Annotated in this window: 41 protein-coding genes and 4 pseudogenes; 35 read left to right on the top strand and 10 right to left on the bottom strand. The window is 49.4% G+C overall.

The window, feature by feature from the left end; genetic code table 11:
* The first annotated feature begins 28 nt into the window (after positions 1–28).
* The 5 genes from O71_RS23300 (at position 29) to O71_RS12475 (ending at position 7,374) form a co-directional block, all read left to right on the top strand.
* Entirely contained in the window at positions 29–1,267 is a 1,239-nt protein-coding gene (locus O71_RS23300; protein WP_081490494.1) for an efflux RND transporter permease subunit, read from the top strand.
* Positions 1,246–3,198: an efflux RND transporter permease subunit gene (locus tag O71_RS23295; RefSeq protein WP_155800862.1), complete on the top strand. Its 1,953-nt coding sequence runs from the start codon at positions 1,246–1,248 to the stop codon at positions 3,196–3,198. The genes O71_RS23300 and O71_RS23295 overlap by 22 nt, the downstream gene beginning before the upstream one ends.
* Positions 3,199–3,509: 311 nt before the next feature.
* Positions 3,510–3,782 (top strand): DUF4834 family protein, encoded by a 273-nt coding sequence (locus O71_RS12485; RefSeq protein ID WP_007657287.1) that lies wholly within the window; start codon positions 3,510–3,512, stop codon positions 3,780–3,782.
* Positions 3,783–4,206: 424 nt separating this feature from the next.
* The gene (locus O71_RS12480) at positions 4,207–6,429 is read left to right on the top strand and encodes a YfhO family protein (RefSeq protein ID WP_192811678.1); all 2,223 of its coding nucleotides are present in this window, start codon (positions 4,207–4,209) and stop codon (positions 6,427–6,429) included.
* A 39-nt stretch (positions 6,430–6,468) separates the two neighbouring features.
* Positions 6,469–7,374 carry a 1-aminocyclopropane-1-carboxylate deaminase/D-cysteine desulfhydrase gene (locus O71_RS12475; protein ID WP_007657284.1) on the top strand — a complete coding sequence of 302 codons (906 nt, stop codon included), beginning with the start codon at positions 6,469–6,471 and terminating at the stop codon, positions 7,372–7,374.
* On the opposite strand, the gene O71_RS12470 is transcribed toward O71_RS12475, so the two are convergent.
* From O71_RS12470 to O71_RS12465, 3 genes are all read right to left on the bottom strand, one after another.
* Positions 7,346–8,002 carry a hypothetical protein gene (locus tag O71_RS12470; RefSeq protein WP_040574240.1) on the bottom strand — a complete coding sequence of 219 codons (657 nt, stop codon included), beginning with the start codon at positions 8,000–8,002 and terminating at the stop codon, positions 7,346–7,348. The genes O71_RS12475 and O71_RS12470 overlap by 29 nt on opposite strands.
* An 88-nt stretch (positions 8,003–8,090) precedes the next feature.
* Positions 8,091–8,543: a hypothetical protein gene (locus O71_RS23905; RefSeq protein ID WP_155800857.1), complete on the bottom strand. Its 453-nt coding sequence runs from the start codon at positions 8,541–8,543 to the stop codon at positions 8,091–8,093.
* Positions 8,533–9,729, bottom strand: a complete 1,197-nt coding sequence (locus tag O71_RS12465; RefSeq protein ID WP_007657282.1) for a glycosyltransferase family 39 protein — start codon at positions 9,727–9,729, stop codon at positions 8,533–8,535. Before O71_RS12465 ends, O71_RS23905 begins: the two co-directional genes overlap by 11 nt.
* 127 nt (positions 9,730–9,856) lie before the next feature.
* Here O71_RS12465 and O71_RS12460 point away from each other — a divergent pair, with 127 nt between their 5' ends.
* Complete coding sequence (locus O71_RS12460) at positions 9,857–10,492, top strand: DUF4230 domain-containing protein (RefSeq protein ID WP_007657281.1); 636 nt, start codon at positions 9,857–9,859, stop codon at positions 10,490–10,492.
* Positions 10,493–10,667: 175 nt separating this feature from the next.
* Here O71_RS12460 and O71_RS12455 read toward each other — a convergent pair whose 3' ends face one another.
* Positions 10,668–11,150, bottom strand: a complete 483-nt coding sequence (locus O71_RS12455; RefSeq protein WP_007657280.1) for a regulatory protein RecX — start codon at positions 11,148–11,150, stop codon at positions 10,668–10,670.
* Between the two features lie 148 nt (positions 11,151–11,298).
* Here O71_RS12455 and O71_RS12450 point away from each other — a divergent pair, with 148 nt between their 5' ends.
* The 4 genes from O71_RS12450 to O71_RS12435 all read left to right on the top strand — a co-directional run bounded on the left by O71_RS12450 (position 11,299) and on the right by O71_RS12435 (position 15,456).
* Positions 11,299–12,180 (top strand): DMT family transporter, encoded by an 882-nt coding sequence (locus tag O71_RS12450; protein WP_071530881.1) that lies wholly within the window; start codon positions 11,299–11,301, stop codon positions 12,178–12,180.
* Positions 12,181–12,393: 213 nt separating this feature from the next.
* Positions 12,394–12,636: a carboxypeptidase-like regulatory domain-containing protein gene (locus tag O71_RS12445; protein ID WP_007657278.1), complete on the top strand. Its 243-nt coding sequence runs from the start codon at positions 12,394–12,396 to the stop codon at positions 12,634–12,636.
* Entirely contained in the window at positions 12,633–14,978 is a 2,346-nt protein-coding gene (locus O71_RS12440) for a DUF5686 family protein (protein ID WP_007657277.1), read from the top strand. Before O71_RS12445 ends, O71_RS12440 begins: the two co-directional genes overlap by 4 nt.
* Before the next feature lie 112 nt (positions 14,979–15,090).
* Complete coding sequence (locus tag O71_RS12435) at positions 15,091–15,456, top strand: hypothetical protein (protein WP_007657276.1); 366 nt, start codon at positions 15,091–15,093, stop codon at positions 15,454–15,456.
* 77 nt (positions 15,457–15,533) lie between these two features.
* Here O71_RS12435 and O71_RS12430 read toward each other — a convergent pair whose 3' ends face one another.
* Positions 15,534–16,484, bottom strand: a complete 951-nt coding sequence (locus tag O71_RS12430; protein WP_007657275.1) for an EamA family transporter — start codon at positions 16,482–16,484, stop codon at positions 15,534–15,536.
* Between the two features lie 165 nt (positions 16,485–16,649).
* On the opposite strand from O71_RS12430, the pseudogene O71_RS12425 reads away from it, so the two are divergent.
* From O71_RS12425 to O71_RS12390, 9 genes and pseudogenes are all read left to right on the top strand, one after another.
* A pseudogene (locus tag O71_RS12425) lies at positions 16,650–19,099 on the top strand (bifunctional UDP-N-acetylmuramoyl-tripeptide:D-alanyl-D-alanine ligase/alanine racemase).
* A 244-nt stretch (positions 19,100–19,343) separates the two neighbouring features.
* The gene (locus tag O71_RS12420; protein WP_007657272.1) at positions 19,344–19,592 is read left to right on the top strand and encodes a FeoA family protein; all 249 of its coding nucleotides are present in this window, start codon (positions 19,344–19,346) and stop codon (positions 19,590–19,592) included.
* A 12-nt stretch (positions 19,593–19,604) separates the two neighbouring features.
* Positions 19,605–21,758, top strand: coding sequence for a ferrous iron transport protein B (gene feoB, locus O71_RS12415; protein ID WP_007657271.1), 2,154 nt, complete (start codon positions 19,605–19,607; stop codon positions 21,756–21,758).
* Between the two features lie 900 nt (positions 21,759–22,658).
* Positions 22,659–22,847, top strand: coding sequence for a carboxypeptidase-like regulatory domain-containing protein (locus O71_RS27295; protein ID WP_007657270.1), 189 nt, complete (start codon positions 22,659–22,661; stop codon positions 22,845–22,847).
* Complete coding sequence (locus O71_RS12410; RefSeq protein ID WP_007657269.1) at positions 22,844–25,900, top strand: SusC/RagA family TonB-linked outer membrane protein; 3,057 nt, start codon at positions 22,844–22,846, stop codon at positions 25,898–25,900. Before O71_RS27295 ends, O71_RS12410 begins: the two co-directional genes overlap by 4 nt.
* Positions 25,901–25,911: 11 nt before the next feature.
* Positions 25,912–27,396, top strand: a complete 1,485-nt coding sequence (locus O71_RS12405; RefSeq protein WP_040574244.1) for a SusD/RagB family nutrient-binding outer membrane lipoprotein — start codon at positions 25,912–25,914, stop codon at positions 27,394–27,396.
* A gap of 176 nt (positions 27,397–27,572) precedes the next feature.
* Positions 27,573–29,930, top strand: a complete 2,358-nt coding sequence (locus O71_RS12400; protein ID WP_007657267.1) for a TonB-dependent receptor domain-containing protein — start codon at positions 27,573–27,575, stop codon at positions 29,928–29,930.
* Positions 29,931–29,998: 68 nt separating this feature from the next.
* Positions 29,999–31,000, top strand: coding sequence for a DUF4249 domain-containing protein (locus O71_RS12395; protein ID WP_237717837.1), 1,002 nt, complete (start codon positions 29,999–30,001; stop codon positions 30,998–31,000).
* A gap of 35 nt (positions 31,001–31,035) precedes the next feature.
* Positions 31,036–32,064, top strand: coding sequence for a DUF4249 domain-containing protein (locus tag O71_RS12390; protein WP_007657265.1), 1,029 nt, complete (start codon positions 31,036–31,038; stop codon positions 32,062–32,064).
* Between the two features lie 4 nt (positions 32,065–32,068).
* Here the strand turns inward: O71_RS12390 and O71_RS12385 are convergent.
* The 5 genes and pseudogenes from O71_RS12385 to O71_RS12365 all read right to left on the bottom strand — a co-directional run bounded on the left by O71_RS12385 (position 32,069) and on the right by O71_RS12365 (position 36,547).
* Positions 32,069–32,784: pseudogene (locus O71_RS12385) on the bottom strand (SAM-dependent methyltransferase).
* Between the two features lie 130 nt (positions 32,785–32,914).
* The gene (locus O71_RS12380; protein WP_040574238.1) at positions 32,915–33,685 is read right to left on the bottom strand and encodes an alpha/beta fold hydrolase; all 771 of its coding nucleotides are present in this window, start codon (positions 33,683–33,685) and stop codon (positions 32,915–32,917) included.
* Between the two features lie 57 nt (positions 33,686–33,742).
* The gene (selD, locus tag O71_RS12375; RefSeq protein WP_007657261.1) at positions 33,743–34,798 is read right to left on the bottom strand and encodes a selenide, water dikinase SelD; all 1,056 of its coding nucleotides are present in this window, start codon (positions 34,796–34,798) and stop codon (positions 33,743–33,745) included.
* Positions 34,799–34,802: 4 nt separating this feature from the next.
* Positions 34,803–35,831, bottom strand: a complete 1,029-nt coding sequence (gene mnmH, locus O71_RS12370) for a tRNA 2-selenouridine(34) synthase MnmH (protein WP_007657260.1) — start codon at positions 35,829–35,831, stop codon at positions 34,803–34,805.
* Between the two features lie 2 nt (positions 35,832–35,833).
* Positions 35,834–36,547, bottom strand: a complete 714-nt coding sequence (locus O71_RS12365; protein WP_007657259.1) for a pyridoxine 5'-phosphate synthase — start codon at positions 36,545–36,547, stop codon at positions 35,834–35,836.
* 166 nt (positions 36,548–36,713) lie between these two features.
* On the opposite strand from O71_RS12365, the gene O71_RS12360 reads away from it, so the two are divergent.
* The 16 genes and pseudogenes from O71_RS12360 (at position 36,714) to O71_RS12290 (ending at position 49,857) form a co-directional block, all read left to right on the top strand.
* Entirely contained in the window at positions 36,714–37,175 is a 462-nt protein-coding gene (locus O71_RS12360) for a GatB/YqeY domain-containing protein (protein WP_007657258.1), read from the top strand.
* A gap of 106 nt (positions 37,176–37,281) precedes the next feature.
* Entirely contained in the window at positions 37,282–37,800 is a 519-nt protein-coding gene (locus O71_RS12355) for a CvpA family protein (protein WP_007657257.1), read from the top strand.
* A gap of 5 nt (positions 37,801–37,805) precedes the next feature.
* Positions 37,806–38,378 carry an aminodeoxychorismate/anthranilate synthase component II gene (locus tag O71_RS12350; protein ID WP_007657256.1) on the top strand — a complete coding sequence of 191 codons (573 nt, stop codon included), beginning with the start codon at positions 37,806–37,808 and terminating at the stop codon, positions 38,376–38,378.
* 43 nt (positions 38,379–38,421) lie between these two features.
* Positions 38,422–39,197 (top strand): annotated as a pseudogene (locus tag O71_RS12345) (alpha/beta fold hydrolase).
* Complete coding sequence (locus O71_RS25675; protein WP_237717836.1) at positions 39,194–39,349, top strand: hypothetical protein; 156 nt, start codon at positions 39,194–39,196, stop codon at positions 39,347–39,349. Before O71_RS12345 ends, O71_RS25675 begins: the two are co-directional and overlap by 4 nt.
* Positions 39,350–39,411: 62 nt before the next feature.
* Positions 39,412–39,858, top strand: coding sequence for a hypothetical protein (locus tag O71_RS12340; RefSeq protein WP_237717835.1), 447 nt, complete (start codon positions 39,412–39,414; stop codon positions 39,856–39,858).
* An 82-nt stretch (positions 39,859–39,940) separates the two neighbouring features.
* Positions 39,941–41,260, top strand: a complete 1,320-nt coding sequence (locus O71_RS12335) for a hypothetical protein (protein WP_007657255.1) — start codon at positions 39,941–39,943, stop codon at positions 41,258–41,260.
* A 14-nt stretch (positions 41,261–41,274) separates the two neighbouring features.
* A pseudogene (locus O71_RS12325) lies at positions 41,275–42,161 on the top strand (NAD kinase).
* Between the two features lie 124 nt (positions 42,162–42,285).
* Positions 42,286–43,287: a DUF6089 family protein gene (locus O71_RS12320; protein ID WP_007657250.1), complete on the top strand. Its 1,002-nt coding sequence runs from the start codon at positions 42,286–42,288 to the stop codon at positions 43,285–43,287.
* A gap of 155 nt (positions 43,288–43,442) precedes the next feature.
* A complete protein-coding gene (locus tag O71_RS12315) occupies positions 43,443–44,141 on the top strand; it encodes a DUF6089 family protein (protein WP_237717834.1) in 699 nt (232 codons plus the stop codon).
* Positions 44,142–44,201: 60 nt separating this feature from the next.
* Positions 44,202–44,945, top strand: a complete 744-nt coding sequence (locus O71_RS12310; RefSeq protein WP_007657239.1) for an isoprenyl transferase — start codon at positions 44,202–44,204, stop codon at positions 44,943–44,945.
* Positions 44,946–44,953: 8 nt separating this feature from the next.
* The gene (bamA, locus tag O71_RS12305; protein ID WP_369750917.1) at positions 44,954–46,630 is read left to right on the top strand and encodes an outer membrane protein assembly factor BamA; all 1,677 of its coding nucleotides are present in this window, start codon (positions 44,954–44,956) and stop codon (positions 46,628–46,630) included.
* A 30-nt stretch (positions 46,631–46,660) separates the two neighbouring features.
* Positions 46,661–47,431, top strand: a complete 771-nt coding sequence (locus O71_RS27290) for a hypothetical protein (protein ID WP_369750916.1) — start codon at positions 46,661–46,663, stop codon at positions 47,429–47,431.
* 9 nt (positions 47,432–47,440) lie between these two features.
* Positions 47,441–48,103 carry an OmpH family outer membrane protein gene (locus O71_RS12300; protein ID WP_007657238.1) on the top strand — a complete coding sequence of 221 codons (663 nt, stop codon included), beginning with the start codon at positions 47,441–47,443 and terminating at the stop codon, positions 48,101–48,103.
* A gap of 28 nt (positions 48,104–48,131) precedes the next feature.
* Complete coding sequence (locus tag O71_RS12295; RefSeq protein WP_007657235.1) at positions 48,132–48,740, top strand: OmpH family outer membrane protein; 609 nt, start codon at positions 48,132–48,134, stop codon at positions 48,738–48,740.
* Between the two features lie 31 nt (positions 48,741–48,771).
* Positions 48,772–49,857 (top strand): RluA family pseudouridine synthase, encoded by a 1,086-nt coding sequence (locus O71_RS12290; RefSeq protein ID WP_007657233.1) that lies wholly within the window; start codon positions 48,772–48,774, stop codon positions 49,855–49,857.
* Positions 49,858–49,918: the final 61 nt, after the last annotated feature.

The following is a 49,918-nucleotide window of genomic DNA, read 5'->3' as shown; positions in this document are numbered from 1 at the left end:
TTTATATTTGGTAGATATTAGTTAAGATATTCTTCAATCGCAGGCAATCTTCAAAGGGGAGTTATTATTCGGGGTTTTACATGAAGTTTCTAACACCTTTCAGAACCGTTATACTTTTTGTAGCTGTAAGTCTGCTAGGCTTGCGCCAAGGCTGTCTATAGACCTTAACCCCACACACAGCCTGCCGAGCTTAACGGTGCGCTATGCTTATCCCGATGCGCCTCCCGCCGTAGTGGAAGAGGCCGTTACATCGGTACTGGAGAATGCTTTTTCGCAGTTGCAGGGGCTAAAGGAGATAGAGTCCATTTCAAACTATAATCAAGGACATATTACGCTTAGCTTCGGCAGGCACGAAGACATGGATCTGAAACGGTTTGAACTGGCGGCGCTGTTGCGGCAGGTATACCCCACATTGCCCGCCACTGTCAACTATCCTGCTATTAGTCCAGGGCAGGTGAGCACTGTAAAAGCCATGCCGCTGCTTATCTACAATGTAAATGCTCCGTTGGCTGCCAGTCATATTCAAAAAGTAGCAACAGAAGTGTTACAGCCAAGGTTGTCGCAGTTGCAGGGTGTGGAGCAGGTTACAGTGACAGGAGCAGAGCCGCTGCAGTTGAGTATAATCTTTGACCAAGAGCGCCTGATCCGATATGGTCTGAAGCGCGAAGAGATATTGGAGCGGGTAGGGCAGGAGTCGCAGGCCGTATACCTGGGGTCTGTGACTGACGCAAAGGGGCAGCGACTCTCAGTGATGGCCAGCAATGCATTAGAGAGTACCACACAGCTAAAGGAACTGCCTGTTGCTTATACAGCCACTGGTGCTGCCGTATTGTTGCGCGATGTGGCTATAGTAGGTATAGAGGAGCAGGAGCCGCAGCGTTATTTCAGGGTGAATGGCCTGAATACGGTTGCTGTAACAGTGTATGCACAGCTTGAGCAAAACAATATGCAGCTGGCAAATGATGTGGAGAAAGAGATGGCGGCGCTGCGACAGCTGCTGCCAGCGGCCTTTACCGTGCAACAACAATACGACGATACCGCTTTCTTGCGGCAGGAACTACAGAAAGTATACTTGCGAACAGGGCTCTCGCTGTTGGTGTTGGTACTGTTCGTTTTTCTGCTACACCGCGATTGGCGCTACCTGTCGGTACTCTTCTCTGGGCTGGTCGTTAATCTCTGCTGGGTGCATTGTGCGCCTGGAGTCTCGGTATTGGCATTCACCTGTATACTCTGGCTGGCGTTACGGTGTCATTTGGACTTGTGGTAGACTCTGCCATCATCATGCTCGACCACTTGCACCGCCGCGGCAACCGTAAAATATTTGCTGCCCTGGTGGGGGCCACGCTCACCAGCCTGTGTGCTTTGCTGGTAGTATATGTGCTGCCAGAGGAGCAACAGCTTAACCTGAGGGAGTTTGCCCAGATCATGATGGCCATGCTGGCGGTGTCGTTACTGGTGGCATGGTTCTATACACCCGCAGCTTACAAGCTTTTAAGCCCAAAGCAAAAGTCAAAACAAAAAGGCCGACGATACTATCAGAAGCTCAAAAAGCAAGTATGGCTGTGGCAGTATTATGGTGCTTTTATTCAATTTCTGGCGCGTTACCGCATTGCTTTTACAACTATAGTGGTTTTGCTTTTCGGTCTGCCTGTTTTTATGCTGCCTGCTTCTGTGGAGGGGTGGGGCTGGTATAACAGCTCCATTGGTAGTGAACTATATCAGCAAAAGGTAAAACCTTACGCGGATGTAGCCCTGGGCGGTGCGCTGCGTCCTTTCGTGCAGGAAGTATACGACAAAGCCAGTTTTCGCACACCCGAAAAAACGGTGCTGCACCTGCATGCCACCATGCCCCACGGTGCCACACTTGCCCAGATGAATGAAGCTGTGCGAACAGTAGAGCAATACCTGGCTTCGGTGGCAGGGTTGGAGCAATATGTAACGCAGGTGCAGAGTGGGCAAAGCGCCACCCTACAGATAACCTTTAACCCTGTTTCAGAACGGGCAGGCCTGCCTTACACCCTGCGAAGCCAGCTGATTGCGCGATTCATGAACTGGGGCGGAGCTAACTGGCAGATTTACGGCGTGGGCAGAGGCTTTTCGAGCGGGGCAGGTGGCAGTAGTACGCCTGCGTTATTGGCCGAACTGTGTGGTTACAACTACAGTGAGTTAGAGCGGCAGGCTGAACTGCTGGCTGCCAAACTGGCTGAGAATGCACGGGTGAGGGATATAAACACAAATGCTGTTGCTTTATGGGGAGAGCAGGCTATAGAAGAATATGTATTTCAATTTGATAATGCGCAGCTAAACCTGACAAAGCTAAACTCGGGTGAGGTAACGGAGGCACTGAGAGCCCGTGCAAAACCAATGGCCCCTGCCATGTACCTGCTTTACCAGAACGAGCTGTTGCCCGTGTCTTTGCGGGAGCGGGATGCAGAGCAGTTATCGGTGTACCAATTACTCCACGGTAGTTTCAGGCAGGAGGATGGTAAGCCTGGCATGCAGATCGGCACGCTTGGTAAGCTGTCATTCGAGAAAAGTGCCAATACTATTCATAAAAAGGATCGGCAGTATATCCGCAACCTCAGCTTTACTTACTTTGGCAACTACAAGTATGGGACACAGTTTTTGGATGATGTGCTGGCACAGGCAAGGCGGGAAATGAAGCCTGGATATACAGCCGAGGCCACATCGCTTTTTAAGAGTGTAAACAAAGAAGCAGGGAAGCAATATGGCGCGCTGGCGGTAATGGTGCTCGGAATCTTTTTTGTCTGCGCCATCTTGTTTGAGAGTCTGCGGCAGCCTTTTTTTATTATGCTTACTGTACCAGTTTCTTTTATAGGGCTGTTCCTTGTCTTCAGTCTTTTCGGTTTTTCTTTTGACCAGGGTGGCTATGCAGCCTTTATACTGCTGGGTGGAGTGGGCGTAAATGCTGCTATTTTTATTATCAACGATTTGAATAATCTTAAAAGCACTCAAAGCAGTAACCGAGCTGTCCTTAAAGCTGTGACGCATAAAGCGTTGCCTGTCTGCCTTACAGTTGCGTCAACGGTGCTTGGGCTGGTGCCTTTTCTTATAGATGGGCAGCAGGAAGTGTTCTGGTTTTCATTTGCCGTAGGGGCGATAGGTGGTTTTCTCTTTTCCCTTATAGCAGTGTTTGTGTGTTTGCCCGTGTGGTTAATGCCTAGGAAAAGCAGATGAGTTTGCGGAGGTTTTTAGCTGCGGGGCGTATTACGTGTTATTAGAAACCAGCAGTGGTAGAAAGTGCCCTCTCAAGAGGGGCAGGAGTATGTTAACTCCCCCTCCTGTTGTTAGGAGGGGGCTGGGGGAGGTGACTTGTGCTAGAGTCAGCTACATCCCCATTTCCCAAACGCTTCCAAATTTCCTATCTTTGCATAGCTCCGCCGAAATGACAGACAATAACCTTTTGGCAAGAGAGTTGTAACAGAAAAGGTACTGTTTTTGTTAAACAATAGCTGGCCACCAAACTGGCTATACCTTAACCGACTATCATGCTTAAATTCATATTCGTTACCATACTCGTTATCTTCTTTATCAGATTAGTAGCTCCCATCCTGTTCCGCTGGTTGCTGGCTTTCTTTGTAAAGAAGAGCCTGCGCAATGGCACTTTTTTCTACTCTAACATGAACCAGCAACGCCCAGAGCCGCAATCCAACGGCAATGGCCGCCGACAGGGTGATGTCAAGATTGACTATGTGCCGGAGCAGCCGGACCGCAAGGATTTCAACGGCGGCCAGTACGTCGATTATGAAGAAATAAAATAAAAGCCCTATCTTTCAGCTCTATTCCAGAGCATATTTAAATTTCGTTTTGCAAGCGAAAATTGTTCAGAGTGGGTTCTGACGAAGTGGTTTTGGAGTTGCATAGCAGCGCTATGCGACGAGAAAAACATAAAGTCAGGTTCATTTATGGCAGTTTGCAGCGCAAAAGATGAATTTTAAACATGCTCTAAGGTTTCCTGAAAGATATGACAGCTTCTATTGACTTTAAGCGCGATGTGCTTCCGCACCTCATCGCGATCCTGATTTTCCTGCTCCTTACCGCTATCTACTTTTCGCCTATCCTGTTTGAAGGGAAGCGATAGCACAGCACGACATTCTGCAGTTTAAGGGTGGTGCCAAAGAGATACAAGACTACCGCGAGGCCACCGGCGAAGAGACCCTCTGGACGAACTCCATGTTCAGCGGTATGCCCTCATACCTGATCAATACCCGCTACCCTGGCGATTTCTCCGGTGTTATTCATACCATCCTGACTTTCAACCTGCCGGCTATGGCAGGTAACATTTTTATCACCCTGCTCTGTGCCTACATTCTGTTGGTCACGCTGCGGCTCAATACCTGGATCTCCATTATCGGCGCTATTGCCATTGCTTTTACCTCCTACAACTTCATTATCCTGGAGGCGGGCCACAACACCAAATCGCTTACTATTGCCTACATCCCGCTTGTACTCGCCGGTATGTTCTATGCCCTCCGGCGGAACGTCTGGATAGGGGCGGCCATCTTTGCGCTGGCTCTCACGCTCAACCTGCATTTCAACCACCTCCAAATGACCTACTACATGCTCCTGATGGTGCTGGTTTGGATAGTGGTGGAACTGATCTACGCTATCAAAGAGGGCAGGATTGCCGACCTGATCAAGCGTGGATTGGTGCTAGGTATAGCAGCCATTCTGGCAGTAGGCGTAAACTTCGGCAGACTCTATACCGTGGCCGAATACAGCCAACACAGTATCCGAGGCAAATCAGAGTTAAGCGTGGCCAACAGCGGTGACAAAACTTCCAGCGGCCTCGACCGCGAATATGCCTTTAGCTGGAGCTACGGCGTGGGCGAAACCATGACACTGCTTATACCTGACTTCCATGGTGGAAGCAGTAGCAACACCCGTCTCGATAAAGATTCGCAGAGCTACCAGGCACTACTGGGGCTGGGTCTGCCACCGGTTCAGGCAGAGCAGGCGCTAGAGCAGGGCTTGCCAACTTACTGGGGACCGCAGCCGATGACGAGCGGTCCGGTATACGTAGGAGCGATCATTATTTTCCTCTTCGTACTGGGGCTATTCATCGTGCACAAGCCTACCCGCATTTGGCTACTAGGCGCTACCATTCTCTCCATTGTGCTGGCATGGGGCAAAAACTTCGAGGCCTTCAACTACTTCATGTTCGACTACTTCCCGGGCTATAACAAGTTCAGGGCAGTATCATCGGCCCTAATCATTGCGCAGATCACGATGCCGCTGCTCGGTATACTGGCGCTTTACAAAGTCATCCGTGATCGCAATTTGATCAAAGACTTGGACAAGAAACTGTTGATATCCGGAGGTATAACTGCCGGTGTCTGTTTGCTGGTATGGCTGTTTGCCGGTTCGGCCAGCTTCGTCGGCGCAGTGGACCCACAGCTGCAGCAGTCTTATTTCCCGCTCGATGCCATCCGTGCCGACCGTGAGAGTATGATGCGCTCTGATGCCCTGCGTTCTTTTATCTTCATTGCGCTGTCAGTTGGTCTGCTCTATTTTTACTTGAAAGGTAAGTTATCAGCCACGATGACCATGGCAGGTATAGGCCTGCTGATACTCGTGGACCTGTGGAGCGTGAATAAGCGCTACCTTAATGACGGCGATTTCGAGAAGCGTGTAGTGGAAAACCATTTCCAGCCGACCAAAGCCGATCAGATGATTCTGCAGGACAAAGACCCGCACTACCGTGTGCTATACCTGCCAAATCCGTTTAACGATGCCCGTACCTCTTACTTTCACAAATCAGTAGGTGGGTACCATGGCGCTAAAATGCGCCGCTACCAGGACATCATCGACCGACACATTGTGCAGAACAACCTGGAGGTGCTGCGCATGCTCAACACCCGCTACGTGATCACGGGCGATCCGCAGCAACCGGTACAGCGCTTACCAGGTGCCTTGGGCAATGCCTGGTTCGTGAGCGAAGTGAAGACAGTGAATACTCCGGATGAAGAGATTGAAGCACTGAACGATCTGGAGGCAAGTACTACTGCTGTGGTAGATGTGTCGAAGTTCAAGACAGCAGCGACTAGCTATAATGCTGAAGGTTCAACTATCGAGCTGACCGAGTACCAACCGAACGCCCTGAAGTATAAAGCCAATGCAGCACAGGCCGGTCTGGCAGTATTCTCGGAGGTATACTACGCTGATGGCTGGCAAGCTTACCTGGACGGAAAGCCAGTAGATCACATCCGCGTAAATTACATTTTGCGTGCCATGGAAGTACCGGCTGGGCAGCATACCATCGAGTTTAAGTTCGAGCCGAGTTCTTATACCTTAGGTAATACCATCTCACTGATCTCGTCGATTCTGTTATTGGTAGTGATCGGTGGGGCGTTCTTTTATGGAATGCGCAAAAAACCTGAAGAAGTAGAAAAAGAAGTAATCGTATAAGCCAAAGGCCCTGTATGCAAATGCGGGGCCTTTGTTTTGATGCCGATGGAAGCACCGCTGCAACAACTGCACAGTAAAATATGGGAGGAGCAAGGTATAGCGCTTTGGGTAAAGCGGGAGGATTTGCTGCACCCCACTATTTCGGGTAATAAGTGGCGCAAGCTCAAGTATAACCTGCAGGAAGCAAAGCGGCTGCAGCACGATACGCTGCTGACTTTTGGCGGCGCCTACTCCAACCATATCGCAGCTGTAGCGGCAGCGGGGCAGGAGTTTGGTTTTAAGACCATCGGCATCATCCGGGGAGAGGAGCATCTGTCGCTCAACCCTACACTCAGTTTCGCCACAGCGGCAGGTATGGAGCTGCACTACATCTCCCGCGAAGCTTACCGGGAAAAGTCCGACCCGCTATACCTGATGCAACTGACTGAGCAGTTCGGAAATCCTTATATCATACCTGAAGGTGGTACCAATACCCTGGCCGTGAAAGGCTGTACTGAAATTGTGTCAGACATCTCCATCGACTACGACTACATCTGCTGCGCCAGCGGCACGGGTGGTACCTTAGCCGGCATCATCGCTGGGCTTGAGGGCGAGAAGCAAGTGCTGGGCTTTCCAGCACTGAAAGGAGGCGAATTCCTGCGGGAGGAGATTGAGCAACTGATCCAAAGCTATAGCGGGCAGCATTACAATAACTGGCAGCTAATCACCGATTACCACTTTGGAGGCTACGCTAAGGTGAAGCCTGAACTGTTGGACTTTATCCGCAGCTTTCAGCAGGAGCATAATTTGCCGCTAGAGCCTGTCTATACCGGCAAGATGTTCTATGGCTTGATAGATCTCATTCAAGAAGGCTACTTCCCCAAAGGCAGTCGTATTGTGGCGGTGCATACTGGCGGGCTACAGGGCAATGCTGGTTTTAAGGAGCGGCTGGGGGTGGAGATGTGAATTGAGGACCTTCAATAAACCTGCCTTTTACAAAGTTGTAGAATCCTGTAAATCCAAATGCTATTAGAATAGGTAATAAGGGTGCGATAAATCTACAGTCCCAATCTTCTGTAGTAATAGCCACCATGATTGCTTGAAGAAAGAATATTGTGATAAGGAAAGCCTTCGCAGATTGTTTATTGATTTTAAACACATACCAAAGGCAAAAAAAATACAAAGGATATATGGTGAAAACAATTGCTAAATTGTGGAAATTTGAGTAGTAAGGTTTGGCATAAATTATAAAAACAAAGAGTTTTAAGAAAAATAGCTTAAAGAAAAATATTGGGTTGTAATAAATAAACGATAGGATGTCCAAAAGAGGAGATCCCTCCCTGGCTGGTAGTACCAATCCTTCGGTTGGAACCGAAAAGTAGTTACTAGCATATATCACTTCCCCTTTCGTATAGGAGCTAATAATTCCAAAAGTTGCAAGTAAATACTTATCAAGAACATAGATAAGTACTGCAGAAAGAATTATTGCACCAGTCCCAAAGAATATTTTATTACCAAATAAAATATTTCTGTAATGGTAAATTATACATACAATAACTCCGAGTAAGATAATAAATCCATTAGGACGCAACAAGGTTGGCACTAGACTTAATACAAGAGCTAACAGATAATGCGTAAACTTCTTGCCCCTAACGATTGCGTAAAGTACAAAAATAATAAAGCTAATAAAGAGTGACTCTGTTAGAATATAAACATTGAGTAATTGGACATCTTTCCAAAATATAAAAAAGATACGTTGCTCCCAATGCTGTTATTTTATTATTAGATAATTTTTGCACTGACATATATAAGCAAATAGCTGCTGCTCCAGATATACAGATCTGTAGTATAGCAACTAGTTCTAAGCTCATATTGGAAATCACAAAAAATGATAAAAAGGCAACATAGACAATGTATCTGTATTCGTGAAGAGAGCTCATATGGCCAGATTCAGCTAATTCGATTGCAGATGGTATATATCTACGGATGCTGTCAGGTACAATTTTTAATCCTAAAGTCTGAAAATAATATGTCTGTATTGCTAACCAAATAAATACCGTAACCACAATAACCATCCATTGTGGGGTATTTTGAGAAACGAATAGCGATACAACTTTAAGTTTCTTAAGCATCATATTTAAACGAAAGTAAGGATGTAAAGCCAATGGAAGCAAAGTAAAAGACAAAAGGTAAAAGTGGAACCACAAATCTGTTATCCCAATCTACAGCTATGACCATTGTCATCACGGTTTGCAAGAATAAAACAGTAACCATAAAAATAAATGTTTGCTCCTTTATTGCCTTTCTTATTCCTCGAAGAGCCAGAATAAAGACTGGTATGAAAAAAATAACGATTGCAATATTGTGAATGTTGGAGTAGTAAGGTCTTACTTGGGCCCATAGGTAAATAAATCGTAGTAGCAAAAGCTTAATATAACTGACAGGTTGTTCCTTTATAAAACCTATTACATGCAGTAATGCAGGATCAGTCGGAACTAGTTGCGGTGAATCGATCTGAATAGTTAGTTTATTATAGCCCTGAATTATTTGTCCTTGGCTGAGGTACTGTAAAGGTGAGAAAATCTCTAATGCATAATTCGCACTGAACAGAAGTGCAGGCACCACAAGAACAAGAACTAAATAAGAATGGGTGGTTGTGAACATATCTTTTTTGAGATAAATGACTCCTGCAATAACTCCTAATAAAAGAAAAATGCCATTTGGTCGCAGAAAGATAGCAAAGCAAAGAATAAGAGCGAGAACAAAAAGACTATATCTGTTTTGTGTTGTTTTGGATATGAGATATAAAGTGAATATTGAAGTACTTATATAAAGTGATTCAGTATGTATGTAAAAGCCCCAAGAATGAATTTGAGGCCAAAATAAATAGAATGCTACACCAATAAACGCTGCTACCCTATGTTGGGTGGTATTATATAAAGTTTTATAAAAAAAAACAGTAGCTACTCCTGATAATAGAATTTGTAAAGCAATGACAACCTCAATAGGTTGACTTAAAACATGTAAAACGAGAAATAGAAAAAGAGTATAACTTGAATAAAAAATGCTGTGGGGCTGAAGCCAATAAGAACTGCCGGAAACTATAGACTCTACATAGTTTAAGTAACGGTAACTATCAAAAACGATTTTAACTCCATACCTGGAGTATAGGATAAGGTGCATTACCATCCATAAAGCACCAAGGTAAAGCAGCGGTTTCGAAGCTAAAAGCCATAACAATTTTGAGCCTTTTTTCACTATAACGTGTGACTCACCGATATCAACCAAAGTAGTAATTGAAAACAAAGGGTTAGAAAACATAAAAGTTGCAAATAACAAAATAAAAAAGCAGAATAAGTTAAATATGGGCTGGGTATAGCTCTGTAGCGAATTTGAACTTTAGCACCATAATTGCTGTGTAGACAATAGCGATCACAAAGACATAAAAATGCTCACGCCCCTTATCCGACTATTGTTTCGTCTGCTTCCTTTTGTTTTGCTGCTAATAGTAGGCTGGTTTGTCTGGCGCCAGGTAAAGGCCACCTTTGGACCCGACGAGCAACAACCCGAAGTCATCGTCAACCACAACACCATCCTAACCACAGTAGAAGAGCTCGGGAAAATGGAGCTGGTGCGGTATAATTTCAAAGACGTGGTGGAGTATGAGAAAAACGTGTCGCGCTGGGTACCTAATTCTAAAGTAGTGCTGATCGTGACGGGTGAAGCCGTAGGCTGCATTGATTTTACCAGACTCACCGAACAGGATATCTTCTTCCAAGGCGACTCACTCGTGCAGATCAGCTTACCGGAACCCGAGATCTGCTACTATAAAATAGACCACAACAAGTCCAAAGTCTTTTCGAAAGAGAACACATACTTTCAGGATGCAGACCTGGTGCAGGAGAGTTACCGCTATGCAGAAAGCAATGTAAAGGAAGCTGCCCTGGAGTCAGGTATACTGCGCCAGACGCAGGTAAATGCCGAGAAAGTGCTCAAGCCTATGCTGGAGGAGATTACCGGTCGTAAAGTGGTGCTGGTGCCGCAGCGGCGTATTCAGAATCCGGAGATGCCGAAGAGGCGTTAGTTTGACTGGTAAAGTTGTTCAATCCTTTCAACGAACCAGATCTCTCCTATCGTCGTGATGACAAAAAAGGTATAAAGACGGGCGGCCAGAGTCCGCCAAATAGCTCACACTCGCCAGAGGCGAGCGAGGGGTGTAATGTCGTTACAGCCCAAATAACTCTTCAACTCCCAAACTCCTAAACTCCCAAACTTTTAATCGCATCCTGCACCAAATCATTTTCATAGCCTTTGCTAACCAGATAATAAGTTAGCTTTTGGCGTCGGGCGAAGGGGTTCTTTTCTTTTTCGGTGGCGTTCTTTTTCTCAAGCAGCTGCTTCAGATTCTCCTCGTACACATCATAGTCGATCTCTTTCAAGCCCTGCTTGATGCAGTAGTCTGAGATGCCCTTGGCTTTGAGGCCCTGCGTGATCTTGCGGCGCCCCCACTTCTTGAGGCCATACTTGCCGCGCACATAGGCTTGTGCATAGCGTTCTTCATCCAGCATCTTTTCCTGACCCAGCCGCACAATAATCTCCTCTACATCGTCCGGTTCAAGTCCATAGGTATACAACTTCGTGCGTACTTCCTGCTGGGTGCGCTCCTGGTAAGCACAATAAGCTGCCGCCTTGATCAGGGCCTCTTTCGGCGTATAGGTTTTCTGTTTTTTCTGTCGTTCCAAATCGTTCGTTTTGCTCCTGTTTAAAACAAGTTTGGGCTTGCAAGAGTTGCGCTATTGCCAACTAAAAACAAGTTAGCAATACCACAATTAAATTACGCAAATCAACCTAATTCCCCCCACCTTTGTGGTTTCAAAAATAGAATTAAGTATGTTTTCAAAAGGAGTCAGGTACATGCTACTGTCTACGCTGTTTTTCTCGCTCATGAATGTGTGCGTGAAAATGGTGCCGCATATACCTGCCATTGAAGTGATTTTGTTCCGTTCGGTGGTGTCGCTGGTGATGAGCTTCGTCGTGCTGCGCGCTAAGCGGATAAGCGTATGGGGCAGCAACTATGGCTTGCTGATAGCCCGCGGTGCGGCCGGAGCCATGGCACTCATGCTGTTCTTTACAACGCTGCAAAATATACCCTTAGCCACGGCGGCTACGCTACAATATCTGTCACCCATCTTTACCACGATCATGGGTATTTTTATTTTGAAGGAGAAGGTCAGATCCTGGCAGTGGGTGTTCTTTGCGGTGTCGTTTGCAGGAATTCTTGTCATTGAGGGGTTTGATGCCAGTGCCGACTCGTTTTATGTGTGGCTGGGCGTAATGAGTGCCGTGTTCTCAGGCCTGGCCTATAACTTTATCCGGCGCCTGAACACACGGGAGCACCCGCTGGTGATCGTGTTTTACTTCCCGCTGGTGGCGCTCCCGATTTCGGGTATTTACTCTATCTTCAACTGGGTGCAGCCTGATGGCTGGGACTGGGGCATTCTATTGCTGGTAGGCGTGCTTACGCAACTGGGGCAATACTACATGACAATGTCGTATCAGGCAGAGGAAATCTCTAAGGTGGCGAATCTTAACTTCATCGGAATCATTTATGCACTATCGCTAGGTTTTATCTTGTTCGACGAGCACTTCGAGCTGGCAACTTACACAGGTATGGGGCTGGTGCTGGTAGGGGTGGTGCTGAATGTACGTTACAAAAACCGGCTGTCGCAGCGTGAGATTGAGGCGCACGAAACGAAGCTGCCCAAGGTATAGCTGCGGCTGAGTCTTTGCCAGATGCTGCCGCGCCTGTTACATGATGCTGAAGGATAGCGTGCACTGGGGTTTTCTAAGGTATAGTAATGCAAAAGCGTATACCTGTAAAAAGTTTGAGGAGCTTAATTTCTGAAAAAGCTAAACACGAGAGGCGGGTTTTGTCGTTAGTTCTTAAATTGTAAAGCATAACACTCCAAATAAGAGCTTCCGTACATGCGCCCTGCTTTTTTACTCTTCCTGCTATACCTGTTGCCGGCCATCACCATGGCGGGCACCCTGCGTGGACGCATCACAGACGAGAACAACCAGGGCCTGCCTTTTGCCAGCATCTATATCAAAGAGGCTGCTAGCGGCACCGCCTCCAACGATCAGGGCAATTACCAACTGCAACTACCAGCCGGGACTATACCCTGGAGTTTAAGTATGTCGGCTATCGGGCTCGCATCGAGACGGTGACCATAGGTGATGGAACGCAGGAACTGAACGTGCAGCTAATGCCGGAGGTGCTCAACCTGAAAGAAGTAGTCGTGAAAGCTGCCGACGAAGATCCGGCCTACGGCATCATGCGCAACGCCATCCGGCTGCGCAAGTACCACCGCGACGAAGTGAATGCCTGGAGCGCCCGGGTATACATGAAAGGCGTGGCCCGCATGGACAAAGTGCCTGGCAAAGTACTCGGTGTGCGGGTAGTGGATGTGGACACGGGCATCGTATACCTGTCTGAGTCGGTGTCGGAGTTGCATTTCAAAAAGCCGAATAAGGTAAACGAGCGCATCATCTCCTCTAAAGTGAGCGGCAAGAAACAGGGCTTCAGCTTCAATCAGGCCTCGGAGATGAACATCAGCTTTTATGATAATCTGCTCAAAGTACAAGGCCTGAGCGAACGGGGCTTCGTATCGCCGCTGGCCAACAATGCCCTCTTCTTTTACCGTTTCGAGTACCAGGGGGCCTTTGAAGAAAACGGACGCACCATCAACAAGATCAAAGTCATTCCAAGGCGCAAAAACGATCCGGTTTTTCAAGGAAATATCTACATTGTGGATGGTACCTGGCGCATTCACAGCACTGACCTGACCCTCACCAAAAACGCAGGCATCGATTTCGTCGATTTCATCCGGGTGCGGCAGGTATACGCGCCGGTGCAGGACCATGTGTGGATGCCGGTGTCGCAGCGCTTTACATTCGAGGCATCAGGACTTGGATTCAAGGGCGGTGGCTATGCCACAGGTGTGTACTCTAACTACAGGGTGCAGCCTGCTTACAGTCGTCCACCGACCGTAGTGGAGCCGGAACCGGAAGTGGTGGAAGATGCCGTTGCGGTGGAAGTGAAACCTGCCCGACGGCAGCGAGCCCGGGTGATCAAGCCGAAGGAGGTTGCGCCTGAGGAGCAGCCTGCCATACATGATGAAAAGCTATTCAGCCGTGAAGTGCTGGTCGTGGAGAAGGAGGCGAACACCCGCGATTCCGCCTACTGGGCCGAAATCAGACCGGTGCCGCTGACTGAGGAAGAGCAAGTCGACTACCAGCGCAAAGACAGTCTGGAGGTCATCCGGGAGTCACGGGTATACAAAGACTCCCTGGACCGTATCCGGAACAAGCCGACCTTTGGCAATTTCTTTATGCGCGGCTATACCTACAGCAACACCTACGACCGCCACTATTTCCGGATAGACCCTTTGCTGAGTCTGACCGGTGGACCGAGCGTGCTGCAGTACAACACTGTGGAGGGCACTGTGTTAAACGTAGGCATGGAGTATCGCCAGAGTTTTGAAGACCGTCGCCACTACGAAATAGAACCGACCATCCGCTACGGACTGGCAAACGAGAAGCTCAACGCCAAACTGCGCCTGAACTATACCTACGACCCCATCAAGCGGAGCTCGGTTTCGGTGGAGGGCGGCCGCTTCGTGGACCAGATCAACTCCACCAACCCGATCTCGCCATTTGCCAACACGATCTATACCTTGCTGCTGCAGCGCAACTACCTGAAGCTCTACCAGCGCGACTATGCCCGGGTGAATTACCGCTCTGAGATATTCAATGGCGTTACGATACTCACATCACTGGACTACAGCCACCGGATGCCGCTCGAGAATTCCACCGACTATACCTTCCGGGAAAGCAGCAGCGGCAGTTTTACCTCCAATGTACCGGAGAATGCAGAGTTGGCAGATGCCACTTTCGAACCGCATCAGGCCTTGACGGCCGCCTTTACCGTAGCTTTCCGTCCGGGTCTGAACTATATCTCCCGACCCGACCGCAAGATCAATATTGGCTCGCGCTGGCCTACTTTTTCGTTGGGCTACCGGGGAGGCATTAAGGCGCTCGGTGGCGATGTGAAGTACACGACCGTAGCGCTGCGCATCTCCGACGACTTCAGTCTGGGCTTATTAGGCAGCAGCGAGTACAGCTTCACGGCGGGCACTTTCTGGGGCAAGGAGAATATGCGACTGATGGACTACCGCCACTTCAACGGCAACCGCACCATCTTCGCAGGGGTGTACACCGGCTTCCAACTCCTCGACTACTACCGGTATAGCACCAACAGCCGCTACCTGGAGGGGCATTACGAACATCACTTCAATGGCTTTCTGTTCAACAAGATCCCGCTCTTCCGCCGCCTGAAGTGGCAGGAGGTGGTGAGCCTGCATTACCTGAACACACGCAAGTCAGAAAACTATTTGGAGCTCGGCTTAGGTATAGAGCATATCTTCAAGGTGCTTCGCGTTGATTTCTTCACCTCGTTTCAGGAGCAGCAGAAGGTGCATACGGGCGTGAGAGTAGGATTCGGGTTTTAAGCATAAGGGCTGAGATCCCATAATGCCAACGAAGGGGCGGGAAGGCTGTATTACAACCAAATAGACAGGTTGGACGTTAGAAATCAGAGAAGACTAATATTTTGAAACGACCATGAAAAACCTGAAAAATATACTAAAGACCGGAGTTGCCGCTGCCTTTATGGCTACCATCACGGTGGCTTGCGGCGATAGGCCGGCCTCGAACCCTACGGATGACACGAGTACCTCTGAGGCAATAACAGAGCGAAGCAAGTCTACCCAAAACCTGAATAACCCGCGCCCTGCACCAGTGGGCCGTACTGCTGAAACCGGGGAGCAAGCCGACCGCTTCGGTGACTTGCCTGCTAACGTGGATTCAGCTGCCCGTGCCAAAGTGGAGCTGGATAAGCAGAGACAACTGGAAGAAAACCCTGACCAGCGTCCTAGACCACGCACGCCGACAGGCCGTCGCGTGGAAGGTGGTCGGGTAGACCAGTAAGAACGAATATAAACCTAAAAGAGGCCATACCTGTACGCATAGCAGGTATGGCCTCTCTGTTTTCTGGCAAGTAAGTGTTACTTCAACACCGCCGTAGTGCCCACTGGCGGGATGACCATACCGGCCCCTGTCTTCTTGCGGCCTTTCAGGTTGATGTTGTAGATGATCACCGAGATAAAGATCAGGATATAAGCCGCCACCTTTACAGCGGTGGTCTCCTCGTTGAAGTACAGGAAAGCCACCACGAAGTTGAGGATCGGGTTGATGTACATCAGGATGCCAATCGTGCCTGAGGTGAGTTCTTTAAGCGCATACAGGTTCAGGAACAGCGGCAGCACCGTGAAAAGAGCACTTAGTATACCTGTCATCAGAAAGAAATGACCGTCCAGTGCCACTTCGGAGCTTCCTTTGAGCTGACCGTAAAAAGGTGCGATGAACACAAAAGAGAGCAAAAGCTGCAGCGTGAGCAGCACGATCTTGTCGTATACCTTGAGGATGCGCTGGGTGATCAGGTAGAAGGCATAGCTCAGCGCGATCAGCAGACTGAACAGCAGGCTCGTCAGCTCACCTGTCCCGATTAGCACGCAGCTAAGGGCACTTAGCCCAATGGCCACCCACTGGTTTGCACGCAACTCCTCTTTGAGCAGTGCAAAGCCCAGCACCGCCGTCAGGATGGGGCAGAGCAGGTATGAGAAAGAGCCGGTCTGGATGTTGATGTGGTTGATGACATAGATAAAGGCCAGCCAGTTGATGGTCAGCAGCGAGCCGCCCAGAAATGTAAAGAGCAAAAATTTCCGGGCCTCTCGTGGTTTCGATGCCTTTACTAGTGCCAATGTCTGCATCAGGTTCTTGCGCCGGAACAGTACCGTGATCAGCAACAGCAGCACGACAGACAAAGCCACCCGGAAGAACAGGATTTGACCGCTGGGGTAGTCGGCCAGCGCCTTGAGCGGAAAAGGTATAAAGCCCCAGATGACAAAGGCTGCTATACCTGCCGCGTAGTATGGTTTAGTGTTCGTTGTTTCCATTTCAAATTAAAAGAGCGCAAAGGTATCGTTTTGATTTCTAAAATGCTGCTATATAGTTCCACGCATTCATGTTTTGACATTGATTGCCCGGCGCTTTAATTCTTTGCCGCTCCTCACAACCCTTCATCCGAAATAGTATCTTTGAGACTGAAAACCGATTTGTTTATGCTCACCTTTCGCCAGCTTCAAGCCATTACAGGAGGCACTGTGGTACAGCTGCTGCAGGACAGCCCTGTGGTGCACCTGCTCACCGACAGCCGCAAGCTGTCGCAGCCTGCGGGCACGCTGTTCTTTGCCATTAAAGGGCGCCACAACGACGGGCATGTATACCTGAGTCAGCTGTACAAGCTGGGGGTGCGGCAGTTTGTGGCGGAAGAGTCAGAGGGTTTGGGTGAGCTATACCCGGAGGCCAACATCCTGCAGGTGCAAAGCAGCTTAAAGGCGCTGCAGGCCGTGGCAGCATGGCACCGGGGGCAGTTCCGTATACCTGTGCTGGGCATAACCGGCAGCAACGGCAAAACCATTGTGAAGGAGTGGCTGGCCCAACTGCTGAGCCCGGAGGAGCTGGTGGTGAAAAGCCCGCGCAGTTACAACTCCCAGATTGGCGTGCCGCTGTCGGTCTGGCAGCTCGACACCAACCATACCTTCGGCATATTCGAGGCGGGAATCTCACAGCCGGGCGAGATGCAACGGCTGCAGCAGGTGATTCAGCCTACACTCGGTCTGTTTACCAACATTGGCAGCGCCCACGACGAAGGCTTTGCCGACCGCCGGCAGAAGGTGGAGGAAAAGCTGCAGCTGTTCAGTCAGGTGGAATTACTCTTCTATTGCCGCGACCACGAGCTGGTGCACGAGGCGGTGCAGGCGCAAAATATACCTACTTTCACCTGGTCCCGAAAGGAGCAGGCGGATGTGCAGCTCAGCGGCAGCACGGTCTCGGGCCATAAAACTATCGTGAGCTATACCTACCGGGGCGAGCAGCACAGCCTGGCTATACCTTTCACAGACGATGCTTCCGTGGAGAATGCCCTGCACTGTCTGGCAGTGCTGTTGCAGCGCGGCATCGACCTGACAGCCATACAGGACCGCATGGACCGGCTGCAGCCCGTGGCCATGCGCCTCGAAATGAAAGAAGCCATCAACGGCTGCTACCTGATCGACGATACCTACAACAATGACTTGGCAGGCTTATCCATCGCGCTTGATCTGCTGGCCAGTCAGCCGAAACGGGGGAGGCGCACACTTATAATTTCCGATCTGCTGGAGTCGGGTATGGCGGAGGAGAAACTCTACAATGAGGTGGCTGCCCTGACCAAAGCCCATCAGGTAGAGCGCCTGATCGGGATTGGGCCTACCATACAGGCATACGGCACTAAATTTAGTGGCGACACGGCATTTTATGCCAGCACAGCTGAATTCCTGCAGCAGTTCAGTTCCGAGCAGTTCCGAAACGAGCTGGTGCTGGTAAAGGGCGCCCGTGTATTTGGTTTCGAGAAGATCGTGCAGGCTTTTCAGCAGAAGGTGCACGGCACGGTGCTCGAAGTGAACCTGGATGCGCTGGTGCACAACCTGAATTACTACCGCTCCAAACTGGCCTTGGGTACTAAGCTGATGGTGATGGTGAAAGCCTTCGCCTACGGCAGCGGCAGCTTTGAGGTAGCCAACCTGCTGCAGTTCCACCGGGTAGATTACCTGGCAGTGGCCTACGTGGACGAGGGCGTGAGCCTGCGCGAGCATGGCATCACGTTGCCGGTTATGGTGATGAACCCCTCTCCTGACAGTCTGGCTAAATTGCACCAGTACAGCCTCGAGCCCGAGATTTACTCGCTGGAGCTACTCCGCGATTTTCTGGCCACTGCCCAGCCCGACGTCAGCTACAAGATCCACCTCAAGCTCGATACGGGTATGCATCGCCTTGGCTTCACGGGGGATGACTTCGACGAGCTATTCACATTGCTTGCCCGGCATCCGCAGGTGCGGGTGGTGAGCACCTTTAGCCATCTGGCCGGAGCCGACGAAGCCCTGCACGACGATTTCTCGCGCATGCAGCTGCAGAACTTCACGGCCTTGGCTGCGGAGGTAGAGGAGCGCCTCGGCTATACCGTGCTCAAGCACATTCTCAACTCGGCGGGCATCGTACGTTTTCCGGAGCATCAGCTGGACATGGTGCGCTTAGGTATAGGGCTGTACGGGGTAGAGTCCACTGGTTCAGAGCAGGAGGCGCTGCAGCCAGTCAGCACACTCAAAACCACCATCTCGCAAGTAAAGCACATTAGGCAGGGCGAAACCGTGGGCTACAGCCGCAAAGGTATAGCCGACACCAACAAGACCATCGCCACCATCGCCATTGGTTACGCCGACGGCTACGACCGCCGCTTCAGCAACGGCGCAGGCAGGTGCTTATCAACGGCCGTCGGGCACCCATCATCGGCAATGTGTGCATGGACATGTGCATGATCGACGTAACCGGCATACCTGCCAAAGTTGGCGATGAAGTCACGGTGTTCGGCCCGCAGCTCACGCTGGTCGAGCTGGCGCAGCGCATCGGCACCATCCCTTACGAGCTCCTCACCAACGTCAGCACCCGCGTCAAGCGCATCTTCTTCTCGGAGTAAGCTTAGGAACTCGGGGAATTTCAGATGACGAGGAATGGGAGAAAGTGAGAACTGGTTTGCCAGGGTGTACAAGCTGTAATTCTCTGTTTAATACACAAGCGCATAAAACAATTAGCAAATCAATCTGTCTCAGATCTTCAAATTACCTCATATCCAAATCATCAGCCTTATTCTTTTGCAATACCGGGGAACAGCTTGTATCTTGCAGTTGTTTATAACGAGTCTAAATAAAAGAAGAGAAATCGTGCGTAATAGGACAGAAGAAACACAGGCCCAGAAGAGTGTGCGCGATCTGAAGATCGGGGAGAGCGGGGAGATATGCTGTTTGAATGACCCTGAGATGGCACTCAAGCTGCTGGAGATGGGTTGCATACCTGGCACAGCTGTAAAACTGAACAGCAAGGCCCCCTTTGGTGACCCTGTCACGATCATTGTGAATGATTATACGCTTTCTTTGCGTTTAGACGAAGCTGAAACCATTCTGCTGAAGTAGATTTATTACCACATGGCTGTTACCATAGAGGCGGAAGCGCCAGAAGCCAAAAAAGCAACGCTCCATCAGCCGGTGGCTAAAATTGCTTTGATTGGCAACCCGAATTCGGGTAAAACTTCACTATTCAACCAACTCACAGGCCTTAACCAGAAGGTGGGCAATTTCCCGGGCGTTACTGTCGACAAGAAGACAGGCATCAGCCACATCACTCCCAACCTGAAAGCGCAGATCATTGACCTGCCCGGCACCTACAGCCTGTATCCTAAGTCGCTGGACGAGCGTGTGATCATTGACCTGCTCTACGATCCGGCCTCCAAGCATAACCCGGATCTTGTCATTGTAACGGCTGACGCCTCTAACCTGAAGCGTAACCTGCTGCTGTTTACCCAGCTGGTAGATCTGCGCATACCTGCCGTACTGGCCCTCAATATGATGGACGTGGCAGAGACAGAGGGTGTGAAGATCGATGTTGATGCGCTGCAACGCGAACTGGGTGTGCCTGTTATTCCACTCAATGCCCGCAAGGGTATCGGTATAGCCGCACTCAAAATTGTAATGTCACAGCAGCTGACCCCTGCCAAGGCTACTTTCTTTGAAATTCCGGAAGAGCTGAAGGAGGTGGTTAGCCAGATCAAAGCGCGTTTCGACCTTCGAAACGATTACCTGGCGCTACACTACGCTCATCAATATAAAAACCTGCGCTTCCTGTCCGAGCAAGATAGAGTTTGGATAGCGCAACTACTAGAGTCGGCCGACTTTAAGTCAAATACAGTGCAGGCCAGCGAAACGATAGCACGCTATGTGCGCATTAACGAGCTCTTGCTCGATGTGGTGCGCATAGAGAAAGCCAAAGAAGAGGAGAAGTTCAGCAACAAGATCGACCAGGTGCTGACGCACCGTGTGTTCGGCTATCTGATCTTCCTGGCGCTGCTGTTCCTGGTGTTTCAGGCCGTGTTTGCCTGGGCCAGTTACCCCATGGACCTGATTGACGAAGGTATAGCCGGACTCAATACACTTATCCAGGAGAACTTCAGCGGACCGCTGATCAACCTGCTCACAGAGGGCGTAATCGCCGGTTTGGGTGGTGTACTGATCTTTATACCCCAGATTGCGATATTGTTTGCTTTCATTGCCATTCTGGAAGAAACCGGCTACATGGCTCGCGTGACTTTCATGATGGATAAGATCATGCGTAAGTTCGGTCTGAACGGTAAAAGTGTGGTGCCGCTTATATCGGGCGTAGCCTGTGCCGTACCTGCTGTCATGTCGGCACGCACCATTGAGAACTGGAAAGACCGCATGATCACGATCTTCGTGACGCCGCTGATGAGCTGCTCGGCCCGCATACCGGTATACACGGTGTTAATTGCCTTGGTGGTACCAGAGGTATACTACTTCGGCTTCCTGAATCTGCAGGGCATTGTGCTGATGGGTTTATACCTGTTGGGCTTCCTGTCTGCTATATTTTCAGCACTTTTATTAAAGGTGTTGCTGAAGGCCCGCGAGCGCAGCTACTTCATCATGGAGTTTCCGGTGTATAAGATGCCGCGCTGGAAAAACGTGGGGCTCACTATTTTTGAGAAGTCCAAGACGTTTGTGCTGGAAGCAGGTAAGATCATCGTGGCGGTTTCCATTATCCTATGGGTGCTGGCCTCTTACGGTCCTGGCGATAGCTTTGAGCGTGCCGAGGAGCGTGCCACGGTAGAGGCACAGGCAAAAGGATTTGGCGAAGAACAAACCGATAACCTGGTGGCTGCCTACCAGCTGGAGTCGAGCTATGCGGGCAAGTTCGGGCAGGCGATTGAGCCAGCTATACGCCCGCTGGGTTACGACTGGAAGATAGGTATAGCACTGCTTACCTCCTTTGCCGCACGTGAGGTGTTTGTGGGCACGATCTCCACTATCTATAGCATAGGAGAGGAAGAGAACGTGAGCACGATAAAAGACAAGCTAATGTCAGAGAAGGATGCCGATGGCAATCCGTTCTTTACGCCAGCCCGTGCCTTCTCGCTCCTTGTGTTTTATGCCTTTGCCATGCAGTGCATCAGCACCCTGGCCATTGTACGTCGCGAAACTAAGAGCTGGATGTGGCCGCTGGCGCAGCTGGTGTATATGACAGGTCTGGCGTATGTATCCGCCTTCGCTGTTTTTCAACTGATGAGCTAAACGCCTTATAAAAGCATTTGATTAGCCCGCTCCCAAAGGAGCGGGCTTTTTTTGTGCTTCCAAATTAAGCGCACAGACGCTATATGTCGGAAGTTGTAGAAGTAGTTAAGTGCTGTTCTGGGATGACCTAAGATCTTGATTATGTACAGCTTATGTTTTATAAATTTAATTTTTCTACTATAATATTGAATAAATTTATCCTTTCTGACACTTTATCGTATAAAGAGGAGCTTTTACCGTTTTGCTCGAAATCTGCTGATGCAAGAAGTACCTAAAATGCCCTGTGAGGATGATCAGGATGAGTGTTTGAGATCAAAAAACGCATTAAATATTTGTGAAAGCCGAAAACATTCTTTATAATTGAATATCTCTCACCTTAAACAAATAAAACAATGAAAAGACCTCTACTACTCTCAGAGTCATTTTTACCCCACTGCCGCTTACCTATTTCAGCCAAACTAGCGGCCTCCTAAACAATTTTTGATGTAGCATAGCCTGCTGTTAAGGCTATTAGCCTGTTATGTTCAGACTTTACTGTCTGTTCTAACGATGGCTGTATCCTTATTTTGACAAATAATTTAACCTGCTCCAGTTTTCCCGGTGTCTGATACAGTGATCTGTAGAGGATGATTATCTGATTTGGATTATGTAACTGTTTCCTAAATGTGCTGGTGTCAGCACTATAGGTAACCTGAGTCGCAGAAATCCTTGTTGATGGTAGCATCTTCAGTATCAAATGTCAGGAACGAAGGAATTGATAGAAGAAGGAGGTGATCAAAAGACAGAGCAAGCCTGTGCTCAATTTTCAATATAGAACATACAGACTATGGCTGCTAGCCAGCATAGTAAAAATAACACCTTAACTATTTTGAATTAATTCTTACCTAAACAAACAGCGCAATGAAAAAAATTTTAATGCTATGCCTGCTGCTTGTGTCGGCCTTGATCCACGAGGCCATGGCTCAAGTCAGGGCGATCACCGGTACGGTGACAGACGCTACTACCAATCAGCCGCTGCCAGGGGTTACAGTCCTGGTGAAAGGCACTACAGTGGGTACTGCCACAGGGCAGACGGTACCTATACTGTGAATGTGCCGGAAGGCAGCAATACACTTGTGTTCCGCTTTGTAGGCTATCAGACTATTGAGCGGCCAATCGGCAATGCAACTACCGTGAACGTATCCCTGGGAACCGATACCCGTCAGCTGGGTGAGGTTGTGGTAACAGCCCTCGGTATCGAGCGTACCCGAAACGAACTTCCTTATGCAGCGCAGTCTGTAGGAGGTGAGGAAGTTGCCCAAACTCGTCAGCAGAACTTTACTAATGCACTTTCTGGTCGTGTGGCTGGTGTGCAGGTAACTCAGAACAACAACCTGGGCGGTTCTACTAACGTGATCATCCGCGGTAACAAGTCTATCGGCGGTGCTAACCAGGCACTCTTCGTAGTAGACGGTGTTCCGCTAGATAACTCTACCAACAACACTGGTAACCAGCAAACTGGCCGTGGTGGTTATGACTATGGTAACGCCGCAGCCGACATCAACCCGGACGACATTGAGTCGATGACGATCCTGAGAGGTGCCGCTGCAACAGCGCTTTATGGTTCGCGTGCTGCTAACGGTGTTGTGATGATCACTACCAAAAGAGGTTCTAAAAGACAAGGTATTGGTGTGACGATCAACTCGGGTGCCAACTGGGGCTTCCTGGATAAGAGCACTTATACCCGATACCAGAAGGAGTATGGCAGAGGCTATCCAGGTGCCGTTTATAGCGATGAGTATCCTGGCTTTTACGCCAATGACGTTGACGGTGACGGAACTCCTGAGAGAGTGGTTGTATTGAACGAAGACGGTTCTGCCGGTCCTCGTTTCGATCCGAACCTGCTTGTTTGGAACTGGGATTCTTTTGACCGCACGTCTCCTAATTTTGGCCGACCTACACCTTGGGTGCCCGGCGCAAATGACCCGACTACTTTCTTTGAAACTACTTATGGCACATCGCACAACATCGCAATTGATGGCACCAGCGATAAAGGTTTCTTTAAAGTAAACTATGGCCGCAACAGCAATGATGGTATGCTGCCAAACTCCAATGTGACGAAAAACTTCATCAGTTTCTCAACATCATACGACCTTGTTGACAGGCTAACAGCCACGACCTCTATTAACTTTACTGAGACTGACGGTATTGGCCGTTATGGTACTGGTTACAGTGGCCTGAACCCGAACCAGGGCTTCAGACAGTGGTGGGGAACTGACGTAGACCTGAAAGAGCAGGAGCGTGCTTACCTGGACACACGTGAAAACGTAACCTGGAACCCAAGAGCCTGGAACGACCCTCGTCCTATGTTCTTCGACAACCCATACTGGACTCGTTACGAAAACTTCAACACTGACAACAGACGCCGTGCTTTGGGTTATGTTCGTTTGGATTACAAACTGACTGACTGGTTGAACATCATGGGCCGTGCTTCATTGGATACTTATGACGAAATCCGTGAAGAGCGCTATGCAGTAGGTTCTGTAGGTGTATCAAGCTATACCAGACACAATGGTCGTTTCAGCGAAGCTAACTACGACCTGATGGCGAACATTGACAGAGACTTCACTGAAGACTTAAACTTTAAAGCCACGATCGGTACAAACATCCGCGATACGAAGAGATCATTCATCCGCTCTACCACAAACGGTGGTCTGGTGGTGCCACGTCTGTACTCGCTTTCCAACTCACGCAACCCGCTTGGCCCTCCGGTTGAGCAAGACACCCGTCTACGTGTGAACGGTTACTTCGCTAGTGCCACATTAGGCTACAGAGACCTGGCCTTCATTGACGTAGCTTCACGTGTTGACCAGTCTTCTTCACTTCCTCCTGCTAACAGAGACTATTTCTACCCATCAATCTCTGGTAGCTTCGTGTTCTCTGAACTTTTAGAGCCTAACTTCTGGTTTACCTACGGTAAGATCAGAGCCAACTATGCTGAGGTAGGTAACATGGCAGAGCCACTGAGCGTGTTTGATGTGTATAACTTGATAGCACCTTTTGGCTCTACTTCGCTGGCATCTGTTAACAGTACCAGAAACAACCCTGACCTGAAGCCAGAGCGTACGAAAAGCTGGGAAATTGGTGCGGAATTCACCTTCATGGATGCCCGTGCTGGTTTTGACGTAACGTATTACAACGCAAGCTCTGTAGACCAGATCCTAAACGTGCCGCTCTCAAGAGCTACTGGTTATAACGCCCAGTGGATTAACGCCGGTGAGGTGGTAAACAAAGGCTTTGAGGTTTCTGCTTTCGGCTCTCCGATCAAGACAGATGACTTCTCCTGGACGATCAATGCGAACTGGACCAGAAACAGAAGTATGGTAGAGGACCTTGGTCCAATCCAGAACTACCAGATTGCAGCCTTCCAGGGTGGTGTATCGCTTAACGCAGCCGAAGGTGAGCCGTTCGGTATCATCAGAGGTGCTGGTTTCGTGTACAACGATCAGGGACAGCGTGTAGTAGGTGCCAACGGTTTGTATCTGTCTAACAGAAACGCCAACACCAACATCGGTGACATTAACCCTGACTGGGTAGGTGGTGTGTCTAACACATTCCGCTACAAGGGCGTGTCTTTGGGCTTCCTGATTGATGTGAAGCAAGGTGGCAGCGTATTCTCACTTGACCAGGCTTATGGTCAGTACACTGGTATTCCGGATAACACTTCGTTCACTAACGACCTGGGCAACCCGGTTCGTAACCCAATTGTTCGAAACGCCGATGGTAGCTACGCTGAAAACAGCGGTGGTATGATTCTGCCAGGTGTGAAAGAAGATGGCACGCCTAACGATACACGTGTAGAAGTATTCTATGCCATGGGTTACAACAACCCGCCAGAAATGCATGTGTACGATGCCAGCTATGTGAAGCTGAGAGAGGCTACTTTGGGCTTCGCTCTGCCAGAGTCCCTTGTGTCCAGATTCAAGGTGTTCCAGGGTATAGACCTGTCAATCTATGGTCGTAACCTTTACATCTTCCACAAGAACACGCCATACTCTGATCCGGAAGAAGGTCTGAGTGCTGGTACTCAGTCACTTGGCTATCAGAGTGGTGCCTATCCTACTATGCGTAATGTAGGCTTTAACGTAAGAGCAAGATTTTAATAATGAATAATATGAAAAAGATATTTGCATTCCTCATGCTCGCCTTGGTATTCGTCGGCTGTACGGATGAATGGGAAGAGGATTTGAGAGACCCGAAAAACCCTACTGCGGTACCTGCACCGATGCTTTTTTCTAATGCGCAGCGTAACCTGGTAGACCAAATGGTAACCCCTAACGTGAACTCCGGCATCTTCAGGCTGATATCACAGCACTGGGCTAACACTACATATCCAGAGGAAAGCCGGTATGACTTAGTAAGCCGTAACATTCCTCAGAACTTCTGGTTCACTTTGTATCGTGATGTGCTGATGGACTTCAGAGAGGCTTCTATCGTGATCAATAAAGATCAGGCGCTGAATGCTGCTGTGAAGGCTAACCAACTGGCTATAATCGAGGTAATGGAAGTGTACACCTGGTCTGTGCTGGTAAATACGTTCGGTGACATCCCTTATTCTGAGGCGTTGAACCGTGACATTATCTACCCTAGCTATGACGATGATGCCGCTATCTACGAAGACCTGTTTGCCAGACTGGATGCTGCCATCGCAACTCTGAATCAGAATTCAGGTGCTGCCAGCTTTGGTGGCGCTGACCTGATCTACGGTGGCAACGTAGCCCGTTGGATCATGTATGCCAACTCGCTTAAGCTGAAGCTAGGTATGACGGTAGCCGATGTAAATCCGAGCCGTGCCCAGCAGGCTGCCAGCGAAGCTGCTCCAAATGTATTCAAGTCTACTGCTGATCAGGCTGTTTTCAGATACACAGCTACTACACCAAACGTAAACCCTGTGTGGACAAACCTGGTGCAGAGCGGTCGTAACGACTTTGTGCCTTCTGCTACACTGATCAACAGAATGAATGAGCTGAATGACCCACGTCGTGCCGCTTACTTCACACAGCTTAATGGCGCCTATGTAGGAGGTATCTATGGTAACAACAACACCTATGCTAACTTCTCGAAAGTAAATCCTGCCATTACAGCTCCTGACCGTCCTGCTATCGTGTTGGGTTATGACGAAGTAGAGTTCTACTTAGCTGAGGCTGCTGCCCGTGGATTTATCTCAGCTGTTCCTGCAGACCATTTCAGAAGAGCTATCACAGCCTCTATGGAGATCTGGGGAATAACTGATGCGGCTGCCTTAACAAGTTATTTCGCTCAGCCTGATGTAGCTGCCGGTTTAGCCGCACTTGCTGCTCCTGGTAGTGGTGGAACACTTACAGATGCTCAGCGCAGAGCACTTGGCGTACAGAAGTGGATTGCCCTTTATGAGCGTCCGTTCCATGCCTGGACAGAGTTCCGCAGATTGGACTATCCACAACTGCAAGCGCCAGATCCGCAGTACAGACCAGCTTACAACGTAGTGCCGGTGCGTTATCCTTATCCGCCGACCGAGCGTACGCTGAACCCTGATGCTGTGAATGCTGCTGCAACCGCGATAGGTGGTGACGAAGCCACAACCCGTATTTTCTGGGATGTGAGACCAGCTGGACAATAAAAAGTATTATAATCTTGAAGAAGTTTAATTAACTAGGTAGTAGTCTTCTTCATTTGAAAAAGGCCTTCGGTTTCCGGGGGCCTTTTCTGCTTTTATTTTAATTCATGTTTGCACACAATTTTATGATGGAATTTGTAAATTGCTTTTGACCCTTCGACTCACCAAAACAAACTTCCATGCACAGGTTTGCCATCTCGCTAACACTGCTTCTGATAATTTGCCTGCTTTGTTCCGGCTCTGCCATAGGGCAGGAAAGGCATTATGAACTTTCCGGTACAGTAACCAGCCAATCAGGAGAGACACTGCCAGGAGCCTATATTCTGATTAATCCTGGCAACAGAACGATTAGTGCAGACGACAGAGGGCGGTTCAGCGTTAGCCTGCCAGCAGGTGAATATACTTTGCAGTACCAATACCTGGGTATGGAGCAGGGGGTACAGCAGGTAGACTTAAGACGCAATATGAACCTGCGCTTGCAGATGAAGGTGAAGGCAACCGGACTACGGCAGGTGGAGATTATTGCCAGACCTTCGACGGATGTAAACTCGACCAACATGGGCAGTACATACATGGATGTGAAGCTGCTCACAAAAATGCCTGCACTGCTAGGCGAAGTGGATGTGATTCGTTCCGTCTCCAGCCTGCCTGGCGTGGTGAATGCGGGGGAGGGAACCGGTGGCTTTTATGTGCGCGGCGGCAGTGCCGACCAGAACCTGGTGCTGCTCGATGATGTGCCCGTGTTTAACTCTGCCCACCTGTTCGGCTTCTTCTCGGTCTACAACCCCGATATACTCAAAAGCTATACCTTGCACCGGAGCGGAATTTCTGCAAAATACGGCGGACGCATCTCCTCCATACTTGATGTCAAGCTGGAAGAAGGGAATACAGAGCGCATGCGCTTTAAAGCAGGTATATCTCCTGTGTCTGCCAAGTTCAGCATGGAAGGACCTGTTACGCAGAAGCTCTCTATCGTGATAGCCGGCCGGGCTGCTTACCCGACCTATCTGCTCAAGATGTTCAACAGCGACAACATCAAAAACAGCTCTGCCGACTTTTACGATGTGAATGTAAAGGCAAAGTATAGAGTAAACGAAAATAACAGCCTGACCCTCTCCACTTATTACAGTGCCGATAACTTTAAATTCCCTTATGATACTACTTACAACTGGACCAACGCATTGGGGAGCCTGAAGTGGGACCATCAGTTTAACTCTAACCTGAGCAGTACTGTCACGCTTGCTAAAAGTGTTTATGACAATAATGTAGAAGGTATAGCCATAGGCGAAGAGTTTAACCTGAACTCAGGTATAGACTTTGAGCAGGCAAAGGTTGACTTCTGGTACACTGGAGTTAACAACAATACAATGGAATTTGGGGGTGGTGTATCCAATTACACCATAGAGCCAGGAAAGCTGGAGCCTTACGGTACTTCCAGCCTGAATCCCAGAATCCTTCAGCGAGACAATGGCGTGGAGTACCATGCCTACGTGAACGATGAAATACGGCTCAGTCCTAAGCTGTCGGTTTCGCTGGGTGTGAGGTATTCTAACTTCTCTAAAATAGGACCTACCGATGTATACCTGTACGAAAACGGAAGACCCCGAAGCGAAACCTCCATCACAGACACACTGGTATATGAAGATGGGAAAAAGGTGCAGACTTATCAAGGCTTTGAGCCACGGGCCGCCATCAAGTATTCCCTGAACGAACAAAGCTCTATTAAAGCCAGTTACAGCCGGAGCAGGCAATACATACAGCTAGTTTCCAATACAGCCGCCATTACGCCGGTAGATGTCTGGAAGCTCTCGAACAGATACCTCAGACCTCAGGTTGCTGACCAGTGGTCGGTAGGGTATTTCCGCGTAGAGCAGGACAACTCCTACGAATTCAGCTGGGAGGTATACTATAAACTCCTCCATAACCAGCTGGACTACAAAGACGGAGCCGTGCTCGTGCTAAACCCCGCCCTGGAGGCAGACCTGCTGCATGGAGATGGGGTAGCCTATGGCTCTGAGTGGATGGTCAAGAAAAATAAAGGGCGCCTGAATGGTTGGCTGAGCCTGACTTATTCCAGAGCGCTCAGAAAGATTGCCGGAGATACGCCCCAGGAGACGATCAATAACGGAGACTGGTACCCGGCTGACTACGACAGGCCTCTCAACCTGAACCTGTTTGCCAACTACCAGCTGTGGCCAAAGTGGACGTTCTCCTCTAACTTTACCTATACCTCCGGAAGACCGATGGCTTCGTCCGATTCCTGGTACAGATACTATGGGCATATATTCGCCAACTACACGGGACGCAACCAGGCCAGGATGCCAGATTACCATCGCCTGGATGTAGCGCTCAATTATGACTTCAATCAAGGTAAGAAAGTAGAGTATACCGGCAGCATTTCGGTATACAACCTCTATAGCCGGCGCAATGCTTACTCTGCCTTTTTCAGGCACTACTACGGCAGTCCTGTGCAGGGGTATAAACTGGCTGTTATCGGGGTTCCTATACCTTCTGTCAATCTGAATGTTAAGTTTTAGGAGCGTATGCTGAAGCGGATATTTCCTTTGTTGCTCTTGCTGACTTTTGGTTGCATCGACCACTCAACATGGGAAAGATGAAGCAGCAGAAGCACCTGGCGGTAGAGGGCAGCTTTACTAACATGCCGGAGCTGAACTACGTGCGACTGAGTTATGCACAGCCTTATGACTACCCATATAACGAATTTATAACCGATGCAGAGGTATATGTGACAAGCAGTGAGGGCGAACGCTACAATTTTGTTTACGGCGGCGACGGCGGCGACTTTTACGCTAATACAGCCGGCAGCTACTTTCCTGAGTTTCCGCTGGATGCAGCCGCGCAGATAGGCCATACCTATACGCTGCATGTGGTGGCAAATAGCAGAACCTATCAGTCCACTCCCGCTACTGTAAAGGCCCCGATTCCTATAGACTCCGTGCATTTTGAGGTGGACGAGCAGGTGTTCTCTTTTAAGGGTTACCAAGAGCGGAAAAAATGGCCTGGCTACCGGGTGCTTGTAAACTACCAGGACCCTGAGCATGAAAAAAACTTCCTGCGCTGGACATTTGCCAGCCAATACGAAGTGTCGACACAGCCGGAAGAATATATTAGCCCTTCCTCCGGATTGCCTGCACCCAAAAGCTGCTGCTCCCGCTGCTTTCTCAGCGAAAAGCTTGACCGCTTCAGGGTGGTGAATGACCGACTGGTGAACGGGAAAAAGGTAATTAACCAGGAGGTGCTGTTTTTGCCATTTGAGCGCTATCTGGGCGTAAAGCACAAGCTCAAGGTATACCAGCACTCCCTGACCGAAGAGGCTTATAATTTTTTCCGGATCATGGAGCAGCAGAAGGAGGCGAAAGGCACGGTTTTCGATCCGCCTCCTGCTGAAGTGAAAGGTAACATGTTCAACCCAAACGATGCAGAGGAGCAGGTGATCGGTTTTTTTGATGCCTCTGCTGTTGCTACAAGAGAGGTGGTGATCCTACGTAAGGACATCGATTACCCTGTAGCTCCTTTCAGGTGGCCCGATGACTGCAGGGAGATCCCAGGTGCCAGCAAAGAGATACCTGCTGATTGGTTAAAATAATAAAACAAAGCACACAGTCAGTCAAAAAAGAACATATGCTGAGAAAGATTTTCCCTGTTTTATTCCTGCTGTTAGCCGCTTGCATTGACCCCATTGACTTTAAGCACGATGATCAGCAGGAGCACCTGGTGGTAGAAAGCAGCTTTACGAACATGGCGGGCATCAATTATGTGCGGCTTACTTATGCGCTGCCTTACAATTACCCATACAATAAATTTGAGGAGAATGCTTCGGTAGTAGTGACTAGCCAGGAGGGCGAGCAGTTTTACTTCAGCTATGACCAGGCCGGTTATTACTATCCGATAGGTGTTGAGAACACCTTCGGTATACCTGGTCATACCTATACCTTGCAAATAAATGTAGGAGATAATTCCTACCGGTCAGAGGCGATCACACTGCAGGAGCCTGTACCAATAAGCCAGGTGCATTTCGCCATAAACGAGCGGAGTTTTGCCCTGCAGGGAGACAGGGAAAGAAAAAGGCACATGGGCTACCAGGTACTGATGGACTTTCAGGACCCGGGCCAGGTGAGAAATTACTACCGCTGGTCCTTTGCCCGGCAGTATGAGGTCCTCACCCAACCCTGGGACTTCCTGAACGACATGGGAGACCCCGCGCCAAAAGACTGCTGCGCCCGCTGCTGGATTCAGGAAAAAGAAGAGACCTTTACCGTGTCGGACGACCGCCTGACTAATGGACGGCAGGTGATCAACAAAGAAGTATTGTTCATTCCTTTTGAGAAATACCTGCAAACCAGGTATAAGATGAAGGTATACCAGCATGCCATCACTGCCGATGCCTATGAGTTTTACCGCATCATGGGGCAGCAGAAGGAGAGCACCGGCACCGTGTTTGACCCACCGCCGGCAGAGATCAAGGGGAATATGCGCAGTACAAGTGATCCGGGTGAGCAGGTATTGGGCTTTTTTGATGTGTCGGGTGTTGTGATGCAGGAAGTGGACATTAGAGCTGACGACATCCCATACCCGGTCGGTATCTTCATACATCCTGACGATTGCCGCGAGTTGCCGGGTGCGACTAATGTGCAGCCGGTGGGCTGGTAAAGGCCTACTTATAAATCAAAAACACAGCGGGCTGCTTGTGTATATCCGGCAGCTTACCCTTCCACTCGGCGACGGTTTTGGTCTGGATAAGCTCATGCTCAGGGGAGGTGATGTTGGCCGCAATGCAGAGGCGTGTGCCGCCGCTGAGCGTCTGCACAAGGTCCTCGAGCAGCTTGTTGTTGCGGTAAGGCGTCTCCATGAAGATCTGCGTCTGGTCGCGTTGCAGCATCTCCTTCTCCAGGTTGCGCAGCGCCTGCAGTCGTGGCCCCTTCTCAATGGGCAGGTAGCCATGGAAGGCGAAGCGTTGTCCGTTGAAGCCACTGGCCATCAGGCTGAGCAGGATTGCCGATGGTCCTGCAAAGGGCACCACCCGTATACCTTTCTGATGCGCATACTTCGCCACCTCGGCCCCGGGTCTGCTATACCTGGGCAGCCTGCTTCTGAAATAATGCCCGCATCCATACCTTGCTCCAGCAGCGGCTTCAAAGAAGCCTGTACCTGTGCTGGGGTGGCATCCTTATCAACCTGTACAAAGTTGAGTTGCTCGATCACCAGCTCCGGGCAAATGCTCTTGACAAAGCGACGGGCGGTACGGAGGTTCTCCACGATGAAGTAGTTCAGTCTGCGTACTGTATCTTTCACCTGCGGCGATATCACCTGGTCGGCTGTGTCGTCTGCGAGTATCGTCGGGATCAGGTATAGTGTGCCGGTCTTCTTCATGAGGCAAAGGTAAGGTTAATTGTTGTATTGCTGAGCTGTTGGGAGCTGCACTTGGTGCTAACTTATACCTGAATAGCAAAGCCGCAGTAGTAGGCTGCGGCTTTGCTATCAATCCTGAAAATCCTAATGCTTAGTTCGTATCCAGAAATTTTGTTACTAAATCATATACTTCATCCGGTGCTTCGGCGTGCACCCAGTGGCCGGCATTCGGGATGGTCTCCACTTCCACGAGCGTGAATAAGTGCTCAATGCTGCCATATATATCCTCTGGCAGAATGTAACGTGAACGCCCACCTTTGATGAAAAGCGTGTTTTTCTTGAAAGGTGTATCCGATGTGATAGGAGCCGCTATCTTCTCGTAATTTTTCTCGATGGCGTCGAGGTTCATGCGCCAGCCAAAGGTATTGTCCTCTTTGCGATAGAGGTTCTTCATCAGGAACAGGCGCACCTCTTCCTGCGATATCGTTTTAGCCAGCTGCTTGTCCACATCGCCACGGCTGGTTACGTTGTTAATATCTACAGACTGTAGCGCATCGATGATCTCGTCGTGGTGCGGCGGGTAAGCCTTCGGTGCGATATCCACTACGATCAGCTTGGTAAGGCGGGTTGGGTATTTCAGCGCATAGTTCATCGCCACTTTACCACCCATGGAGTGTCCCATAATGGCCGGAGTAGGTATTTGGAGGTCGTCTACGAGGCGCAGCACGTCTTCGGCCATAGCGTCGTAGTCGTGCTGTTCACTGTGTGGGGAACGGCCGTGGTTACGCAGGTCTACCATAAACACGTTGTAGTGCTCAGCCAGTCGCTTGGCAAGGGTTGCCCAGTTATCCAATGTGCCAAACAGCCCGTGCAGAATCAGCAGCGGCTGCCCATGGCCCATTTCCTTGTAGTGTAGTTTCATTTTTCTCAGTTATCAGTCAATGTCAGTTTTTAGCTTACGGTAGAAGGAACGAATAGATTATGATACCACCCGAATCAGCTTCTCTTCGCTGCCGCGCTCTTTCAGCATACCGAGCGGCTGAAGTTGCAGTCCGTACTTCTCAAACACCTGCAGCACTTCTTTGCGTCCACCTGGGGCTACAGCAACTAATAGTCCTCCGCTGGTTTGTGGGTCGCAGAGCAGGTGTTTCTGGTCTGGGGTGAGTTCGGCTATTTTGTGACCGTAGCTGTCGAAGTTGCGGTGCGTGCCACCAGGTATAGCTTTCTGGGCTAAGTAATCCAAGGCCTCCGCTATAACGGGTACCTTGTCGAAGTACACTTCAGCTGTCAAGTTACTGCCTTCACACATTTCGGAGAGGTGACCCAGCAGACCAAACCCGGTTACATCGGTCATGGCTTTTACCTGCGGCAGTTGTCCCAGGTCAGCGCCGATCTTGTTGAGCTGCATCATCTGCTGCGGTGCCAGGTGCGCGTGCTCTGGCTTGAGGATGGCTTTCTTTTGAGCAGTGGTCAAAATGCCTACCCCGAGCGGCTTGGTCAGGTATAGCTCACAACCGGCAGTGGCGGTATCGTTTCGCTTCAGGTTCGGGATGTCGAGCATGCCGGTCACAGCCAGGCCAAAGATTGGCTCGGGGCTGTCGATGCTGTGACCGCCTGCCAACGGTATACCTGCTTCGTGGCAGATGCTGCGGCTACCTTCGATCACACGCTTGGCTACCTCTGGGGCCAGTTTGTCAATTGGCCAGCCCAGTACGGCAATAGCCATCGTAGGTATACCGCCCATGGCGTATACATCCGAAATGGCGTTAGCAGAGGCGATACGGCCAAAGTCGTAGGCATCATCCACGATCGGCATGAAAAAGTCGGTGGTGCTGATGACGGCGCGACCATTACCGATGTCGTACACGGCGGCATCGTCGCGGGAACTGTTCCCAACCAGTAGCTTGTCGTTTTCGGGGTAGTGAATGTTGGTGTGCAGGATCTTATCAAGCACTTTTGGGGATATTTTGCAGCCGCAGCCAGCACCGTGGCTGTACTGGGTAAGCTTTATGTCTTGTATGCTAGTTTCTTCCATGGTATTAGATCAGCTGATGCTGTTTTGCAAATTTAATCAGGTGCTGGGCGTTCTCTTCCGGGTTCAAAGTTTCCAAAGGCAGTCGCAGCACCTCCTGCTTTTTGGCTAGTTCGTAGGTATAGGCCTTGTCGTAATAGGTGAGGGCGATGTCAACCATTTTCTCCATGTCGCCAGCCGAGATGGCTTCAATTGCCTCTTTCGTGGCCATCCCTCCCAGGCGTTTTTTTATTCTGAGAATGGCCGACTCCAACAAGGCTGGATCAGTGCGGCAGTACTCTTCGGCCAGCTTTTGTATACGCAGCGGTTTGGGTACTTCGAGCACAATGGTAGGCGAAGCTTGCATACGGTCGAAGAACAGCTTGGGCATCTGTACCTTGCCGATGCTGATGCTCTCGTCTTCCAGCCATAGCGGTTGCTGTTCATCCAGCTCAAGCATGGTCATCCCCAGCAGGTTCTCAAAGTGCTCAGTACTAGGCTGAGGCGCCATGCCGATGCTCCCAAAAGAAGATCCTTTGTGACTTGCCAGCCCTTCAAGGTCAATGACCTGTTGACCCTGCTGTTGCAGGTAGGGGAGCAGGTCGGTTTTGCCGCTACCGGTGTTGCCGCTGATAATAAGCAATGGCCGCTCCCGCTCAAACTGCCCGTGCATGTAATGGCGGTAAGCCTTGTAGCCGCCCTGCAGCAGGTATACCTTGAATCCGGCAAAGTCGAGGAGCCAGGCCATGGCCCCGCTGCGCATACCACCACGCCAGCAGTGCACGAGTAGCTCTCTGGTTGGCGCCAGTTTCTCTGCCTCCCGCACAAACTTTGACATCTTGGGGCCGAATAGGTCGAGCCCGATCAGCACAGCCGGGTCATGCCCCTGTTGTTTGTAGGCTGTGCCTACTTTAGTCCGCTCTTCATCCGAGAAAATAGGGAAGCTCAATGCCTGCGGTATACGTCCGATCGCATACTCTTTTGGGGCGCGGGCATCCAGCACGGGCAACTGCTTCGCTTTCTGCAGAAAGTCTTCTATGGTGATGCTGTTGATCACGGCTACTTGAGTTGACGCAGGTATAGCTGGATGGTGTTCTCCAGCCCGAAGTATAGCGCGTCACAGATGAGTGCATGCCCGATGCTTACTTCCAACAGGCCAGGCAGTGTGTCCTTCAGGTACTTCAGGTTGTCAAGGTCAAGGTCGTGGCCGGCATTGAGGCCAATGCCGAAATCCTGCGCTCTCCGGGCTGCTACCAGGTATGACCGTATCGCTTCTTCAGGGCTGGTCGGGTACCCTTTGGCATAGGCTTCCGTGTATAACTCAACCCGATCAGTGCCTACCAGGGAGGCGCCTTCGATCATGCGTACATCCGGGTCCACGAAAATAGAAGTGCGTATACCTAGCTCCTTCAGCTCACCGATCACATCTGTCAGGAAGTCCTTGTGCGTGAGTGTATCCCAACCGGCGTTGGAAGTGATAGCGTCAGGTGCATCCGGCACGAGTGTCGCCTGTGCAGGGCGCACGTCTTTTACCAGTTTTAGAAAATCAGGAGTCGGGTTGCCTTCAATGTTAAACTCGGTGGTTACGACTTCTTTCAGATCATACACGTCGCGGTAGCGGATATGGCGCTCGTCGGGACGTGGGTGCACGGTGATGCCTTCGGCTCCGAACCGCTCGCAGTCTTTAGCGACCTGCACTACGTTTGGTCTGTCGCCGCCGCGGGCGTTCCGCAGTGTGGCTATTTTGTTTATATTTACACTGAGTTTGGTCATGGTATGTGTTTTATAGCCCGCAGGCTGGTGGTACGTATGCTTACGGAAAGACTAAATTAATGGAAATTTGCTTAAGATGATAACCTATGGCTTTGGCCGTAGTAGTGTATAAAGTATAGGCAGGAGGTGTGTCACTTACTGTAAACAATCAATCAACAATAAAACTATGAGTTTAAAACAACGCATTGAAGCCGATATCAAGCAGGCGATGTTGGCCAAAGACAAAGCCCGCCTACAGGCACTCCGCAGCATCAAATCCCAGATCCTGCTGGCTGAAACCGAAAAGGGTGGTACCGATGGTCTAAGTGAGGATACTGAGCTGAAACTGCTCACCAAAGCCGCCAAGCAACGCCGCGAGTCAGCTGAGGTATACGCCCAGCAGCAGCGCCCCGACCTGGAGCAAGTTGAGCTGGCAGAGCTCGCCGTAATAGAAGAGTATATGCCAAAGCAGCTGGATGAGGGTGACTTGCGCATTCGCCTGCTGGACATCATACAGCGAGTAGGCGCAACCGGCCCGTCTGACCTTGGCAAAGTGATGGGCGTCGCCTCCCGCGAACTCGCCGGGCAGGCTGACGGTCGCGCAATTTCGAAAGCGGTAGGTGATTTGCTTAACAACACCGATTTCTAGCATTTGGATTTTTTGCGGCTTGCACACTAGTGAGACTGCTGCAATTACATTATATTTGAAGGCAGGGGCGACAAGTGTTCGCTTCTGCCTTTAATTTTTTTATCCCGTGAGTACCTTCGATATTTTTCTGGCTATACCAATTCTGTTCGGCGCCTTCATGGGCTTCCGCAAAGGTCTTTTGCTCGAACTGATTTCGCTTTTTGCGCTTGTACTGGGCATTCTGCTTGGCCTCAAACTGCTTGATTCCGGCCTGCCCATCATGAAAGAGTACATTGGCGACGCTGGTGGCTTGCTGCCTTTCGTTACCTTCCTGGTCATCTTTGTGGCTATTATTCTGGGGGTGCGGGTGTTGGGTATCCTGCTCAAAAAAGTGATCGACTTTACTCCCTTTGGTTTGTTTGACAACATTCTGGGCGGATTGCTCGGAGCTCTCAAATGGACATTGGCCCTGAGCCTGTTGCTCTATGTTTCGGAGATGGCAGGTATAGCCATTACGCCAGAAACTGCTGCCAGCTCAATGGTATACCCATTCGTAGTCAAAACGACTCCTTATGCGCTTAGCGTCATGAGCTACGTGCTGCCATTTGTAAAGTCACTGCTGCTTTCGCTGAAGAACCATTTTTAGGCGGCATGCTTCTGTTGCTCGATAATTTTGACTCGTTTACCTACAACCTGGTTGACTACTTCGGGCAGCTAGGGGTGGAGATGCATGTGCTGCGCAATGATGTGAAATTGGAGGAGGTGCAGGGGCTCCCGATTGAGGGCATTGTGCTTTCACCCGGGCCGGGGGAGCCGCAGAAGGCAGGTGTAATGATGGACGTAATCCGGCATTACCATGACAAAGTGCCCATGCTGGGCATCTGTCTGGGGCATCAGGCGCTGGGTGAGTTTTTGGGAGCGCAGCTAGACAAAGGTATAAAGCCAATGCACGGCAAAATCTCGGAGATCAGCTGCGAGGATGATCCGCTGTTCGCTGGTCTGCCCTCCAAGATGCCCGTTGTACGCTACCATTCACTTGTTTTGAAGCATTGGCCTGACAGTATTGTGCCGCTTGCGTATACAGCCGAAGGGGAACTGATGGCCTTCAGGCACAGTACACTGCCGCTGCATGCGCTGCAGTTTCATCCGGAGGCCGCCCTCACGACTTATGGCCTCGATATGCTGCGAAATTGGCTTGATATTGCTAATATTGCAGGTCGGTAGCAGCCGGATTTTTTACAACACATTACTTTTACGAATTTCAGGAATGGATCTACAGATCAAACACGAAGGCGAATTTCAGTACATTGACGAAGGAGAAGGAGAAGTGCTACTATTGCTGCACGGCTTGTTCGGAGCCCTTAGCAACTGGAACGGCGTAGTGGACCATTTTTCTAAAAATTACCGTGTGGTTATTCCGCTGATGCTATCTATGAAATGGCGCTTCATAAAGCGGGTGTGCCCGGGCTGGTTTCTTTCATCGAGGATTTTGTTAAATTTAAGAACCTGAGCGACCTCACACTGCTGGGCAACTCACTAGGCGGGCACGTGGCACTGGTCTATACCTTGAAAAACCCCAATAAGGTAAAACGTCTGGTGCTGACCGGAAGCTCTGGCCTGTTCGAGGACTCCATGGGCGGATCGTTTCCGAAGCGCGGCAACTACGAGTATGTAAAAGAGCGTGTGGAGTACACCTTCTACAGCCCGGAGACAGCTACGAAAGAGCTTGTAGACGAAGTGTTCGATATTACCAACAGCAATGCCAAGTGCTTGCGCATAATCGCTATCGCCAAGTCGGCGCAGCGGCATAATATGGCAAAGGATATCACAAACATAAAGGTGCCTACGTTGTTGATATGGGGATTGAATGATACGATCACCCCACCGCTTGTTGCGCACGAGTTCAACAGGTTGATGCCGGGCTCGCAGCTTTACTTCATAGACAAGTGCGGACATGCTCCCATGATGGAACATCCGGAGCGGTTTAACAGTATCTTAGATAAATTTTTGGCCAAAACAGAAGCAAGGGAAACAGCCACATGATCGCAGAAGAACTCATCAACCAAATGATACCGCCGCTTAAGCTTTACGACACCGTCGACAAAGCCTTGCGATGGATGGATGAGTTCCGCGTAAACGAACTGCCCGTGTCCCGCAACCGCAAGTACATGGGCTCGCCACTGAAACCAATCTGATCGAACTCCCTGACCGCAGCCAGACACTGGAGCAGATTAAACTTGAGTACCAGGATGTGTTTGTGATGCACCACCAGCATTTCTATGATGTGATGGAGGCCGCTATCAAAAACAAGATTCAGGTGGTGCCTGTGCTTGACGAAGAGCAGGACTATATGGGCATTATCACCATCAACGATACCCTGGCCGCTTTTGGACAGATGTCGGCCTTACAGGGCCAGGGTAGTATACTGGTGCTTACTATGCAAGAGCGAGACTATTCCCTTGGACAGATCAGCCGCCTGATAGAGGAGGAGAATGTCAAGATACTGAGCGCCTATGTATCGCCAGACGAAGTAGATCCTTACAATATCAAGCTCACGCTTAAACTCAATACAACCGATCTCACGCGCATTATCGCCACACTCGAGCGATTCGAATACCGGGTGACGGCGCAATTCCAGGACGGATCCAAATATGACGTTGGTCGTGACCGCCTGGATATGCTGTTCAAGTACCTGGACATATAGCCCTGTCCCAGTCCGTGATCATTCGCACTTTCCTGCTGCTGTGTTTTAATTTGCTTGGCTATACCTTAGCGGCGCAGCCTGCATGACCGAATATGTTGTGATCGACAGTGTCGGCTTTGAAGGCAACGAGATCAGTAAAGGCCGCATGCTCCTCTTCGAACTTAATATCGCTACTGGCGATACGCTAGCTACAGCTGAGTTGGAAGGCAAGCTGGAGGAAAATCGCAGAAGACTGTTTAACCTGCGTCTGTTTCATGAAGTAGGCTATACCTATACCTGTCTAGAAGGGCGGGTGTCTGTGACCTATACCATGCAGGAGCGCTGGTACCTGTACCCGATTCCTATCTTCGACCTGGCTGATCGTAACTTCAACGCCTGGCTTGAGCGCCGCGACTGGGGACGTGTCGACTATGGAATCAACCTGATCAGGCGCAATTTCAGAGGACGGAATGAAGAGGTGCGTGTCAGATTGCAGCAAGGTTTCAACAAGCGGCTGGAGTTTATCTACCGGGTGCCTTATGTCAGCCGTGCGCATAAGCTGGGTATGGACTTTGGGGTAGCCGACTACCGGAGCCGTGCCATTGATTACCGCACACTGAATAACCGGCAGCGGTTTTTTGTGCAGGAGAGCGGCGTGCCAATTCAGCGCACCCTGCTCACGACTGGCCTTACACACCGGCAGAGCGTACAGCGGCAGGAAGGGATACGACTAACATATGTGAAGGAGCAAGTGGCTGATACTGTACTAGCGCTTAATCCGGTGTACTACAGTGATGGAGGTCATGACCGGCAGTATCTGCGAGTGGAGCTGTCGAAAGTGGTGAACCTGCGCAATTCCTTTATTTACCCGCTCACCGGTAGTTATTTTGAAGCTATAGCCGCGCAGACGTTTTTTTTGAACGGAAACGGAACGCCTATCACAACTCTGCGTGCAAAGTATGTGGATTATCGCCATTTATCAGGTAAATATTATTATTTTGTGGGTGGTGAAGCGCAAACCCGGTTGTCACGCCGCTATGCTTACGCTGATAATGTGGCGCTCGGCTTTCGGTCGCTGGTGCGGGGATATGAACTGCAGGTGGTTGGCGGGCAGCACTTCGGCTTGTTTAAGCAGGGACTGACCCGGGAGCTCTTTCAGCACGAGGGGGTGCACCTGAAGTTTATTCGGAGTCCTAAGTTCAACAAGGTGCCATTGACCCTGTATGCCAACGTCTTCACTGACGCCGGTTACGTAGCCGACGATGTATTTGATAAAGGCAACCCGCTGGCCAACCGGCTGCTGGCAGGAGCGGGGGCGGGACTGCACCTGGTCACCTTTTATGACTTTGTGTTTCGGGCGGAGTATACCCTGAATCGCGAAGGCAATGGCGGCCTATACTTTAGTGGCCGCTTCCCCTTTTAACGAAAAGAAGATATATGAAGATAGCTATACTGGGAAAACCCTTTGACGAAGAGTACGGTCCGTTTATTCAGAATCTTTTTGACGAACTGCAGCGCCGTAAAGCCGACATTCTGGTGGTGGAGCATTTCAGTCTGTTTCTGCAGAACCGTATCAATTTGCCGGAAGGTATACCTACTTTCACCCGTGGCGATAGCTGGAAGGAGTAGACTTTGTGCTGAGCCTTGGTGGCGACGGCACTCTGCTGGACACCGTTACCTATGTGGGGGCGCTCCAGATTCCAATCCTGGGTATCAACACGGGGCGACTCGGCTTTCTGGCCACCATTGCCCACGACAGCATCAACCTGGCACTGGATGCCCTTTTTAAAGGACACTATACCTTCGATGACCGGGCACTTATCCGGGTAGATTCCGACCTGGAAATCTTTGATGGAATCAACTTTGGGCTTAATGAATTCAGTTTGCTAAAGCGTGATTCCTCGTCCATGATAGCTGTACATGCGTATATAGATGGTGAGTATCTGAACACTTACTGGGCCGATGGGCTGGTAGTGGCCACCCCGACCGGATCGACGGGCTATTCGCTTAGCTGTGGCGGTCCGTTGGTATTACCACAGACCAACAATTTCGTTATATCACCCGTATGCCCTCACAACCTGAATGTGCGGCCTATGATCGTGTCAGACCGGAGCGTGATCTCATTTGAAGTAGAAGGGCGCAGCAGCACATACCTGGCCTCGCTCGACTCAAGGTCCGTTCCAGTAGACATGTCAGTTCAGATAGCGGTGCGACGAGAGAATTTTGTGGCACGACTTGTCAAACTGCATCACGTAAACTTCCTGACTACCTTGCGTGGCAAGTTAAACTGGGGTCTTGATAAAAGAACAAATATTTTTAGGTAAATTATATTCAATATTTAATATACATATTTTTATACCAGAAAATTATTTCTATTTTTGTCACAATGGTTTAATTTGGATGAATTATAAGCCTGCGGAAATACGCTTAAAAAGAAATTGGTTCGCTATGAAGAGATTTACTACGCTGTTTTTATTACTTACTGTTGTGCTTACTACTGTGGCCATAGAGGCTGAAGCACAGCGCTTTACTAAGCGAAAGGAGTACTCCACAGTGGGTATCCAGCTGGGTGCTTCTAACTACTTCGGCGACCTGGTGCCTCAGCCAAACTTTACGAGTATGCGCATTAAGTCTACTCGTCCGAGTGTGGGGATCAATTATACGCACCGTCACTTCCCGCGTATTTCTTCGCGTGTGGCTTTCAACTGGAACCGCATTGCGGGTGATGATGCCCTGGCAGCCGGACCTGATGAAGGGGAGAACCTAGGCCGATACAGACGTAACCTGTCTTTCCGCAACGATATTAAAGAATTGAGTGCTGTAGCGATCATTGACCTTTTCGAAAACCGTAACTATTACCGCCGCCGTCCGGACTTCGTGCCTTATGGTTTTATCGGTGTAGCAGTAATGCACCACAACCCGAAAGCGTATTATGAAAACGGCTCTCATCCAGGTTTGTCAGCTGATCAGGATATTCCTTCTGGCTGGTATGCCTTGCAGCCACTTGGTACAGAAGGTCAGTTCGTAGATCATCCGGGCACTGTTAGCGACCCTTACAGCCGCGTACAGATCGCCATTCCTTTTGGACTTGGTGTACGATACAAGCTGGACCGCAACTGGGACTTTAGCTTCGAGGTAGGCTGGAGAGCCACCTTTACAGACTACCTGGACGACGTTAGTACAGCTCACGTAGATAAAAACGTACTGCTAAGTGAGGGCAACCGCGTAGACAACCGTAATGCCTCTGTAATCTTCTCTGACAGAAGCGCTGAGTCAGGCTTCACAAATGACCTGATTACAGAGCCGAATGGTTTCAGTCGTCTGCGTCCATATGGTACAAGCAATAACCGTACACGGGGTAACAGCTCTGACAATGATTGGTACATCCAAACAAGCTTAGGCCTGAACTATATCTTGAATCCACGTGTAAGAAGACCTAAATTCAGATAATATAACGGAGTATAGTGCGTTGTTTTCCTAAACTCCGTAAAAAATACATGATTTTGAATACATTCAGACAGACGCTCCTTATTTGTGTACTACTGCAAATTGGGAGCGTCTTTTTATGCAATACTGCTAAGGCTCAGCTGCAGCAGATCAAGCCTGTGACTACCAGTGAGATTGGTGCCGGTATAGGCGGAGCTAATTATGTTGGTGAGATATCACCCAATTACCGCTTTCTGAATAACCAGCCTGCCATGACGATCTTCTATCGTCATGATATTTCAGCGCCCATCACGCTTAAGGCCGCCTTTATGGGTAGCCATCGCATCTTTAACAACAAGGCATTCAAAGATGAGTCGCAAAACCTGCCTCACCACGATTGGCGTGACACGGAGTTGAAACTAAGTATGCTGGAGTTTTCGCTAGGTATAGAATACAATTTTCTCGATTACTACGAAGATGTTCGTAAGCCGCACCGCGTATCGCCTTATTTCTTCGTAGGAGCCGCACTGCTAAATTTCAACCATCAGCTTACCCGCCAGGGCGATGTGATGGAACCTTTCGATAACAAATTTGCTGTTACCATTCCTTTTGGAGTAGGGGTGAAATATGCGCTAAGCAAGCATTGGAATCTGGGTCTGGAGTTTGGCCCTCGGTTTATGTTTACAGATAACCTGGACTATCTGCAAGAGAGTGGATCTGGATTGTTAGCCACAGATCTGGGGGCAAGCAGCTCAAAGGCGTATGCTAACCCCTTCGATAAAGATATGTACTTCTATAACGGTATAAGCCTTTCCTACACACTATATCGACTCAACTGCCCCCCTGTTTACAAACGCAAAGCCGGAATACTAGATTAACCCGCTAAAATTTCATTAAATTATCTTGCTTTTTGTAACTTGCAAGGAAATTGTGGTTTAATGAATTTAAGGGAACAAGTAGATTTAGACAATTTGCCAAGACACATTGCCGTTATCATGGACGGGAATGGACGATGGGCAAAGAAACGTGGCGGCCTGCGAATTTTCGGTCATCAGAGTGCTATCACGGCTGTTCGTGAAACGGTAGAGGCCGCAGCGGAGATGGGAGTCGAATATCTAACCCTGTACGCCTTTTCTACCGAAAACTGGTCGAGGCCGGCAACAGAGGTTTCCGCATTGATGCAACTACTAGTCTCTACTATCAGAAAAGAGACCGCGACTCTGAATAAGAACAATATCCGGCTGCAGACAATAGGAAATACAGAAAGCCTGCCCAAAGCCTGTCAGAAAGAATTGCTTGAAGCAATCGAGATAACAAAGGATAACAGCCGCATGACCCTGGTACTGGCCCTGAGCTACAGCGGTCGCTGGGACATTGCACAAGCCATGCAACGAATTGCCGTTGAAGTGGGTCATGGTACTATAGCACCAACTGATATAAGTGAGGCCACTGTTGCGCGGTATCTCTCTACGGCGGGTATACCTGATCCTGAATTACTGATTCGTACAAGTGGGGAGCAGCGTATCAGCAATTTTCTGCTTTGGCAACTGGCCTATACAGAGCTCTACATTACAGAGCTACTCTGGCCTGATTTCCGCAAAGAGCACCTCTACGAAGCTATATGTGCCTTCCAGAGAAGAGAACGCCGCTTTGGCAAGACAAGTGAACAACTAACAAAGTGAACATATTAATGACAAGATGCATCTGGGTGCTTGTGTTTCTGCTAATGACAGGCACAGCTTCTTCACAAGTTCTGAATAATCAAGCACAGAGCAATACGATTGACTACGGTCAGCCCCAACAGTACCGCATTGGGGGCATTGAGTTTACAGGAATTAAATTCCTGGATCCTACTGCACTTACTGGTATTACGGGTCTTAAGATTGGCGATGAGATCACAGTACCAGGTGAAGACATAAGCCGTGCTATTCAAAAATTGTGGGACCAGGGCCTCTTAGGTGATGTAGACGTATACGTAACCCGCATCGAAGGCAACCAGATCTTCCTGAACTTCGACCTGAAAGAACGCCCGCGTCTGTCCCGCTTTGAGTTCAATGGTATCAACAAATCGCAACAGGATGCCCTTCGGGAGAAGATCAACCTGATCAGAGGGAAGGTGGTAACAGATGCTGTGCTCAATCAAACACGTAACATTATCCGCAAGTACTACGCTGAAAAGAGTTTCCTCAACGCCAAGATCAACATTGTGCAGCGACCTGACTCCCTGCTGCCAAACAGTGTCGTGCTGAACATCAACATTGACAGAGGTGATAAAGTAAAAATCTCTGAGATCATTTTTGAAGGCAACGAAGCATTTGCCGACAAAAAATTGCGCCGCCAGCTGAAGAAGACAAAAGAAAAACGCTTCTATAAAATATTTACTTCGTCCAAATTCCAGCGCTCAGAGTACGAGAACGACAAGCAGCTCCTGCTGGACTTCTACAATTCAGAGGGCTATCGTGATGCGATCATCGTGTCAGACACAGTATACAATACCAGTGAAGATCGTTTAGGTATCCGGATCACCCTTGATGAAGGTAACCGCTACTACTACCGCAATATTACCTGGAATGGAAACTACCTGTACGAGGATGATTACCTGACCCGCGTACTCGGTATAAACAAGGGAGATGTGTACAACAAGCAGGAACTTGATAAGCGCCTGAACTATAACCCTGCAGGTATAGACGTTTCTGCGCTTTACCAAAATGACGGCTATCTGTTCTTCAACATTGATCCGGTGGAGGTGACTGTGGAAGGTGACTCTATCGACATTGAGATGCGTGTGTCAGAAGGTCCGCAGGCAACGATCAGCAAAGTGACGGTGACGGGCAATACCAAGACTAGTGACCATGTGGTGCTTCGTGAGATCCGTACCTTGCCTGGTCAGAAGTACAGCCGCGAAGATTTGATCCGCTCCCGAAACGAATTGGCAAACCTAGGTTACTTTGATCCGGAAACGATCGGACTGAACCCAATGCCGAATCCGGAAGAAGGAACTGTAGATATTAACTATACCGTATCAGAGCGTCCGAATGACCAGATCAGCCTTTCAGGAGGTTGGGGTGGCCCGATTGGCGCGGTAGGTACAGTAGGCCTTACCCTGAACAACTTCTCAACCCGCAAGCTGTTTAAGTTGTCTGAGTGGCGACCGCTTCCAAGTGGTGACGGTCAGCGCCTGAACCTGAACGTGCAGGCCAACGGCCGCTACTACCAGTCCTACTCCTTCTCCTTTACAGAGCCGTGGTTAGGTGGTCGTAAGCGAAACTCACTTACAGCAAGTGTATTCAAGACCATCCGCCGCGACCCAAGAGCCGATGTGGATAGTCGACTGAATGTAGATGGCGCAGCGCTAGCTGGGCCGTGACCTCTGAATTGGCCAGACAACTTCTTCCAGTTGAGTCACTCTTTGAGCTATAACCGCTATACCCTGAAAAACTTCAACCTGTTTGGTGGTTTCAACAATGGTGTATCGAACAGTATATCGTTGAACAACACCCTGGCACGTGTAAGTATAGATAACCCAACATTCCCTCGCAGAGGTTCTAACATTTCTCTTAGTGTGAACCTAACGCCACCTTATTCGCTGTTTTCTGAGAAGCGCAATAACTTTGAGTATGTTGAATTCAATAAATGGATGCTCGATGCATCGTTCTTCATGAATTTGGCAGGAAATTTGGTGTTGAACACACGAGCCCACTTTGGCTTCCTGAACAACTACAACTCGAAGACAAGTATTGGTCCTTTTGAGCGTTTTAGATTAGGAGGTAACGGCTTAGGTGGTGCCAATATCTTTGTAGGAACTGATTACATTGGTCTGCGTGGTTATGATGACGAGTCTGTAATCAATAACCCGGATCCAACCTTGATCAACACAGGTGGTGTTGCTTACAATAAGTTTGTAATGGAGGCTAGGTATCTGATCTCTCCTAACCCGGCTGCTACGATCTATGGTCTGACATTCCTGGAAGCAGGTAACAGCTTTGGATCTTATGACCGCTACAATCCATTTAAGCTGTATCGCTCTGGTGGTGTGGGTGTGCGTATCTTCATGGCAGCCTTCGGTCTGTTAGGGTTTGACTACGGCTGGAGATTTGATGATGTGCCAGGACGTCCGGAAATGAAGCGTGGTCAATTCCACTTCATGATCGGGCAGCAGATACGATAATGAATTAGTATGAAAAAGTTTTTGTTCATCTTTTTAGCCGGGTTTTTCCTATCGACTGTTTCACAGGCGCAGAAGTTTGGCTATATTGATTCTAACTTCATTCTGAGCAAGATGCCGGCATACGCCAAAGCACAGGTGGAACTGGACAAGCAGAGTGCAGCCTGGCAGAAGGAAATCGAAGGGATGTATCAGGCGGTTGAGAAGATGAAGGAAGACTATAAGGCCGAAGAGGTGCTTCTGACAGAGGAAATGAAGAAGAAGCGCCAGGCTGAGATATCCCGCAAAGAAAATGAAGTGCGGGAGTATCAGCGCAAAGTATTCGGCTTTGAAGGCATGATGTTTAAGCGGCGTCAGGATCTGATCAGACCAATTCAGGACGAAGTCTTCACGGCAGTTGAGAAAGTCGCAAAGGCAAGAGGCCTACAGACGGTGTTTGATAAGTCAGGAGATCTGATCATGATCTATACTAACCCGGTGCATGATTATACAGAGTATGTGCTGGAAGAACTGGGACTTGCTACCGATAAGCAGAATGTGCCAGGCAAGCAGCCGACAGATGCACTGGTAGATGATCCAAACAGTTTACCTGAAACAGGTATAGAAAACGAGGAGAATCAGACGCAGCAGACTAAGCAAAAGACGCCTCCAACAAAAAAGAAGTCAAACAACTAAACAAGAATAACAAATTAACCATCCAATCATGAACAAAATCAAATTTTTAGTAGTAGCGTTTTTCTTTATCAGCTTTGCATCTTTTGCGCAGACAAACGAGCAGGCAACTAAGATAGGTTATGCTAACGTGGAAGAGATTCTGAGCAAGATGCCGGAAAGAACAGCCATGCAGAAAGAGTTGGAAACTTACGGCCAGAAACTACAGGAGCAGTTTGCAACTAAGGAGACTGAGTATAACAACAAACTGCAGGCTTATCAGAAAGGCGCCTCCACTATGGACAAAGTAGTGCGCGAAGACAAAGAGCGTGAACTGGTGAACCTGGAGCAGTCAATCCAGAAGTTCCAGTACGATGCCCAGATGTCTATTCGTGAGAAAGAGCAGTCACTGATTCAGCCTGTACTTGTAAAGATCGAGAATGCCATCAAAGAAGTAGCGAAGGAAAACGGTTACCTCTATATCCTGAGTGAGCAGGCTATTTTGGAAGGTCCTGACAGTGGCAACATCAACAACCTGGTGTTCAAGAAACTGGGCGTGGATCCTAACAAGCAGCCAGCTGCGGCTCAGCAGGCACAGCCACAGCAGCAGCCAGCTGCCGCTAAGCCTGCAACTACAACGCCAGCCAAAAAGAAAAAATAAGTAATACTCCTTTGTGAGTTCAGGAAAGCCGATGTTCTATACTTCGGCTTTCTTTTTGTTTATACCTAAAGCCAGTACCGTGATTGACTTTGAAGAAGAAGAGCAGGACAGTATAGAGGATTCGGACGAATTATATGAGCACCACCGCATTGTGGTGGATAAAGGCCAGGCGCTGCTGCGCATCGATAAGTTCCTGATGGATCGGCTGCCTAATGTGACCCGTAATAAGTTGCAGGGCGCTATACGCTCCGAATCAGTGCAGGTGAACCAAAAGCCTGTAAAGGTAAGCTATAAGGTAAAGCCGCTGGATGTGATCACGATCACATTGGCTACACCTCCTCGTGATACCGAGATCATCCCAGAGGATATCCCTATCAACATCATGTATGAAGATGAGGAGCTGCTCATCATTAACAAGGAGCCAGGAATGGTGGTACATCCAGGCTTTAATAACTGGTCAGGAACGCTGGTGAATGCGCTTACCTATCACCTGCAGCAACTACCGACTACCCGCAACGGAGAGGGTCGCCCTGGTCTTGTGCATCGCATCGATAAAGACACCTCGGGCTTGCTTGTCATTGCCAAGACTGAGTATAGTATGGCTTTTCTGGCAAAGCAGTTTTTTAAGCACACCATTGAGCGTACTTACTATGCATTGGTATGGGGTGTGCCAAAGCAGGATGAAGGCACTATAGTAGGTCATGTTGGACGTAGTGCGAAAGATAGAAGGGTAATGACCGTATACCCGAACGGGGAGTTTGGAAAGCATGCAGTAACCCATTATAAGGTACTACAAAAGTATAAGTATGTGTCGCTGGTGCAGTGCAACCTGGAGACAGGTCGGACACACCAGATAAGAGCGCATATGAAGTACCTGGGCCACCCTTTGTTCTCTGATGCTACCTACGGAGGGGATAAGATATTACAGGGCATGCCAACGGGCTCTTATAAGACATTCGTTGAGAACGCTTTTAAATTAATGCCCCGACAGGCGCTGCATGCCAAGTCACTAGGCTTCATTCATCCGACTACAAAGGAATTTATACAATTCAATTCTGAATTGCCTGATGACTTTCAGGCCGCACTTGAAAAGTGGTCACTTTACGAAAATCAGTAAGAACTAAGAATAACCTTTTTTGCCTAGGTATAGGCATACAAAAAGCCCGCTCCATCAGGAG

The organism is Pontibacter sp. BAB1700, assembly GCF_000277005.1.
Taxonomy (GTDB): domain Bacteria; phylum Bacteroidota; class Bacteroidia; order Cytophagales; family Hymenobacteraceae; genus Pontibacter; species Pontibacter lucknowensis.
This window is presented reverse-complemented; position numbering and strand designations above follow the sequence as displayed.

Excerpts from the sequence above, each read along its gene's own strand:
- O71_RS12485 (WP_007657287.1), top strand. The coding sequence starts at position 3,510 with ATGCTTAAATTCATATTCGTTACCATACTCGTTATCTTCTTTATCAGA.
- O71_RS12480 (WP_192811678.1), top strand. The coding sequence starts at position 4,207 with ATGCCCTCATACCTGATCAATACCCGCTACCCTGGCGATTTCTCCGGT.
- O71_RS12475 (WP_007657284.1), top strand. The coding sequence starts at position 6,469 with ATGCCGATGGAAGCACCGCTGCAACAACTGCACAGTAAAATATGGGAG.
- O71_RS23905 (WP_155800857.1), bottom strand. The coding sequence starts at position 8,543 with ATGATGCTTAAGAAACTTAAAGTTGTATCGCTATTCGTTTCTCAAAAT.
- O71_RS12465 (WP_007657282.1), bottom strand. The coding sequence starts at position 9,729 with ATGTTTTCTAACCCTTTGTTTTCAATTACTACTTTGGTTGATATCGGT.
- O71_RS12460 (WP_007657281.1), top strand. The coding sequence starts at position 9,857 with ATGCTCACGCCCCTTATCCGACTATTGTTTCGTCTGCTTCCTTTTGTT.
- O71_RS12450 (WP_071530881.1), top strand. The coding sequence starts at position 11,299 with ATGTTTTCAAAAGGAGTCAGGTACATGCTACTGTCTACGCTGTTTTTC.
- O71_RS12445 (WP_007657278.1), top strand. The coding sequence starts at position 12,394 with ATGCGCCCTGCTTTTTTACTCTTCCTGCTATACCTGTTGCCGGCCATC.
- O71_RS12435 (WP_007657276.1), top strand. The coding sequence starts at position 15,091 with ATGAAAAACCTGAAAAATATACTAAAGACCGGAGTTGCCGCTGCCTTT.
- O71_RS12430 (WP_007657275.1), bottom strand. The coding sequence starts at position 16,484 with ATGGAAACAACGAACACTAAACCATACTACGCGGCAGGTATAGCAGCC.
- feoB (WP_007657271.1), top strand. The coding sequence starts at position 19,605 with ATGGCTGTTACCATAGAGGCGGAAGCGCCAGAAGCCAAAAAAGCAACG.
- O71_RS27295 (WP_007657270.1), top strand. The coding sequence starts at position 22,659 with ATGAAAAAAATTTTAATGCTATGCCTGCTGCTTGTGTCGGCCTTGATC.
- O71_RS12405 (WP_040574244.1), top strand. The coding sequence starts at position 25,912 with ATGAAAAAGATATTTGCATTCCTCATGCTCGCCTTGGTATTCGTCGGC.
- O71_RS12400 (WP_007657267.1), top strand. The coding sequence starts at position 27,573 with ATGCACAGGTTTGCCATCTCGCTAACACTGCTTCTGATAATTTGCCTG.
- O71_RS12395 (WP_237717837.1), top strand. The coding sequence starts at position 29,999 with ATGGGAAAGATGAAGCAGCAGAAGCACCTGGCGGTAGAGGGCAGCTTT.
- O71_RS12390 (WP_007657265.1), top strand. The coding sequence starts at position 31,036 with ATGCTGAGAAAGATTTTCCCTGTTTTATTCCTGCTGTTAGCCGCTTGC.
- O71_RS12380 (WP_040574238.1), bottom strand. The coding sequence starts at position 33,685 with ATGAAACTACACTACAAGGAAATGGGCCATGGGCAGCCGCTGCTGATT.
- selD (WP_007657261.1), bottom strand. The coding sequence starts at position 34,798 with ATGGAAGAAACTAGCATACAAGACATAAAGCTTACCCAGTACAGCCAC.
- O71_RS12365 (WP_007657259.1), bottom strand. The coding sequence starts at position 36,547 with ATGACCAAACTCAGTGTAAATATAAACAAAATAGCCACACTGCGGAAC.
- O71_RS12360 (WP_007657258.1), top strand. The coding sequence starts at position 36,714 with ATGAGTTTAAAACAACGCATTGAAGCCGATATCAAGCAGGCGATGTTG.
- O71_RS12350 (WP_007657256.1), top strand. The coding sequence starts at position 37,806 with ATGCTTCTGTTGCTCGATAATTTTGACTCGTTTACCTACAACCTGGTT.
- O71_RS25675 (WP_237717836.1), top strand. The coding sequence starts at position 39,194 with ATGATCGCAGAAGAACTCATCAACCAAATGATACCGCCGCTTAAGCTT.
- O71_RS12335 (WP_007657255.1), top strand. The coding sequence starts at position 39,941 with ATGACCGAATATGTTGTGATCGACAGTGTCGGCTTTGAAGGCAACGAG.
- O71_RS12320 (WP_007657250.1), top strand. The coding sequence starts at position 42,286 with ATGAAGAGATTTACTACGCTGTTTTTATTACTTACTGTTGTGCTTACT.
- O71_RS12310 (WP_007657239.1), top strand. The coding sequence starts at position 44,202 with ATGAATTTAAGGGAACAAGTAGATTTAGACAATTTGCCAAGACACATT.
- bamA (WP_369750917.1), top strand. The coding sequence starts at position 44,954 with ATGACAAGATGCATCTGGGTGCTTGTGTTTCTGCTAATGACAGGCACA.
- O71_RS12300 (WP_007657238.1), top strand. The coding sequence starts at position 47,441 with ATGAAAAAGTTTTTGTTCATCTTTTTAGCCGGGTTTTTCCTATCGACT.
- O71_RS12295 (WP_007657235.1), top strand. The coding sequence starts at position 48,132 with ATGAACAAAATCAAATTTTTAGTAGTAGCGTTTTTCTTTATCAGCTTT.
- O71_RS12290 (WP_007657233.1), top strand. The coding sequence starts at position 48,772 with ATGTTCTATACTTCGGCTTTCTTTTTGTTTATACCTAAAGCCAGTACC.